Origin of the sequence: Burkholderia sp. 9777_1386, from assembly GCF_015712265.1 — a bacterium.
GTDB classification, from domain to species: Bacteria; Pseudomonadota; Gammaproteobacteria; order Burkholderiales; family Burkholderiaceae; genus Burkholderia; species Burkholderia cenocepacia.
In genome coordinates, this window is the sequence record NZ_JACCQB010000010.1 from 1 (window position 1) to 55,544 (window position 55,544).

The window sequence follows — 55,544 nt, forward strand, 5'->3', positions numbered from 1 at the left end:
GAAGGAGCAGACATGATCTTCGGATCCCATGCTTGTACATGCGCACTCGATGTAAATGGCGCGCGTAACCGTTCGGGCTTCAGGAAGACCAGCACGGCAACCGTGCGTTTTGTACTCAGTCACGGGCTCCAACACCCAAGCGCGGGGCAAACTGCACGGTCTCGTCTGGCTACCACCAGACTTTACCGTACTGGTCAGTACTGAACATACAAGCGCGCCGCGTCACGCACGACCACACGCTGCAGAGCGCGCGCGGGTGCCGTAGACTGCGGTACGCGCGAGTGCGCATTTCACAACCCCTATCGCTTTCCGCCATGTTCACGCTGTCCAATGACCCTACCGCCTCCAAGGCCGATCAATACGCGACGCTCGTCGAGCAGGCGCGCGCGCTCGTCGAATCCGAACGCGACCTGACCGCGAATGCGGCGAATTTCTCCGCGCTCGTCTATCACTCGCTCGATCGCCTGAACTGGGCCGGCTTCTACTTCTTCGACGGCACCGAGCTCGTGGTCGGACCGTTCCAGGGCAAGCCCGCGTGCGTGCGGATCGCGCTCGGCAAGGGCGTGTGCGGCACGGCCGCGCAGACCCGCGAGACGCAGGTCGTGCGCGACGTGCACGACTTCCCCGGCCATATCGCATGCGATGCGGCGTCCGAATCGGAAATCGTCGTGCCGCTGGTCGCCGGCGACGGCACGCTGATCGGCGTGTGGGACGTCGACAGCCCGGTCGCCGCGCGCTTCGACGACGAAGACCGCCAAGGGATGGAAGCACTCTGTCGCGTGTTCGTCGAACACGCTTGGGAGAAGGCGCGCGGTTAAGCGCCGCGGCGTCGCGGCGCCGGCCGCCGTGAACGACACGGGCCCCGCGAAGGGGCCCGTTTCATTGCAACGCTTCCATTGCAACGCTACGCCGCCGTGCGCGGCGCACCCCTGCCAGTGTCAGGCAGCGTGCGTGCCCGGAAGCGCCGAGAACGCCTGGGGCTTCGCGTCCTCGGTGAGCACCTCGAAACCCGTTTCCGTCACGACGACCATGTGCTCCCATTGCGCGGACAGCGAATGGTCCTTCGTGACGACCGTCCAGCCGTCGGCCAGCACGTGGGTGTCGCGCTTGCCCGCGTTGAGCATCGGCTCGATCGTGAAGATCATCCCCGGCCGCAGCGGCAGGCCGGTGCCCGGGCGACCGTAATGCAGCACCTGCGGCTCGTCGTGATAGACGTCGCCGATGCCGTGCCCGCAATACTCGCGCACCACGCTGAACCCTTCACGATGGGCGACCTGCTGGATCGCATAACCGACGTCGCCGAGCGTCGCGCCGGGACGCACCGCGCGAATGCCGGCGTGCATTGCCTCGTAGGTCGCCGCGACGAGCCGCCGCGCGAGTTCGTTCGGTTCGCCGACGAAGTACATGCGGCTCGTATCGCCGAACCAGCCGTCCTTGATCACTGCGATGTCGAGGTTCACGATGTCGCCGTCGCGCATCGGCCGCGACGTCGGAATGCCGTGACAGACCACGTGGTTGACCGACGTGCACAGCGTCTTCGGATAGCCGTGGTAGCCGATGTTCGCGGGAATCGCGCCCAATTCGTCGATGATGTATTCGCGGCAGCGTGCGTCCAGCTCATCGGTGGTGACGCCCGGCTTCACGTACTCGGTGATCATCGTCAGCACCTGCGACGCGAGCTTCGCGGCTTCGCGCGACTTGGCGATTTCCGCGGCACCGCGGATCGGAATTTCGCGTTTCGCCATCACGCCACCTGCTCGATGCCGTGCGCGGCCGTCTCCGCCGGCCCCACGTCGTCGCCCCGCGCCTCGGCCTCGATCAACATCTTGCAGATGTCGCCGTAGGACAGCGCCGGGTTGAGTTCCGCCAGCATCCCGACACGCAGCCAGTGTTCGGCCTGCGCGTTGATCGAACGGCTCAACGCCGTGCTCGTCGAGCGCAGCCGCTCATGCATATGCTCGGAAATCTTGATGATGCCCATATATCCCCAATTAAACGAAACGTAGCTGTTTCGTATATTACGCTGCGCATGACGACCGGGCAAGCCGTTCGTGTCTCGCCTCCCGCCGCCCCGCTGCGGGAAATACCGTTGACATCGAATTCCAGCTTGCTGGACAATAAATCCATTATGAAAGAATCAGCGATCATCGCGGCCGACGATACGGGCATCAACGAGCGCATTGCCCGGCGCGTGCGCGACCTGCGCGCCGTTCGAGGCTACACGCTCGACGCGCTGGCCGCGCGTTCCGGCGTCAGCCGTTCGATGATCTCGCTCATCGAACGCGCGTCGGCCAGCCCGACGGCCGTCGTGCTCGACAAGCTCGCGGCCGGCCTCGGCGTGTCGCTGGCCGGACTGTTCGGCGGCGACCGGGACGACGCGCCCGCCCAGCCGCTCGCACGGCGCGCGCAGCAGGCCGAATGGCGCGACCCGGCGTCCGGCTATGTGCGGCGCAACCTGTCGCCGGCCGGCTGGCCGTCGCCGATCCAGCTCGTCGAGGTCGATTTCCCGCCCGGCGCGCGCGTCGCGTACGACAGCGGCGGGCGCGAAAGCGCGCTGCATCAGCAGGTGTGGATCATCAGCGGCCGCGTCGACGTCACGTTCGGCGACGTGCTGCACGAACTTCACGAAGGCGACTGTCTGGCCATGCGGCTCGACCAGCCGCTGATCTTCAGCAATCCGTCGTCGCATGCCGCGCGCTATGTCGTCGCGATCTGCGATGCATCCGCCGCCGGCGTGCGGAGCACGTGACGCGCGCATCGTGTGTGGAACCGATTCAGAGCCAACAGGAAGGAACCCGTATGAATTCCCCGACACAGCGCGACGACGTGCGCCTGATCGATTGCAGCGAGGCCGAACACGCGGCGGCCATCCTCGAGATCCTGAACGACGCGATCGTGAACTCGACCGCGCTGTACGACTATCGACCGCGCCCGCCGGAAGCGATGGTCACGTGGTTCGCGACGAAACGCGCGGGCGGCTTCCCGGTTTTCGGCACCGTCGACGCAGCGGGCGAACTGCTCGGCTTCGCGAGCTGGGGTACGTTCCGCGCGTTTCCGGCGTTCAAGTACACGGTCGAACACAGCGTCTACGTGCGCAACGACCAGCGCGGTCGCGGGCTCGGCGAACGGCTGCTGCGCGAAGTGGTCCGGCGGGCGCGCGAAGCGCAGGTGCACGTGCTGGTCGGCTGCATCGATGCGACCAATGCCGGCAGCATCGCGCTGCATACGAAACTGGGGTTCGTGCACGCGGGCACGATCGCGGAGGCGGGCTTCAAGTTCGGCCGCTGGCTCGATGCGGCGTTCTATCAGTTGAAGCTCGAGACGCCGGCGCAGCCGGTGGATGGGTGATGATGGCTTGCGACACGTCGCGTGCGCCGTGCGCGACGGCTTCAGGTGATGCAGGAAACCTCTCTTCCGGTCGTCAGGCCGCAGGATCATGAGCTCACCGCCCGGCAATCGCGCGTATGGCCTCCGCAAAGACATCTGGCGCCTCGCGCGGGACGAAGTGTCCTATTCCATGCAGCAGGCGGCGTTCATAGTGCCCGGAAAAGTACCGCTCCTTGTTTTCAGACGTGACGGGCAAATTGTCACGATCTTCCGCACCCTGGAGCATGATGGTGTCGACAGGGATCATCGGCGAAGCCGCCAATTGTCGTTCTATCTGCTCGTGCTGACCTGCGCCCGGCGCATCATGCCAGCGCTGTCGGTAAGCATGAAGGCTGATGTCGGCCCAGTCGGGATTGTCGAGAGAGCCGATCATGGCTTGAAAGTCGCTCTCCCTGTCGGGCCAAGCGGGCGACCAGCTGTGCCACAAGTATCTGCACAACCGTTCGCGATCCTCTCGATAGGCCTTCATTCCATACGTCGTCGCGACATACCACTCGTACCAATACGCGTTGGCCAGTTCATAGGGCATTTCGTTGGCCGGCATCGCGGTGGCATAGCCCGCCGCGGCGGTAACCATACCGTTTATTCTTTCGGGAAACAGCGCCGCGACGCCGTACGCCGCGCGCGCTCCCCAGTCGTACCCGGCGAGGAGGACGTTCGTCAAATCCAGCGCTTCCACGAACTGCGACAAATCAAGGGTCAGCGCTGCAATTGCGCCGCTGCGCATCGTGTCGCCATTCAAGAAGCGTGTCGGTCCCGATCCACGCAGATAGGGCGCGTAGATTCGGAACTGCTGACCACTCGATCCGAGGTCCAGGATAGTCTTGTCCCAGCACTGAACATCGTCGGGCCATCCGTGGACAAGGACCAGCGGCGGTCCGTCAAGCGGGCCCGATACTTCGTAGGCCACGTCGAGTTCGCCGGTGCGACATGTCAAGAAATTTCGTGGCGATCCGCGTGTGCCCCGCTCATTCGCATCTGAAGTCATATCGATCTCCGGAAAGACGATTCAAAGATGCCGGCAAGCAGCAGCATCGCTCATTCCCGTTCGACATGACTTCCGACCGAATTTCGCGCGCAACGATTCGTCATGGAATCGTGCGTCTACGTAGACGCACCGACATACCCGAGCCCAAAGTAACGTTGAGACTCCTGCTCGGGTCCAATCACCGTCAAATCGACGACTGGAAAGCGGAAACCTTGTTCCGACCGGCTGCCTTCGCGTAATACAACGCCTCGTCGGCCGCCTTGATGACCGCACCGGGATCGCCGTCCTGATCCGGTGTCCAACTCGCCAACCCGATGCTGGCAGTCACACGCCCGTATTCGCTTCCGGCGTGCTCGAGCGCCAGTTCGTTGATCGCCGCGCGTATTCGTTCAGCAGTCTGGGCTGCCCCCGTCGGTGGCGTGTCAGGGAGCAACACGACGAATTCCTCTCCGCCGTAGCGAGCCGCCGTATCGGTCGGTCGGCGAATGTTTTCGCCGATGCAGCGCGCGACTGCAGCCAGCGCATCGTCCCCCGCCTGGTGACCATAGGTGTCGTTGTAGGCTTTGAAACGATCGACATCGACAAACAGCAATGAAAAAACGGAATGGGCTCGTCGCGCACGGCGCCACTCCCGGTCCAGAACTTCCCCAAAACTGCGGCGATTGTTAAGACCGGTGAGCCCGTCGGTGCGTGCCAGCAACTCAAGCTCGGATTCCGCGCGCATCCGACGCCGCAGTTGCACACCGAGAAACACGGATAGCGCAATGAACGCTGCGCCGAACGTCGCAACCAGCAGGCCGATCGTCTCCGCACGACGTCGCCACGCAGCATAAATATCCTGCTCCGCCTCTGCGACCATGATGATCAGAGGCAGCGTCGGCAAATTCTTGAAGTAGTAGAGACGGCGCACGCCGTCGATCGATGCCGTTTCCGAGAATGAGCCCTCGGGCGCGCTCCGGAAGCGCAGGAAGGTTGCCGCTTTGCCGATATCGCGACCGATGGTCCGGACGTCGTACGGCTGCCGCATGACCATGATGCCGTCCTTTCCGATCAGCGATATCGAGCCGTGTTGTCCCAATGACAACCCTGCGAACAGCTTGTGGAAATATTCAAGGTTGATGGCGATCAGCGCGATACCGGCAAACGAACCATCCGGATTCGATATGCGCCGCGACAGCGCAATGCTCAGCATACCGGCGCGCAAGCGCGACACGAATGGATCGCTGACGTAAAGCCCCACGTTCGGATTGTCGCGGTGGATCGTGAAGTATCTGCGATCGGCGAAATTGCCCTTGCGCGGCACGTCGTTGGCCGAATCCAGAATGATATTCCCGTCGGCATCGAGCACCAGTTGCGAACCGATGAATTGCGCCGTCATTGCATGATCGAACAGCGCTTCCCGCCGCAGCGCGGGCGCCGCAGCCATCACGTCAGGCCGCTGCAGGCCATGGATCAGCGCCTGCAAGGACAGATCGTAGAGTTCGAGGTTGCGCTCGATGTCGCGCTCGGCCATCAGGCCGAGATTGCGCGAGGTTTCGCTGGCCCGCTCCAGGGCGTCGTGACGGCTTTGGAATAGCTGTAGCACGCACAGGCCCATCAGCGCGCACGCGATCACGATACCGACTGCCACAACGAAATAAGGGGCTGCCGTCCGGTGTTGCATGGATCTCCTCGCTGCAAATTGTGCACATCCGGGTCGGACGTGATTTCGCATACAAAGTCTCGGTCTGGCGCATTGACATGTGCTGCACCAAACTGACCGCAACCGAAAACGGCTGGAGTCTATCGAACGTGATGCGCCGACAACCCGCTACCGGTCGCGCCCTCCTCCGAAATGATTAAATTACATGAGGAAACCACGCTTCCGGGAGAATATGTGAGGCGCGCCACGATCCGCACGCCGATCAAGATCCCGCCAGTTTCTGCTGACGGGCGAGCGAGGATGCCGCGACGATAGTCCCTGCCGGCATCCTCGGTGGAACTGCCCCACGGGCTGTGCGGCGTCATCCCTGAAGATGATCAGCCCGTTTCGTTCAGCAACCTTTCCGCGCGCATGCTCAGAATGTCCGCGATGCTTTGGCGCCAGATGATCGAGTCCGCCGCATCAGTCGGCCCGTGCGTCGGGCAACCCGGTCGCGATCTCGCCGGGATTCGACCGGCCAGAGCCACCGCGCCACGCCGTGTCAGCTGGGCGCGACGAACGCACCCGCGGGGCCCTCCCAGAGGGCGCCCACAGCGCGACCTCTTCGTCCACGGGGGAAAGCGACGCAGAAAAAAGAAAAGCCCCGCCGAAGCGGGGCTTTTTCTGGAGGCGCGAGCCGGAGTCGAACCGGCCTAAACGGCTTTGCAGGCCGCTGCATAACCGCTTTGCTATCGCGCCAAAAGCGGACTGTCCGGATGCCGTGAGGCAAGCGACAGATTTTCATTCGAGGACCGGAGGTCCATCAAATAAAAAGGGAAGCGTGGCTTCCCCATTACTTGGAGCGGGAGACGAGTCTCGAACTCGCGACCTCAACCTTGGCAAGGTTGCGCTCTACCAACTGAGCTACTCCCGCATTGTCCTGCACCTGCAGCGCTTTGCCGTACTACACGCTGCCAGAAAAATCTGGAGCGGGAGACGAGTCTCGAACTCGCGACCTCAACCTTGGCAAGGTTGCGCTCTACCAACTGAGCTACTCCCGCATTGTCCTGCACCTGCAGCGCTTTGCCGTACCACGCGCTGCCAGAAAAAATCTGGAGCGGGAGACGAGTCTCGAACTCGCGACCTCAACCTTGGCAAGGTTGCGCTCTACCAACTGAGCTACTCCCGCGTATTGCTACGCTCCTGCTTCCCCGTCACACACTTACTTCGTCGTGCAGCGGAGAAGCGAGATTATGTCGAAGGCACATTCGTGTGTCAAGGGCTTTTCCAGCCCTTTTTACAAAAACCGCCGCCGCACAGGCGATGCGGGTCAGGCGCCGCCACGCTCGCGAATCTGCGGCCATGCGAGTTTCATGTAGTACAGCATCGACCAGATGGTCAACACCGCGGCCAGATACATCAGCCACTCGCCCCACACGCGCGTGTCGATCGTCACGATCCCGAGCGGCAGCGGCCCGTAGAACAGCAGCATCGGAATCGCGACCATCTGGCACGCGGTCTTGAACTTGCCGAGCTGGTTCACCGCCACGCTCTTCGACGCGCCGATCTGGGCCATCCACTCGCGCAGCGCCGAAATCGCGATCTCGCGACCGACGATCACCAGCGCGATCGCCGCGTCGACCCGCGAAATCTGCACGAGGATCAGCAGCGCGGCCGTCACCATCAGCTTGTCCGCGACCGGGTCGAGGAACGCGCCGAACGACGACGTCTGGTTCCACTTGCGGGCGAGGAAGCCGTCGAACCAGTCGGTCAGCGCGGCGAGGATGAAGATCGCCGCCGCCGCGAGATTGCGGTGCGCGCCGCCCATCACCGTGTCCGGCAGATAGAACACGCCGACGACGAGCGGAATCAGCACGATCCGTACCCACGTCAGGAAAATCGGGAAATTGAACGGCATGGCATGCGGGACAGTAAAGGATTCGCAATTGTGCCGTGTCGACCGGCCTGCCACAAGAACGCTGGCAACGCCGCCGGCCGCACGGCCGCGTCAGTGAAGCTGCTTGTAGATCTGCTCGGCGAGCGCGTGCGAAATGCCCTCGACGCTCGCCAGTTCCTCGACACTCGCGGCCACCACGCCGCGCAACCCGCCGAAGCGCGCGAGCAGCCGCTGCCGGCGCTTCGCGCCGACGCCCTCGAGTTCCTCGAGTCGCGACGTCTGGCGCGCCTTCGCCCGCTTCGCCCGCATGCCGGTGATCGCGAAACGGTGCGCCTCGTCGCGGATCTGCGCGACGAGCATCAGCGCGGCGCTCTCCTTGCCGAGTTCGAGCGGCGTGCGGCCGTCCGCAAACACCAGCGTTTCGAGGCCGACCTTGCGCCCCTCGCCTTTCGCGACGCCGACCAGCATCGACGTATCGAGGCCGAGCTCGGTGAATACCTGCCGCGCGATCTCGACCTGGCCCTTGCCGCCGTCGATCAGCACGATGTTCGGCAGCAGGCTCGACGCCTCGGCCTGGCGCGTCGACTCGCCGTCGATGCCGGCCGCTTCGTCGACGGCCGCCGCCTGCGCGGCCTGCTCGACCATCTTCTCGTAGCGGCGCGTGAGCACCTGCCGCATCGCCGCGTAATCGTCGCCCGGCGTGATGCCCGTGATGTTGTAGCGGCGGTATTCGCCCGACTGCATCTTGTGATGGTGATAGACGACGCACGACGCCTGCGTCGCCTCGCCCATCGTATGGCTGATGTCGAAGCATTCGATCCGCAGCGTCGCGAGATCGTCGCTGTCGTAGCTGAGCGCGTCCGCCAGCGCGCGCGTACGCGCCTGCTGCGAGCCCTGCTCGGACAGCAGCCGCGCGAGCGCGAGGCGCGCGTTCTGCTCGGCCATCGACAGCCACGCGCGCCGCTGCCCCTGCGGCTGCCGCACCAGCGACACCTTGTGGCCGGCCTGCTCGGACAGCAGCTCCAGCAGGTCGCGGCTCGCCGGTGCATGGCTGACGACGAGCACGGGCGGCACGCGATTGCCGAGATAGTGCTGCGCGATGAACGCGTCGAGCACCTCGGCCTCGACCGACGCCGCGGCCGCCGTGCCGCGCGCGCTGCCGGCCTCTTCCGCGGGCAGATCGGGCACCGCGTCGGCCGTCGCATCGACCGCCTCCGCCGGCTCGGCCTCTTCGCCGAGACCGCCCTCGGCGAGCGTCAGCGCGCTTTCGACGTGCGTCGGGAAATAGGCCTTGTCGCCGAGGTGCCGGCCGCCGCGCACCATCGCGAGGTTCACGCACACGCGCCCGCCCTGCGCGACGACGGCCAGGACATCGACGTCGCTGTCGCTGCCGACCTCGATCGCCTGCTGGTGCAGCACCGTCGCGAGCGAGCTCATCTGGTTGCGCACGGCCGCCGCCTGCTCGAATTTCAGTTCAGCCGCGAACGCGTGCATCTTCTGCTCGAGCTCCTTCATCACTTCGGACTGCCGGCCGAGCAGGAACCGTGCGGCGTTCGACACGTCGACCGCGTAATCCTCGTCGGAGATCGCGCCGACGCACGGCGCCGTGCACCGCCCGATCTGGTGCAACAGGCACGGCCGCGTGCGGTTGTTGAAGACCGAATCCTCGCAGGTGCGCAACTGGAACACGCGCTGCAGTATCTGGATGCTCTCGCGCACGGCCCACGCACTCGGGAACGGCCCGAAATACTGGTTCTGCTTGTCGACTGAGCCGCGGTAGTAGGCCATCCGCGGAAAGCGGTGCGCGGTCAGCTTCAGGTACGGATACGATTTGTCGTCGCGAAACAGGATGTTGTAACGCGGCGCGAGCGCCTTGATCAGGTTGTTCTCGAGCAGCAGCGCTTCGGCTTCCGAGCGCGTGACGGTCGTTTCGATGCGCGCGATGCGCGTGACCATCATCGCGATGCGCGGCGACAGTTGCGTCTTCGTGAAATAGCTCGACACGCGCTTTTTCAGGTCGCGCGCCTTGCCGACGTAGAGGACGGCGCCCGCCGTGTCGTAATAGCGATAGACACCCGGCATGTGCGGCAACTGCGCAAGGATCTTCTTCGGTTCGAACGGAATATCGGAAGCTTCTGGGGATGTCATGCGTGATCCGGGCGCCTTGTAACGCGGAACGGGTCCATTAGAATCGCCAGTTTAGAGCATTCACCGGCCCGCTTCGATGCCACGCACCACCGCTGCCCCACTCTCTTCCGCGCCGCTCGCGCCGGGCGAACCGATCGCCTGCGACCTGTTCTGCACGGTGATCGACAATTTCGGCGACATCGGCGTGTGCTGGCGCGTCGCGCGTCAGCTCGCGCACGAGCACGGCTGGCAGGTTCGCCTGTTCGTCGACGACCTGCACACGTTCGCGCGCCTGCTGCCGGAAGTCGACCCCGACGCGACCCGGCAGACGGTCGACGCGATCGTGATCGAGCACTGGCATGCGGAAGTCGGCGACGCGCTGGACATCGCCGATGTCGTGATCGAGGCGTTCGCGTGCGAGCTGCCCGGCCCGTATCTCGCGGCGATGGCGCGACGCGCGCGCCGCCCCGTGTGGATCAACCTCGAATACCTGAGCGCCGAGGACTGGGTCGCCGATTTCCATTTGCGGCCGTCGCCGCATCCGCGCTACCCGCTGCTGAAGACGTTCTTCTTTCCGGGCCTGTCGGCCGGCACCGGCGGCGTGCCGAAGGAGCGCGACCTCGACGCACGCCGCGCGGCCTTCGACGCCGACCCGGCAGCGCGCGCCGCGTGGTGGCGGCGCGCGACCGGCGGCGCGCCGCCGGCGCCCGGCACGACGGTCGTCAGCCTGTTCGCCTACGAGAACCCGGCCGTCGACGCGCTGCTCGCGCAGTGGCGCGACGGGCCGTCGCCGGTCCTCGCGCTCGTACCCGCCGGGCGCGTGTCGCCGGCCGTCGCGCGCTTTTTCGGGGTCGAATCATTCGCGGCGGGCGCGCACGCGCGCAGCGGCAACCTGACCGCCCACGGGCTCGCGTTCGTTCCGCAGCCCGACTACGACGCGCTGCTGTGGGTCGCCGACCTCAACTTCGTGCGCGGCGAGGATTCGTTCGTCCGCGCGCAATGGGCGCGCAAGCCGTTCGTGTGGCACATCTACCCGCAGGCCGACGACGTGCACCTGCCGAAGCTCGATGCCGCGCTCGCGCACCTGTCGGCCGGCCTCCCCGATGCGCCGCGCGCGGCGCTCGAGCGGTTCTGGCATGCGTGGAACGGCGCCGGCACGCCCGACTGGGCCGATTTCTGGCAACACCGCGCCGCGCTGGACGCCAATGCGATCCGCTGGGCCGACGCGCTCGCGGCCGTCGGCGATCTCGCCGGAAAGCTGGCGGAATACGCAAAATCTCAGTTAAAATAAGCGGTTATCCGACGGCTGACCACGCAAGCGCTCGCGTTTGAGCTTTGGGCGCCCACCGGAACGCATCTGCTTGGCGCCTCACCCGTTGTGCACCGCTCAGGCACCTATTTATTTGATTTGATCAGGACAGTGTTTTTATGAAAACCGCACAGGAACTCCGCGTAGGCAACGTCGTGCAGATCGGCAGCGACGCCTGGGTCATCGCAAAGACGGAATACAACAAGTCGGGCCGTAACGCCGCCGTCGTCAAGATGAAGATGAAGAACCTGCTGTCGAACGCAGGTCAGGAATCGGTCTACAAGGCCGACGACAAGTTCGACGTCGTCGTGCTCGACCGCAAGGAAGTGACGTACTCGTACTTCGCCGACCCGATGTACGTGTTCATGGACGCCGACTACAACCAGTACGAAGTCGAAGCCGAAATGATGGGCGAAGCGCTGAACTACCTCGAAGACGGCATGGCTTGCGAAGTCGTGTTCTACAACGAGAAGGCCATCTCGGTCGAACTGCCGACGATCCTCGTTCGCGAAATCACCTACACGGAACCGGCCGTCAAGGGCGACACGTCGTCGGGCAAGGTGCTGAAGAACGCGAAGCTGGCGACCGGCTTCGAACTGCAGGTGCCGCTGTTCTGCAACACCGGCGACAAGATCGAAATCGATACGCGCACGAACGAATACCGCAGCCGCGCGTAATCGTCTGCGATATCCGCATCGAACAAAGCGCCCTTCGGGGCGCTTTTTGTTTGCCTGGCGTCAACAGCTGCCACAAGCCGGCGCCATAAGCAGCACAAAATCCACCGGTAAAGATATTCAATTTGTATCATCGGTAACTGTTTTATAGCGCCGGAGAAATAATGCGCGTGACGCGTTCGGCGGGGCATAAAATCAGTCTTTAATCCGACATGCGGCTGCGGTCCGCTGGCCGACAGCCCGCCTCTCTTGACTCGACTCGCGTCCACCATGCCACACGCCCTGATTGTCGAAGACGATCCCAACAGCCTGTCAGGCCTCACCGCGCTGCTCGCCGCAGACGGCTTCTCGGTCGACACGGCCACGTCGCTCGCCGAAGCGCGCACGGCGCTCGGCCGCTCGATTCCCGATGTCGTGCTCGTCGACCTGAACCTGCCGGACGGCAGCGGCTTCGACCTGCTCCAGCACCTGCCGCAGCAACAGCCGAACGGCTCGCTGCCCGTGATCGTGCTGACGGGCAACGCGACGGTCGAGAGCGCCATCGAGGGTTTGCGCCACGGCATCTGGGACTACCTGCTCAAGCCGATCAACATTCCGCGCCTGCGCAGCTTGCTCGCGCGGATTCCCCGCCCGTACGAACTGATCGACGAAGTGCAGTCGCTGCGGGCATCGCTGCGCCATCTGGGCCGCTTCGGCGCGCTGGTCGGCCGCAGCGACGCGATGCAGCACGTGTACGACATGATCGAGCACAACGCCCGCACCGAGACGGCCGTGCTGTTCTCGGGCGAAGCCGGCACCGGCAAGAAGCTGGCCGCGCGCACGCTGCACGAGCTGAGCCGGCGCCGCAAGGGGCCGTTCGTGTCGTTCGACTGCCGGATGCTCGCGCAGGCCGGCCGGCATGGCGCGTCGCTCGACAGCGTGCTGTTCGGCCACGAGCGCGGCGCCTTCGACGGCGCGGAGCGCCGCGAGTTGGGCCTGTTCGAGCAAGCCGGCGGCGGCACGCTGTTCCTCGACGAAATCACCGCACTGCCGCTCGTGCTGCAGGAAGCGCTGCTGCACGCGCTCGATTCGCAGAACTTCATGCGGATCGGCGGTACGAGCTCGATCACCAGCGATTTCCGGCTGATCGCGGCCACGCGCCGCCCGGCGCGTGAAGCGGTGGCAAACGGCACACTGCGGGAGGATCTGTGGCTGCGCCTCGATGCGGCATCGATCACGATGCCCCCGCTGCGCGAGCGCGACGGCGACGCACTCGCGATCGCGGATGCGCAGATCGACGAACTGAACCGCGAAGCGCGCGCAACCGGCCGCAGCACGACCGACAAGCGCGCGGCGCCGGGCTTCGTGCGCGAATGCCTGTCGTACGAATGGCCGGGCAACGTGCGCGAGCTGCAGGAACGCGTGCGCTTCGCGTACGACGCATCGGGCGACTTCATCGAGACGCTGCGCGCGGGCGAGGCCAGCTTCTCCGCCGGCGCCGCGCTGAACGGCAGCAGCGTGCAGATCAAGGTCGGCACGCCGCTGTCCGACGTCGAGGATCTGCTGATCCGCGCGACGCTCGACGCGGTCGGCGGTACGCGCCACCGCGCCGCGACGCTGCTCGGCATCAGCCCGAAGACGCTGTACAACAAGCTGCAGCGGATGAAGGTGAACTGAGAGAACGGCGCCCTGGATACGGGCGCTGGCAGGATCTGACCGTTAGTTGCGTTCAAGTCCGTGCTGGCGACTGTTCGAATCAGGCTGTCGCCACCCGTAAAAAAGCCGCGCGATTGCGCGGCTTTTTCGTTTGGAGCGACCGGAACGACACGATCCGCGCCCGCCCTGCCCGCTTACGCCAGCGCGCTGCTCAACAGCGCCTGTGCCTGCAGATACTCGGGCTGCGCGATCAGCTTGTCCCACTTGAGCGCCTTGCCGCGCGCACGCATCCGCTTGATGCGCCGCACCGACTCGGCCGAGGCCCGCGCCTTCAGTCCGTTCAGCACGACTTCGGCTGCATCCGGCTGATTGCAGACGAGCACCATGTCGCAACCGGCGGCGAGCGCGGCGTCGGCGGCCTGCGTGAGCGTGCCGCCTTCGCGGGCAGCCTCCATCGACAGGTCGTCGCTGAAGATCGCACCCGTGAAGCCGAGCTTGCCGCGCAGGATGTCCTGCAGCCACACGCGCGAAAAGCCCGCCGGCCGCTTGTCGACCTGCGTGTAGATCACGTGCGCCGGGATCACCGCGGCCAGCGACAGCCCGAGCCAGTCGTACGGCGCGACGTCCTGCTCGAGGATCGCGTCTAGCGTGCGGTCGTCGGTCGGCAGCGCGACGTGCGAATCGGCCTCCGCGAAGCCGTGCCCGGGAAAATGCTTGCCGCAGTTTGCCATGCCGGCAAGCGACAGGCCGTGGTTCAGGCTCTTCGCCAGCAGCGTGACGACGCGCGGATCGCGATGGAACGCACGATCGCCGATCACCTTCGAGTGCCCGTAGTCGAGATCGAGGACGGGCGTGAAGCTCATGTCGATCCCGCACGCGCGCAGCTCGGCGGCCAGGATGTAACCGACGGCGGTCGCGACCTTCGTCGCGAGCAGCACGTCGCGATCCCACAGCTCGCCGAGGCGACGCATCGCGGGCAGCACCGTGAAGCCGTCGGTGCGGAACCGCTGCACGCGCCCGCCTTCGTGATCGACGGCGATCAGGATGTCTTCGCGCACCGCGCGGATCGAATCGGTCAGCGCGGTCAGTTGAGCACGATTCTGGAAGTGCCGCGCGAACAGGATCACGCCGCCGGTATTCGGATGCGCGAGGCGCCGCGCATCGTCGCGCGACAGGGTCGTGCCGACGACGTCGAGCATGACCGGGCCGGGAGTCGTTTTCATCGAATCGTGAATTCCGTCAGGAAGAAGTTCGGGAAACAGGTGCAGTGCCAGGCGCGGCGTCCGTTTCGGCGACCACGAACGACACCGCGTAGTCGCGTTCGTCGCTGACCGTCACACGTGCCGTGATGCCGCGCGCGGCCAGCCATTCGGCCAGCTCGCCGGATGCGACTACGTACGGCTCGCCGCTTGGATGATTGAGCGTCTGCAGCGCGCGCCACGTCATCGGCCAATGCATGCCGAGCCCGATCGCCTTCGAGAACGCTTCCTTCGCGGAGAAGCGCGTCGCGAGAAACGCGATGCCGCGCGCCTCGGAGCGGGCGCGCCGGGCGTGGAACACGCGCAGTTCGTCGGGGCCGAGCACCTTCTCGGCAAACCGGCCGCCCGTGCGTTCGAGCACGGCCGCGACGCGGCTCACCTGCGCGATGTCGGTACCGATGCCGTAGATCGCCATGTCAGTCTCCGCCGGGGTGGCCCGGCGAGGCCGGGTCAAACGCGTCGCCAACGGCGTGCGGGGCGCGGCGGCCTCGCATCGTCAGCGCGCGCCGCCATGCAGCGCGGCGACGCGTGCGGCGACCATGATCGCCTTCATCTCGCGCACCGCGTTGTCCCAGCCCGCGAAGATCGCGTGCGCGACGATCGCGTGGCCGATGTTCAGCTCGACGATGCCGTCGATCGCGGCGATCTGCTGCACGTTCGTGTAGTGCAGCCCATGGCCCGCATTGACCTTCAGGCCAAGCTGCGCGCCGGCCTGTACGCCCGCGACGATACGCTCGTATTCGCGCTGCTGCTCCGCTTCGTCGTGCGCTTCGGCGTAGCGGCCCGTATGCAGCTCGATCACCGGCGCGCCCGCTTCGTGCGCGGCGCGGATCTGCGTGTCGTCCGGGTCGATGAACAGCGACACGCGCACGCCCTCGTCGGCGAGCTGCTTGGATGCGGCGCGCACCGCCTCGAAGTGGCCGGCCACGTCGAGACCGCCTTCGGTCGTCAGTTCCTCGCGCTTCTCCGGCACGAGGCATGCGTCGTGCGGACGCACTTCGCAAGCGATGTCGAGCATCTCGGCCGTCACCGCGCATTCGAGGTTCATGCGCGTCTTCAGCAGCGGGCGCAACTGGCGCACGTCCGCGTCGACGATGTGACGGCGATCCTCGCGCAGGTGCAGCGTGATCGCGTCCGCGCCCGCCTCTTCGGCGGCGAGCGCCGCGCGGATCGGATCGGGATAGCGCGTGCCGCGCGCATTGCGCAGCGTCGCGACGTGGTCGATGTTCACGCCGAGGTCGATGGCGGTGGGCGTTGTCAGGAAGAAGCTCATAGGTTTTGCAGGTCGATCAGGATCTGACGCGTGGCGAGCGGCGTACCGCCGAGATAGGTGTTCAGCAGGAAGCGCATCAGCGTCTTGCTCTGCGCAACCGTCTGGGCTCGATGGTAATCGTCCTGCTCCATGTCGAGCAACGTCTGGCCGGTGATGACCGGCCAGTGCGACGGCACGTCGTCGTCCGCATTACGTACGCCACGCTCCGGATCGAACACGTAGCGGCGCTCGGGTTCGACCGCGCGGCGGGCGACCGTGCGGTTCAGCGCCATCGCATAGCCGGTCTCGCGCAGCAGCACGCGTTCGAACGAGCGCAGCACCTGCACCGCGGGCTCGCCGTGCGCGAGACGCGTGAGGGTCAGCACGTAATGATTGAACAGCGGCGGCTGCGGATCCTCGCGCGCGCAGAATTTCACGAGCAGCTCGTTCGCGTAGAAACCGCACAACAGGCCGTCGCCGCCGAGCGGCAGCATCCCGCCGACCCACTCGGCGCCCGTCAGCGTGCGCACCTCGGATTTGCCGGACCAGGACAGCAGCAGCGGCTGGAACGTCTGCAACACGCCGCGCAACGCGGAGTGCGGGCGCTTCGCGCCCTTCGCGACGAGCGCGAGCCGGCCGTGGTCACGTGTCAGCACGTCGACGATCAGGCTCGTTTCCCGATACGGATAGCTGTGCAGCACGAACGCCGGCTGCTCGGCGACGCGGAAATCGGACGTGCGAGACGTCGCGCGCCGCGCCTTGCGCGGCGGTTCGGGCGGTGCCGGCAACGGCGCGTCGTTCGCGCCGGCCGCCACCGCGTCTTCGGTCGACGTCAGCGCGTCATTCGTACCCATAGGCACGCAGCCCCGCCTCGTTGTCGGCCCAGCCGCTCTTCACCTTCACGAAGGTCTCGAGGTATACGGGGCCGTCGAACAGCTTTTCCATGTCCATCCGCGCCTCGGTGCTGATCTGCTTGAGCTTCTCGCCCTTCTTGCCGATCACCATCGCCTTGTGCGAATCGCGCTCGACGAGGATCGTCGCGAAGATGCGCTTCAGGCGCCCCTCCTCCTCGAACTTGTCGATCAGCACGGTGCTCGTGTACGGCAGCTCGTCGCCGGTCCAGCGGAACACCTTCTCGCGCAGGATTTCGGCCGCGAGAAAACGCGAGCTGCGGTCGGTCAGCTCGTCCTCGCCGTAGATCGGCTCGCCTTCCGGCAGGTACGGCTTGATCGTGTCCAGCAGGCGCTTGATGTCTTCCGGCTTCTGCGCCGACAGCGGCACGAGCTCGGTGAATTCGCGCAGTTCGCTCACCTTCTGCATGAACGGGAACAGCGACGCCTTGTCGTTCACGCGATCGATCTTGTTCGCGATCAGCAGCGTCGGCATGCCGGGCGGGATCAGGTCGAGCACCTTCTGGTCGTCGGGGCCGAAGCGGCCGGCCTCGATCACGAACAGGATCACGTCGACCGACGTCAGCGTCGACGTGACCGCGCGGTTCAGCGAACGGTTCAGCGCGGTGCTGTGACGGGTCTGAAAGCCAGGCGTGTCGACGAATACGAATTGCGCGTCGTCGAACGTGTTGATGCCGGTGATGCGGTGGCGGGTCGTCTGCGCCTTGCGCGACGTGATGCTGATCTTCTGGCCGACGAGTGCGTTCATCAACGTCGACTTGCCGACGTTCGGGCGGCCCACGATCGCGATCATGCCGCAACGGAAACCGGTAGGAGCGGGAGTGTTCATATCGTTTGGGAGACAGGTTCGGAAACGGCCGCGCGGCGCGCGGCACGATCGCTGGGCAATTCAGTGGTCGGCATCGGCCACGCGCGCCTGCGCGGCAGCAAGACTCGCGCCGCCGGGCGGCGTATCGGCGTCGGGCGCCGCGGCATCGCGTGCGCGCGCGGGCGTGCGCGCGGCGGAATCGGCACTCGCGGAGGGCTTGTCGGCCGACGAGGGCGCCGGATCGGTTGCCTGGCCGGCCGGCTTGTCGGCTGCGCGCGGTGCGGCCTCGGCGGACTTTTCCGCGGCCTTGTCGGGCCGCTCGGCCGGTTTGTCGGCCACCTTGTCGGTCGCCGGCTTCGCCGCCCGTTCGCCCTTGTCCGCCGCCGGCTCGACGTGCGCGGCCCGGATCGCGGCCATCGGCGCGACGGCCGGCTCAGCGCCCGCCGCTGCAGCCGCCGCGGCGGCCCCCGGCGCCGCGCCGGCCGCCCTGGCCTCGCGCGCCGCCGCACGTTCCTTCCGCTCGGGCGAGCGCAGGTCGAGCGCTTCCTGCACGCCCTTCACGCCCGGCACGATCTCGGGTTCGACATGCTTGGAGCCGCGCGCGTTTTTCGAGCGCTTCGGCTTCGCGGCCAGCATCGGTGCGGCCGCCATCACCTCGTCGAGCGCCTTCTTCGCGGCGGCCTGCTCGGCCGCGCGCCGGCTCGCGCCGGAGCCCGATACCTTCACGTCCAGCTTCGGCACCGTGCACTCGACCTCGAACTGCTGATTGTGCGCCGCACCATGGGTCGCGACGACCGTATAGGTCGGCAGCGCGATCTTGTGCCCCTGCAGGTATTCCTGCAGCAGCGTCTTCGCGTCCTTGCCGAGCGTGCGCGGATCGATGTGGTCGAGAATCGGGATATAGAGCCGCTTGATGACCCCTTGGGCGGCTTCGAAGCCCCCATCGAGGAACACGGCCCCGATGATGGCTTCGAACGCGTCCGCGAGGATCGACGGGCGACGGAACCCGCCGCTGCGCAGTTCGCCCTCGCCCAGCCGCAGGCCGTCCGAGATATTCAGGGCCTGAGCAATTTCGTACAGCGACTGCTGTTTGACGAGGTTGGCGCGTACGCGCGACAGGTCACCTTCGTCCAGCTTGCCGAAACGCTGGAACAAAAGAGCGGCCACCGCGCAATTCAGAACGGAATCGCCGAGAAACTCGAGCCGTTCGTTGTGCGTGGCACTGTGACTGCGATGGGTCAAAGCCTGGCGCAGCAATTCCGCATTGCGAAATTCGTAGCGCAGCCGGCTTTCCAACTGGGATAGGGGCATGTGCAGGAGTATAACGCGGGCGCCGGTCGGGCCGAAACGGCACGGCCGGACCCGAAAAGGCGTGACGAGGCGGTGTTACCGCCGGTTCTTAAAGTAGTTCGGCAATACGCGACGCGGCCCGTGCGTCGCGTATTGCGTGTGAATCGAATGCGATCAGTTGAAGGAACCGATGCGCTTCAGGTCGCTGAAGTTCATCCAGATGAAGAACGCGCGGCCGACGATGTTCTGGTCCGGCACGAAACCCCAGTAGCGGCTGTCCGCGCTGTTGTCGCGGTTGTCGCCCATCATGAAGTAGTGGCCGGGCGGCACCTTGCAGATCACGCCGCGGCTGTTGTACGTGCAGTTGTCGCGATACGGATAGTCGTATGCGCCCATCACGAACGGCGGCACGGCCGGGTTGTTGAGGATCGCGTTCTTCTTGTTGCCGATCGTTTCCTCGAACTGCTTCGCGTAATTCTGGCGCTCGTCGTCGAAGAAATCGGGCAGCGGCGTTTCGGGCACCGGCTGGCCGTTGATCGTGAGCTGCTTGTCCTGGTACGCGACCGTGTCGCCCGGCAGGCCGATCACGCGCTTGATGTAGTCGACCGACTCGTCCTTCGGATAGCGGAACACGACGACGTCGCCGCGCGACAGCGGGCTGCCCTGCGTGATCTTCGTGTTGGTGACCGGCAGGCGCAGCCCGTACTCGAACTTGTTGACGAGGATGAAGTCGCCGACGAGCAGCGTCGGCACCATCGAGCCCGACGGAATCTTGAACGGCTCGACGACGAACGAACGCACGACGAACACGGCCAGGATCACCGGGAAGAAGCTCGCGGTGTACTCGAGCCACCACGGCTGGCGCAGCTTTTCGTCACGCAGCTTCGAACGCGTCTGCGCGGCGTTTTCGTCCGCGAAACGCTTGTCGATGCGCGACTGCTGGCGATCGAACTCCTCGATCGCCGAGTCGGCCGCCTTGCGACGCCGCGGCAGGAACACCAGTTTGTCCAGCACCCACGCTACGCCCGTCACGACGACGAGCACAAAAAGAATCAGCGCAAAATTCATAAAAGGATCAGTCCTGTTATTTGTCTTCGACGCGCAAGATCGCGAGGAACGCCTCCTGCGGGATCTCGACCGAACCCACCTGCTTCATGCGTTTCTTACCTTCTTTCTGCTTCTCGAGCAGCTTCTTCTTTCGCGTGATGTCGCCGCCGTAGCACTTCGCGAGCACGTTCTTGCGCAGCGCCTTGATGTTCTCGCGCGCGACGATGTGCGCGCCGATCGCGGCCTGGATCGCCACGTCGTACATCTGGCGCGGAATGATCTCGCGCATCTTCGCGGCGACTTCGCGGCCGCGGTATTGCGACTGCGACCGGTGCACGATGATCGACAGCGCATCGACCTTGTCGCCGTTGATCAGCATGTCGACCTTCACGACGTCCGACGAACGGTATTCCTTGAACTCGTAGTCCATCGACGCATAGCCGCGCGACACCGACTTCAGGCGATCGAAGAAGTCGAGCACGATCTCGGCCATCGGGATCTCGTACGTGAGCTGCACCTGGCGGCCGTGATACTGCATGTTGATCTGCGAGCCGCGCTTCTGCTCGCACAGCGTGATCACCGAGCCGACGTAATCCTGCGGCATGTACAGGTTCACGGTGACGATCGGTTCGCGGACTTCGGCGATGCGGCCGGGCTCCGGCATCTTCGCCGGGTTCTCGACCATGATCGTCGAGCCGTCGCTCTGCACGACCTCGTAGACGACCGTCGGCGCGGTCGTGATGAGATCCATGTCGAATTCGCGCTCGAGCCGCTCCTGCACGATTTCCATGTGCAGCAGCCCGAGGAAGCCGCAGCGGAAACCGAAGCCGAGCGCCTGCGACACTTCCGGCTCGTACTGCAGCGATGCGTCGTTCAGCTTCAGCTTCTCGAGCGATTCGCGCAGCGCGTCGTACTGGTTCGCCTCGACCGGATACAGCCCCGCGAACACCTGCGGCTTCACTTCCTTGAAGCCCGGCAGCGGCTCGGCAGCGGCCTTGGCCGCGTGCGTGACGGTATCGCCGACCTTCGCGGCCGTCAGTTCCTTGATGCCGGCGATGATGAAGCCCACCTGCCCGGCCGACAGCGACTCGAGATTGCGCGACTTCGGCGTGAACACGCCGACGTGCTCGACCGGATACTGCGCGCCGGTCGCCATCATCTTGATCTTGTCCTTCGGGCGCAGCGTGCCGTTGACGATACGCACGAGCATCACGACGCCGACGTAGTTGTCGAACCACGAATCGATGATCAGCGCCTGCAGCGGCGCGGTCGGATCGCCCTTCGGCGGCGGCACCTTCGCGATCAGCGACTCGAGCACGTCTTCGACGCCGAGGCCGGTCTTCGCGCTGCAGCGCGTCGCGTCGGTCGCGTCGATGCCGATCACGTCCTCGATCTCCTCGATCGCGTTCTCGGGGTTCGCGGCCGGCAGGTCGATCTTGTTCAGCACGGGCACGACCTCGACGCCGAGCTCGATCGCCGTGTAGCAGTTCGCGACCGTCTGCGCCTCGACGCCCTGGCTGGCGTCGACGACCAGCAGCGCGCCTTCGCACGCGGACAGCGAACGGCTGACCTCGTACGAGAAGTCGACGTGCCCCGGCGTGTCGATCAGGTTCAGGTTGTAGACCTTGCCGTCGCGTGCGCGATAGGTCAGCGCGGCTGTTTGCGCCTTGATCGTGATGCCGCGCTCGCGCTCGATGTCCATCGAGTCGAGCACCTGCGCTTCCATTTCACGGTCGGCGAGGCCGCCGCATACCTGGATGATGCGATCCGCGAGTGTCGACTTGCCATGGTCGATGTGGGCGATGATCGAGAAATTGCGAATATGATCCATTCAGTGCCGATCAAGCGAAAAAGGCGCGCTCACGACTGCGGAGCACGCCTTGTAAGTCGGTGAAAAAACGGCTTATTTTAGCCGAAAAGGCTTTTGCCGGGCGGGATTTCGGACGCCCTGCCACGCGGGGCGGGCGCCCGCCGGATCGAACCCCGTGCGAAAACGGCGTCGGCCGGCGGCGGGCCGGATTCAGCGCCGGGCCGCCAGCGCGTCGCGCACCCGCGCGTCGTCGAACCGGTGGCGGCACACTTCCGCGCCGTCCAGCAGCAGCACGGGCACGTCCTCGTCGTAACGCGCGACCAGCGCTGCATCGGTGTCGATGTCGATGTAGTCGACCGCGACACCGAATTCGGCCGCCACCGGCGCCAGTGCGTCGCGCATGTCGTCGCACAGGTGGCACCAGCCGCGGCCGTAGAGCGTGAACATCGACGCGTTACTTCTGGCGCGGCCGCACGGGCACGAACTGCGTGTTGTCGCCACGCCGCACGAGCACCGCGACCGCCTTCTGCGGATCGAGCTGCGCGGTCACGTCGGCGAACTGCTTCGCGCTCGTGATGTCGGTGTCGCCGACACGCAGCACGATGTCGCCGCGCTGCAGGCCCGCCCGGGCGGCCGGGCCGTCGACGCCGTCGATCTGCACGCCGTTCTTCAGCTTCAGCGTCTTCATCTGCTCCGCCGTCAGGTCGCTGACCGTCAGCCCGAGCGAATTGGTCTGGCGCGGCTTCTGCGGCGCGTTCTTGCGCTGCTCGGCCTTCGCCGTCGACTCGGCCGGCGTCTCGGCGATCGTGATCGGCAGATCGCGTGCCTGACCCTTGCGCCATACGCTGACCGTCGCCTTCGTGCCGGGCTTCGTGTCGCCGACCATGCGCGGCAGGTCCGACGCCGCATCGACCGGACGGCCATTGAACTTCAGGATAATGTCGCCCGGCTGGATGCCTGCCTTGTCGGCCGGGCCGCCCGGCTCGACGCTGCTGACGAGCGCGCCTTCGGCCTTCGGCAGCCCGATCGAATCGGCCACGTCCTTCGTCACCTCGCCGATCGCCACCGCTATCCGGCCGCGCGTGACCTTGCCGGTCGCCTTCAGCTGGTCGGCCACGCGCATCGCCTCGTCGATCGGAATCGCGAACGAAATGCCCATGAAGCCGCCGGTGCGGCTGTAGATCTGCGAGTTGATGCCGATCACCTCGCCCTGCATGTTGATCAGCGGGCCGCCCGAGTTGCCAGGGTTCACGGCCACGTCGGTCTGGATGAACGGCAGGTAGTCGCCCGTGTTGCGGCTCTTCGAGCTGACGATGCCGGCCGTGACCGTGTTGTCGAGGCCGAACGGCGAACCGATCGCGACGACCCACTCGCCGACGCGCACCTTGTTCGAATCGCCGATCGCGACGACCGGCAGGTTCGACGCCTGGATCTTGACGACCGCGACGTCCGTGCGGTCGTCGACGCCGATCAGCTTCGCCTTGAATTCGCGCTTGTCGGTCAGCGTCACGTAGATGGTGTCCGCATCGTCGACGACGTGCGCATTGGTCATCACGTAACCGTCGGCCGACACGATGAAGCCCGAGCCGACGCCGCGGTTCTGCTCGGTATCGGGCGGATTGTCCGGCGCCGGCGCGTTCTTCGGGTTGCTGCCGTTGCCGCCACCGTTGCCGGGCGCCTGCGGCAGCGGGATGCCGAAGAAGCGCCGGAAGAATTCCGACATGTCGCCGTTGTCGAAGCCGGGCGGGAGCATGCCGCGCGGGCCGCCCGTCGGCACGTTGGCGGTGGTCCGGATGTTCACGACGGCCGGCCCGACCTTTTCGACCAGATCGGCAAAGTCGGGCAGGCTTGCGGCGGGAGGCGTGACCGCGACCGCGGTTTGCGGGACGAGCGGCAGGCAGGCACACAGCGCCGCCGCCGCGAGCACTTTGCGCAGCGTGAGTTTCGTCATGTCGGAAGCCGTAGCGTTACTTGGAAGCCTTGTATTCTATGGCAGACGCGAACTGCTGCAACGTCGCCGGCGGCACTTCGCCGAGCACGGTGATCCAGTAGTCGCCGCGGCGCTTCACGAGAACGTGCGTCGCCCCGGTGCTGCCCGCGCCTTCCTTGCGCGTATTCTTTTCGGCCGGCTCGATGAAAACCGAGATCGTCGCGAGGCCGTCCGTGAAGACCGCCTGATCGACCGGGATCGGCGGATCGCCGGCATCGCGCGCGGCCATCGGCCGGCGCACTTCACGAATCTTCTGGAAGCCGGCGACGCTCGGCGCGAGCTGCCAGCCCTGCGCTTCCATGTCGACCGTCGCGACCGGCGGGCGCACGACCGTCCAGCCGCTCAGGTTGCGCATGCCGGCTGCGATCGCGGCCTTGTCGCCGCTTGCGCCGCCCGTCTGCAATTGCGAGAACGCGATCTGCTCGAGCACGTGATCGTTCGCGTCGAGCGTCTGCGAACGCAGCAGCAGCCCGGTGCGCGCGTCGGCCCACAGCTTGTACGTGAAACGGTACGCATCCTTCGGCACGAGCTCGACGACCTGCGCGTCGATCCCGGCCACGCGGTCCTTGCCGAGCGACTTCGCATCGTAGACGGACATCACGTGCTCGCCGCTCGCGCCGAGCAGCGCGGGAAACGAGTCGCGCGTCTGACGGCGCTCGACCACGCACAGCTTGCGCTCGGGCACGAACGTGTACAGCTCGTCGTTGTGCCGCAGCAGCTTGCGCGGCTTGCCGTCGAGCGTCTCGATCCGTTCGAACTCGCCGTCGCGCGACGCGACGTGCGCGATGCGCGACGACTGCACGTACCCGCCGCGCTGGTAGACGAACGTACCTTCGTAGCTCTGCTGCTGCGCCGCCTGCTGGACGCGGTCGAGCCAGTCCGCGGCGCCCTTGCGGGTCGCGACGGGATCGTCCGGTTGCTGGGCGCTGGCGGGAAGGGATTGAACGGACAACAGGGCGGCTGCGCAAAGCAGGAGGGCCGGCAGCCGCTTCCATCCGGAGATGGCGTGATTCAACTGCAATGTCCGCATCGGGTTTATTGGCCTGGCGTGGTGGTCACGGCAGCGCGGATCAGCGGCATCGAACCCGTGACGACGGGCTGCTGGGCGAATTGCTGGTGCGCTTCAAGGTATTGGTCGAGGCTGGCGTCGCGAATGATGTTGACGTCCTGCAGGCCGGGCTGGGCCGATGCCTGCGCAACCGTCACGCGCTGCAGGTTGCCGCCCTGCTGCGCGCCGACCGAGGCGACCTGGACGGCGCCCGGCGTACCGGCCGTCTGCATTTGCGGGACGACGACCCAGGTCAGCGTGGCCGCCGCGGCGGCCACCGCGAACGCGGGCACGACGCGCCGACGCAGCGACAGCAGCTTGCGCGCGGCCGGCGCGGCCGCCGGAGCCAGCAGGTGCGGCTCGCTTTCGAGCGCGGCCGACATGCGTGCGGCAAACGCGACGCTCAGCGCGGGCGGCAGCGCGAGCTCGTCCGAGCGCAGCGCATCGCCGATCAGGTGGTAATGGGCCCACGCAGCGCGATCCGCGCGGTCGAGCTCAGCCAGAAACTGCCCGTGATCCGGGCCATCGAACATTTCGCCGTCGACCAGCGCGGAAAGGCGCTCGCCGCGCGAGCACGCTTGCGATTGCGTATTGACCGACCCCATGATGCTCCCCATCTTGCACACCCCGTCGTGACTTCACGACTCTATCCGTAACTAGACCCCGACCCGCGTCGTTCCGCCCGTCGCGCTTACCAGCGCTTGCCTTCGGGCGTATCGAGCAGCGGACGCAATTTGGCAGCGATTGCCTCGCGCGCACGGAAGATCCGCGAGCGGACCGTCCCGATCGGACAGCCCATCATTTCCGCGATCTCTTCGTAGCTCAGGCCCTCGATCTCGCGCAGTGTGATTGCTTGGCGCAGTTCTTCGGGCAGCAGAGCCATCGCAGCGTTGACCGTCTCGGCAATCTGCTTGCTCATCAACATCGACTCAGGCGTGTTGATATCCCTTAGTTGGTCTGCGTCCGAGAAAGTTTCCGCTTCCTCCGCATCGGCCTCGGTCGAGGTCGGCGCCCGGCGGCCTTGCGTCGCAAGGTAGTTCTTCGCCGTGTTGACGGCAATTCGGTACAACCACGTATAGAACGCCGATTCGCCGCGGAATTGCGGCAGCGCACGATACGCCTTGATGAACGCGTCCTGGGCCACATCCTCGACCTCGGCGGGATCCCGCACGAGGCGCGAGATCAGCCGGATGATCTTGCGGTGGTATTTGGAGACCAGGAGTTCGAACGCCGCCTTGTCGCCCTTCTGTACGCGCTCGACCAGAGCCTGATCGATTTCTTTTTCACTCACCTGACAAATCCGTTAACTAGGGATGCAACGCGGAGCGTTATTGTAGCGTTCCGGCGCCGGCCGCTGGTTACGGTCGGTAACCGCGCCGCCGTCATGCCTGCCCCGCCGCCCCGGCCGTTCTCGCCAGCACCGACAGCGCGCTGAACGACGCGGCGTCGAGCGCGTCGGCCGGAATCAGCAGCGGCCGCGCGCGCCGGGCGCCCTGCCCGATCGACAGCACCAGCAGCAGGCTGCTCCAGTGCGCATGGCCGGTCACGCGACCGCGGGCCAGCAATCGCCCGGTGCGGCCAAACGCCGCAATCTCCCCGAACGCATCGATCCGCAGCTCGGCCAGCAGCCGGCGGGCGCAGGCCCGCGCCGCCCATACGGCCAGCAGTGCCGCCGTCGCGGCCGACACGCCGGCGCCGGCGACAGCGCCCGCGCGCGGCGCGCAGAACAGGTACGCCGACGCGGCAGCCGATGCGACGAACGCGGCCAGCACGAGATACGACACGGCCGAGGCCCGCAACGCAAAGCGCTGCGGACGCCCGGCCGGAGCATCGAATGGACTCGTCAAGCGATTCGACGTCAGACGCGCTTGAACACCAGCGTGCCGTTGGTCCCGCCGAAGCCGAAGTTGTTCTTCACGGCAACGTCGATCTTCATGTCACGCGCGGTGTTCGCGCAGTAATCGAGATCGCACTCGGGGTCCTGGTTGAAGATGTTGATGGTCGGCGGCGACACGTTGTTGTGCAGCGCCAGCACCGTGAACACCGATTCGAGGCCGCCCGCGCCACCCAGCAGGTGGCCCGTCATCGACTTCGTCGAGTTGACCACCATCTTGTACGCGTGCTCGCCGAAGGCCGCCTTCACCGCGTCGGACTCGTTCTTGTCGCCCAGCGGCGTCGACGTGCCATGCGCGTTCAGGTACTGCACCTCGTCGGCATTCAGGCCGGCGTCGCGCAGCGCCGCGACCATGCAGCGGCGCGGGCCGTCCATGTTCGGCGCGGTCATGTGGTACGCGTCACCCGTCATGCCGAAGCCCACGACTTCCGCGTAGATCTTCGCGCCGCGCGCCTTCGCCGCCTCGTACTCCTCGAGCACCATCACGCCCGAGCCCTCGCCCAGCACGAAGCCGTCGCGGTCCTTGTCCCACGGACGCGACGCGGTGGCCGGATCGTCGTTGCGGGTCGACAGCGCGCGCGCGGCGGCGACCCCGCCGATGCCGAGCGGCGACACCGTCGATTCGGCGCCGCCCGCGACCATCACGTCGGCGTCGCCGGCCTGGATCAGGCGCGCGGCGAGGCCGATGCTGTGCAGGCCGGTCGTGCAGGCCGTGACGGCCGCGAGGTTCGGGCCCTTCAGGCCGAACATGATGCTCAGGTGACCCGAGATCATGTTGATGATCGAGCCCGGCACGAAGAACGGCGAAATCCGGCGCGCGCCACGATCGACGTAGGTCTGGTGCGTGTCTTCGATCATCGGCAGGCCGCCGATGCCGGAACCGACCAGCACGCCGATGCGCTCCGCGTTGGCTTCGGTCACTTCCAGCCCGCTGTCCTTGATGGCCTGGACGCCGGCGGCGATGCCGTAATGGATGAACGTATCCATGTTCCGGGCTTCCTTCGCCGGGATGTACTCCTCGGCGCTGAAGCCCTTCACTTCGCCCGCGAAATGGCAGGCGAGGTTCGACGCATCGAACTTCGTGACGGTGGCGATACCGGACTTGCCGGCGACGAGATTGGCCCAGCCGTCGGCAACATTATTGCCAACAGGCGAAATCAGCCCCAGGCCTGTAACGACAACACGACGGCGGCTCACGGTAACCTCTTTTCCATTATTGGATGACAAAAACAAAAGCCACAGTGGCCACAGGAACCAGCCCTGCGAGCCCTGTGGCTGTTAGTCCGTCCGGCGCGAAGCCGGCAGGATGGCGCGTCAATCGCGAAGATCGCGGCGACGTGGCGGACAAGCGCGAAAGGCGCTTACGCCTTGACGTTTGCGCGAGCGTAGTCGATCGCTTGCTGAACGGTCGTGATCTTCTCTGCTTCTTCGTCCGGGATTTCCATGCCGAACTCGTCTTCGAGAGCCATCACCAGTTCGACCGTGTCGAGCGAGTCCGCGCCCAGGTCGTTCACGAACGAAGCTTCGTTCTTGATCTCGGCTTCCGCGACGCCCAGTTGTTCAGCGACGATCTTCTTGACACGTTGTTCGATGTTGTCCATTACCCCTCCGAGGGAAAGTTCAGATTTACAAGTGCGCGCATTTTATCAGGTTTGCTGACGCCAAAACGCGCGTTGGCTTGATGGTCGATCAAGCGCCGATCCGCCTGAAAAACGGGATACGGCGCGGATGGTAAACGAAAACCGTTACGACATGTACATGCCGCCGTTCACGTGCAGCGTCGTGCCGGTGATGTAACCGGCCTGCGGCGATGCGAGGAACGCGACGGCATGGGCGATGTCCTCCGGGCTGCCGAGGCGGCCGAGCGGAATCTGGGTCTTGAGCGCGGCCTGCTGTTCTTCCGGCAGCGTCTTCGTCATGTCGGTGTCGATGAAGCCCGGCGCCACGCAGTTCACCGTGATGCCGCGGCTGCCGATTTCGCGCGCGAGCGCACGCGTCATGCCCGCGACGCCGGCCTTCGCGGCCGCGTAGTTGACCTGACCCGGATTGCCGGCCGAGCCGACCACCGACGTGATGTTGATGATACGGCCGCCGCGCGCCTTCATCATCGGGCGCAGCACCGCGCGCGACAGGCGGAACACCGACTTCAGATTGGTGTCGATCACCGCGTCCCAGTCCTCGTCCTTCATCCGCATCGCGAGCTGATCCTGCGTGATGCCCGCGTTGTTGACGAGCACGTTCAGCGCGCCGAATTCCTTCACGGTCGCATCGATCAGTGCCTCGGCGGCTGCCGCGTCGTTGACGTTCAGCACCGCGCCGCGGCCCGTGACGCCCGCTTCCGCGAACGCCGCGGTGATCGCGGCGGCGCCCGATTCGCTCGTCGCCGTGCCGATCACCGTCGCGCCCAGGCGCGCGAGTTCGAGCGCGATCGAACGGCCGATGCCGCGCGACGCGCCGGTCACGATCGCAACCTGTTTATCGAGAGTCTTGTCCATGAATCGAATGTCCGTTGCTTGGGAAAAGGCGCCGCGTCAGGCGGTCACGAGCTTGAGCGCTTCGTCGAGCGAAGCCGGATCGAACACCGACGCACCCGTCAGGTTGCCGTCGATGCGCTTCGTCAGGCCGGCCAGCACCTTGCCCGGACCGCATTCGATCACGTGCGTGACGCCCGTGCCGGCGATATGCCGCACGCACTCGACCCAGCGCACCGGGCCCGCGGCCTGGCGCACCAGCGCATCCTTGATCGCGGCCGGATCGCTGACCACGGCAACGTCGATGTTGTTGACGACCGGAATCTGCGGCGCCTTCACGTCGACGTTCGCGAGGTAGTCGCGCAGCTGGTCCGACGCCGGCTTGAGCAGCGACGAATGGAACGGCGCCGACACCGGCAGCGGCAGCGCGCGTTTCGCGCCCTTCGCCTTAGCGATCTCGCATGCCTTTTCGACCGCGGCCTTGCTGCCCGCGATCACGACCTGCGCCGGAGCATTGAAGTTCACCGCTTCGACGACGCCCGCCTCCGCGGCTTCCGCGCATACCGCGCGCACCGTGTCGTCGTCGAGGCCCAGGATCGCGGCCATGCCGCCCTGGCCGACCGGCACGGCCGTCTGCATCGCCTGTGCACGAAAGCGCACGAGCGGCACCGCATCCTTGAACGCAAGTGCGCCGGCCGCGACGAGCGCCGTGTATTCACCGAGGCTGTGGCCGGCGACGATCGACGGCGCCGGGCCGCCCGCCTGCTGCCACGCGCGGTAGCACGCGTACGCCGCGGTCAGCATCACGGGCTGCGTGTTGGTGGTCAGGTTCAGCTCTTCGGCCGGGCCTTCGGCGATCAGTTTGCCGAGATCCTGATTGAGTGCATCGGATGCTTCCTGGAGCGTCTCGCGCACGACGGCCAGATCGGCGAATGCGTTGAGCATGCCGATCGCCTGCGAGCCCTGCCCCGGAAAAACGAATGCAAATTTCATATCGTCCCCAATTGAATCGATTCGGACGGCGCGCACGAACGGCGCGCCGATGGGATCCGCGCGCGGCTTGTCGCGCGCCGCGGATCAGAAGCGGAAGACCGACGCGCCCCAGGTGAAGCCGCCGCCGACGCCTTCGATCAGCACGTGCTGGCCACGCTGGATGCGACCGTCGCGCACCGCGGCGTCGAGCGCCAGCGGGATCGACGCGGCCGACGTATTGCCGTGCTGGTCGACCGTCACGACCATGCGCTCCTGCGGCAGGCCGAGCTTGCGGCAGGTGCTGGTCATGATGCGGATGTTGGCCTGGTGCGGAATCAGCCAGTCGATTTGCTCGGGCGCGAGATTCGCCTTCGCGAGCGCTTCGATCGCGACCTTTTCGAGCACGTTGACCGCGAGCTTGAACACGGCTTGCCCGTCCATGTGCAGGAACGCGCTGCCGTCGATCACGCCGCGGTTGACGTTGCCCGGCGTACACAGGATGTTCGAGTAGCTGCCGTCCGCATGCAGCGCGCTGCCGAGCACGCCCGGCTCTTCCGACGCGGACAGGATCACCGCGCCGGCACCGTCGCCGAACAGCACGCAGGTCGTGCGGTCCTTGAAGTCGAGAATGCGCGAGAACGTCTCCGCGCCGACCACGAGCGCCGTACGGTGCTGGCCGCTGCGGATGAAGCTGTCGGCCGTCGCCATCGCGTACGCGAAGCCCGAACACACGGCCTGCACGTCGAATGCCGCGCCGCCGTTCTTGATGCCGAGCTTGTTCTGCAGCAGGCACGCGGTGCTCGGGAACACGAAATCGGGGGTCGAAGTCGCGACGATGATCAGGTCGATCGACTGCGGATCGACACCGGCCGCTTCGATCGCACGACGCGACGCCTCGAGCGCGAGATCGCTCGTCGTGACGTCCGGTGCGGCGAAATGGCGCGCATGGATGCCCGTGCGCGCCACGATCCATTCATCGCTCGTCTCGATGCCTTCCTTCGCAAGACGATCGGTCAACTGCTGGTTCGTGACGCGGTCGGGCGGCAGGTAGCTGCCCGTGCCGAGCACGCGGGAATAGAGAGTCGATTGGGCCATTTATGCTTTAGAGGATTGCGCAGCGGAAGGTTCGGCGTGATGGCCTGCGGCCGGGCTTGCATGGCCCGCGCCGCCCGCGTCGTGTTCGCCGTCGCCGAGCGACACTGAATTATCCGCCATCGCGCGCGCGAGGCGCTCCAGCACCCCGTTTTTGACGGCATCATACCCGCGTTTGATCGCCCACTCAAACGCGTAGGCGTCGGCCGAACCGTGACTCTTGATCACGAGGCTCTTCAGCCCCAGCAGCGCCGCGCCGTTGTACTGGCGGTGGTCGACGCGCTTCTTGAAACGCATCAGCACAGGCAGCGCGAGCAGCGCCATCAGCTTCGACATCAGCGAGCGGCCGAACTCCTCGCGGATGATGTCCGACAGCATCTGCGCGAGCCCCTCGGACGTCTTCAGCGCGACGTTGCCGACGAAGCCGTCGCACACGATCACGTCGACGGTGCCCTTGTAGATGTCGTTGCCTTCCACGTTGCCGCGGAAATTGAGCGTGCTGGCGCGCAGCAGCTCGCCTGCGCGCTTGATCGTCTCGTTGCCCTTGATGACCTCTTCGCCGATGTTCAGCAGGCCGATCGTCGGGCGCTCCTTGCCTTCGAGCGCGGCCACGAGCGCGTGCCCCATCTCCGCGAACTGCAGCAGGTGCTGCGGTTCGCAGTCGACGTTCGCGCCGAGGTCCAGCATCATCGTGTAGCCGGTCGGGTTCGGCAGCGCGAACGCGATCGCGGGCCGCTCGATGCCGGGCAGCGTCTTGAGTACGTAACGGGAAACGGCCATCAGCGCGCCGGTATTGCCGGCGGAGATGCAGGCCTGCGCCGCGCCGTCCTTGACGTGGTTGAGCGCGACGCGCATCGAAGAATCCTTCTTCTTGCGCAGCGCCACTTCGACAGGATCGTCCATCGCCACGACTTCGGTGGCGGGCACGATGGTCAACGCGGGATCGTCGAGGGCTTTCAGCTTCTTCAGCTGAGCGCGAATCGCGCTTTCGATGCCGACGAGCATCAGGTGCGCATCGGGATGCGCGCGGACGAACTTGACTGCCGCGGGAACGGTCACGGACGGGCCGTGGTCGCCTCCCATGCAATCGATTGTGAGCTTTACGGTCATGGAATGCGACGAATTTCAGGCACAAAAAAGCGGCAGTTGAATGCCGCCTTTTTGTTGAGCCAGGAAAGTGTCAAGCGAACCAGTCGTCACGCGAACGGCGAGCGTAGCGCGCAACGCGTGACTTGACGCTTAGTCGTTCTTCGTCTTGACGACTTTCTTGCCGCGATAGTAGCCGTTCGGGCTGACGTGGTGACGCAGGTGCACTTCACCCGTGCTCGGCTCGACTGCCAGCGGCGCTGCCGTCAGGAAATCGTGCGAACGATGCATGCCGCGCTTCGACGGCGACTTCTTGTTTTGCTGGACTGCCATGACTAACTCCTAAATAATTTTCCGGATTCTAACACAGCCCGATCCGGCGCTTAACTACCCTGGCCCAAAGCCCTTACGCCTTCCCGCGCCACAACTGCTTAGTGTTTCTTGGTGCCGTCACCGTCCTTCTTCAACGCTTCCAGCGCTGCGAACGGATTCGGCCGTTTGCCTTCGTCCCCGGCTTCGTCGGACGCCTCGTCCGTCTCTTCCGTGGGACCGCTCGCGCCCGACACGAGGCTTTCGTGAACTGCCGGGCAAACCTCGTGCTTGGGCACGAGCGGCAACGAAAGCAGCAATTCCTCTTCGATCAAGTCGACGAGATCGAACTGGCGTGAGCCCACGATCACATCGGCTTCATCGTCGTCGAGCGGAAATTCTTCAGCTTCTTCTTCGGTCGCGACGATCCGGTACGTCATGTCGACGTCGAACGTCTGGTCGTACGGCGTCATGCAGCGCTGGCACGTGAGCCACGCATGGCCGTGCACCGCGAGGCGCAGATACGGCTGCTGCCCGTCGGTGCCGTCGTCCTGCAACTCCTTTTGCGTGAACCCTTCCGCCTGCCACGTGAAGACCGTGTCGCGATCTGGCGCGTCCGTCGGCACTTCGTTTAACATGCGCGGCAGTTGCGAGAGGTGCACCGCGCCGGCTGCCTGCCGCCCGCTGCGGGCAAACTCGAACAGGTCGACCGCGTGCGGATCGAGCGCCGCCGCAGGTTTGCCAGAAGAAGTGTTCATGTGCGCTCCTGCCTACAGGCTGACTTGCGGGATCCGGCTTGGCACCGCTCGCGTACGGCTCATCGAAGATGACGTACTTTACTTCCGAAGACCCGGCAGGCGCCACCACACGAAAGCCTGCCGACGAAAAGCGGGAAAGCATACCTGTTTTACCTTTTGCGGTCAATCACTTAAGCTTGCGTCCGCGCAACGCCGCGCCACACCTGACGACTCACCGATCCAACCGACCATGCCGGATACCGTTTGCCGCCCGCCGCGGCTGATTCTTGCTTCCAGTTCCCGTTACCGCCGAGCGCTCCTCGAGCGCCTCGGCGTGCCGTTCGACGTCGTGTCGCCCGACCTCGACGAAACCCCGCTCGCCGGCGAAACGCCGGCCGCGACCGCGCTGCGCCTCGCCGCCGCGAAAGCACGCGCGGTGGCCGCGACGATCGACGCGCCGGACGGCGTGCTCGTGATCGGGTCGGATCAGGTCGCGACCTTCGACGGCCACCAGATCGGCAAGCCCGGTACGCACGAGCGCGCGCTCGCGCAACTCGTGTCGATGCAGGGCCGCGAAGTCGAATTCCACAGCGCGCTCTGCCTGTACGACAGCCGTACGGACGAAGCGCAGGTCGAGGACATCGTCACGCACGTGCGCTTTCGCTCGCTGCCCGAGGCCGAACTCGACGCCTACCTGCGCGCGGAAACGCCGTACGACGTGGCCGGCAGCGCGAAATCCGAAGGGCTCGGCATCGCCCTGCTCGACGCGATCGACTCGGACGACCCCACCGCACTCGTCGGCCTGCCGCTGATCGCCCTCACGCGGATGCTGCGCGCCGCCGGCTACCCGTTGTTTGCAACCACTCGTGGAGACCGCGCATGACCGCCGGCACGCTTTATCTCGTCCCGAACACGCTCGGCGAAGGCGACGAATCGATGCTCGCCGCCGTGCTGCCCGCCGCCGTGCAGGCGCGCGCCGGCACGCTCGGCTATTACATCGGCGAGAACGCGAAAACGACCCGCGCGTTTCTGAAGAAGATCGGTACGACGCGGCCGATCCAGGAAATCGAGATCAGCGAGCTGAACGTCAATACGCCGGCCGGCGCGATCGACCGGCTGCTCGCTCCGGTGCTGGCCGGCGCGGATGCCGGCCTCGTGTCGGAGGCCGGCTGCCCGGCCGTCGCCGATCCCGGCGCGCTGCTGGTGCGCCGCGCGCACGAGCGCGGCGTGAAGGTCGTGCCGCTCGTCGGACCGAGTTCGATCCTGCTCGCGCTGATGGCGTCGGGCCTGAACGGCCAGAGCTTCGCGTTCAACGGCTATCTGCCGGTCGATGCGGCCGCGCGCGCGAAACGCCTGCGCGAACTCGAGCAACTGTCGCGCAAGGCGCGCCAGACGCAGATCTTCATCGAAACGCCGTACCGGAATCACGCGATGCTCGACACGCTGGTCGCGACCTGCGCGCCGTCGACGCAGATCTGCGTCGCGGCCGATCTGACCCTCGCGACCGAGACGATCGCGAGCCGCACGGCGGCGGACTGGAAAAAGGCGCCGGCGCCGAATCTGCACAAGCGCCCCGCGATCTTCCTGCTGCTCGCGAACTGATTGATGCCGCGACCGGCGATCCACCGATGAATGAAAGGCGGGCCATCGCGGCCCGCCGATCGCCGCCGTCAGCGCAGGCTGACTGACGCGCCGCCAGCCGTCAGCGCCTTCATCGCAGCGCCGCCGACGGCCGCGCCGAACTTGCGCGCGACACGGTTCGTCAGGCTTTCCTTCACCGTATAGTCGACCAGATCCGGCGCCTTCAGCACGTCGCGCGCGACCGTGTCGGTGGTGCCGTAGCCGTCGGCGAGCCCGAGCTCGACGCTCTTCTCGCCGGTCCAGAACAGGCCGGAGAACATGTCCGGCGTCTCGTGCAGCCGCTTGCCGCGGCCATCCTTCACGGCCTTGATGAACTGCGCATGCACCTGGTCGAGCAGCTCCTGCGCGTGCGCGTCCATCTTCGGCGTTTCCGGCGAGAACGGATCGTAGAAGCCCTTGTTTTCGCCCGACGTATGCAGGCGCCGCTCGACCCCGAGCTTGCCCATCAGCCCGGTGAAGCCGAAGCCGTCCATCAGCACGCCGATCGAGCCGACGATGCTCGCCTTGTCGACGAAGATCTTGTCGGCGGCCGACGCGATGTAATACCCGCCTGATGCGCACATGTCGGTCACGACGACGTACAGCGGCTTGTCCGGATACTTGCCGCGCAAGCGCCGGATCTCGTCGTAGACCATGCCGGCCTGCACCGGGCTGCCGCCCGGGCTGTTGATCCGCAGCACGACACCGACCGTGCCGTCGTCGTCGAACGCGGCGTCGAGCGCGGTGTTGATGTCGTCGGCGTTCGCGTTGACGCCTGCCGCGATCTCGCCGTCGATCGTCACGAGCGCCGTATGCCGCCCGCTCGACGAGAACTTCGAATCGCTCGAGAAATCGATCAGCGCGAACGCGAGCAGCACGAACACGGCGAGAAACGCGAAGCGGAAGAAGATCTTCCAGCGCCGTGCGGCACGCTGCTCCTTGACGGCCGCGAGCGCGATCCGCTCGAGCGCTGCGCGCTCCCAGGCCGGTTCACGGCTGTCGGGACGGGAGGAGGAATCCGGGGAATTCGGTTGGTCGGCCATGCAGTGGTGTCGTCAGTCGGTCGTGGCGGGCGTGGCGGGATGCAGGTCCGCATCGGGCACCCAGAATACCGCACGGCCGTCGGGCGTGTCGCGCTCGTCGACCTCGACCGGCCGCAAGCGGCCGCCGCGGCACGGGCCACCGACGCACTTGCCGGTATCCGGCGCGTAGATCGCGCCGTGCGTCGCGCACATCAGATAGAGGCCCGACGACTCGAAGAATTGCCCTTCGGCCCAGTCGAGCTCCATCGGCACATGCGCGCAGCGGTTCAGGTAGCCGTAGGCGCGGCCGTCGTAGCGCACGAAGAACACGACGGCCTGCTCGCCGCGCAGCGTCGCGTCGACGCGCACCCCGGCGCCCCCGTCGGTCAACGCGTCCGACGCGCACACGCGCACGGCGTCCGGCGCCGCGCTCATGCGTGCTCCCGCAGCCATGCGGCCAGCGCACCGACGTCCGGCGCGACGAAGCGCGGCGTGAGCGCCGCCAGCGCATCGGCCGTGTGCGCGCCATACGCGACGCCGACGCCGGCCGCGCCGGCGCTGGCCGCCATCTGCAGGTCGTGCGTCGTATCGCCGATCATCACGGTGCGCGACAGGTCCTGCCCCAATTCCCGCGACAACTCGTGCAACATCGCCGGATGCGGTTTCGAGAACGTTTCGTCCGCGCAGCGCGTCGCGTCGAACCAGCTCGTCAGTTTCGACTGGTCGAGCACGCGATTCAGCCCGACCCGACCCTTGCCGGTTGCGACGGCGAGCAGATAGCCCGTATCGCGCAGTTCGGCGAGCAGCTCGCGCACGCCGGCGAACAGCTCGATGCGCTGGTCGTCGAGCAGGTAGTGATAGCGGTAGCGCTCGGCCAGCCGTGCGTAGTCGGACGGATCGAGGGTCGGCGCCGTGATCTGCAGCGCGTCCCGCAGGCCGAGGCCGATCACGTAGCGGGAAGCTTCGTCGGACGGCGTGGGCAAGCCGAGATCGCGGCATGCCGCCTGGATGCTGTGCGCGATGTGCGCGGTCGAATCCATCAGCGTGCCGTCCCAGTCGAAGACGATCAGGTCAAATTGCTGTCGGGCCATGCGGTTCAGGCGGTATCGCGCAATGCGCTGAGTTGATCGAGGAAGCGCCGGCACTCGGCCGGCAGCGGCGCATCGAACTGCAGCGCCTCGCCGGTCAGCGGATGAGCGAGCTTGAGGCGGTGCGCATGCAGGAACATCCGTTTCAGCGACGGCTGCGCGTTCGCGCGCGCCAGCGCCTTGTTCAATGCGAAATCGCCATACTTGGCGTCGCCGGCGATCGGCAGGCCGAGATGCGCGAGGTGCACCCGGATCTGATGGGTCCGCCCCGTTTTGAGTTCCGCTTCGACGAGCACGTAGTCCGGCCAGCGGTCGACGAGATTGAACACCGTATGCGACGCGAGCCCGTCCTCCTGCACCCGTACGCGGCGCTCCCCTTCCGGGGTCGAATACTTGAACAGCGGCGCCTTCACCGCGCGGCGCCGGCCCCAGTCGGGCTGCCATTCGCCGTGCGCGCACGCGAAGTAGCGTTTGTCCATCCGGTTCTCGCGGATCTGCTCGTGCAGGCCGACGAGCGCCGTGCGTTTCTTCGCGAGCATCAGGATCCCGGACGTCTCGCGGTCGAGCCGGTGCACCAGTTCGAGGAATTTCGCGCGCGGACGCGCCTGGCGCATCTGCTCGATCACGCCGAACGCGACGCCGCTGCCGCCGTGGACCGCGACCCCGGCCGGCTTGTCGATGACGAGCATCGCGTCGTCCTCGTACAGCACGTCGAAATGCGCGGGCGGCACGACGGGCGTGTCGGCGCGCGCGAGGTCGGCCGCCGCCACGCGCACCGGCGGCACGCGGACGAGGTCGCCGAGCTCCAGGCGGTACTGCGCGTCGATCCGGCCCTTGTTCACGCGCACTTCGCCGCTGCGGAGGATCCGGTAAATATGGCTTTTCGGCACGCCTTTACAGACGCGCAACAGGAAGTTGTCGATGCGCTGACCGGCCGAGTTTTCGTCGATCTCGATCATCGATACCTGGCCGCTTGCGACCGAATTCTGGGATATTTTGCCTAACTCATTCATACTGAATATAATTTTGCCCAGCCTGACGTTGTGGGTGGCCTGACCGGCCGGCCCCGGCTGAATCGGGCAAGGCGCAAGCGCAAACTGCTATTTTACTTGCGCCGGGGGTCCGCTGCTCGCCCCTAATCAAAGAGAAGCAGCAAGTTGCACGCACGGCGCCGCCCGTCGGCAAGGATCGCGCCCACAGGCGGATTCGGTCGGCAAGGCGCCGCGGTAACGGAAAGTTGGTTGAAAAGAATTTGATCGGCAGCCGACGGCGCGCAGTGCGTCCGCAGGCTGCCGGTTGCGAAAATTACGGCGTTGCGCCCGATTTGGCCCCGCGAAGCGTGCGGGGCTTGGCGACGTCAAACCAGGGAAGTACACCCCAAGCGGGAAAGTCGGGCTGGATTCGATACTCCCCGCTGCGGCCCAAGCCGCAGCATCTGCCGCCCGTCGGCGCGCGCGACGCATTGCGCGCGCCCGTGGCAATGCCCGGACAGGCTTAGCGCGCTTTTGCAGCGTGCGGTGTGTGAACGCCGTGCTTTGAAGCCGTATTCGCAGGTGCCCTATGGCCGCCGGCCCCGTCTTTCGGGCCCAAGCGCCTCTTCAGGCAATTCTCCCCGCCAGCATTCCCGCTCCAGCGTGCTCGTGACAACACAACAAGGTGCGGCCTGTCGTCGTTCCCGCCCTCGCGCCTGACAACCGCGAGGCGCCGGCAGCGGAGCCGCCTGGAGTCGTTCATGAAACGCATGCTGTTCAATGCGACGCAGCAGGAGGAGCTGCGCGTCGCCATCGTCGATGGGCAAAAGCTCATCGACATCGACATCGAAACCGCCGGGCGCGAACAGCGCAAAGGCAATATCTACAAAGGTGTCATCACCCGTATCGAGCCGTCGCTCGAAGCGTGCTTCGTCAACTACGGCGAAGACCGCCACGGCTTCCTGCCGTTCAAGGAAGTCGCCCGCCAGTACTTCAAGGAAGGCATCGACATGCGCTCCGCGCGCATTCAGGATGCGCTGCGCGAAGGCCAGGAGCTGATCGTCCAGGTCGAGAAGGAAGAGCGTGGCAACAAGGGCGCCGCCCTCACCACCTTCATCTCGCTCGCCGGCCGCTATCTCGTGCTGATGCCGAACAACCCGCGCGGCGGCGGCGTATCGCGCCGGATCGAAGGCGACGAGCGCCAGGAACTGCGCGAAACGATGGCGCAGCTGCAGATTCCGGACGGCATGAGCATGATCGCCCGTACCGCGGGCATCGGCCGCAGCGCCGAGGAACTGCAGTGGGACCTGAACTACCTGCTGCAACTGTGGCGCGCGATCGAGGCTGCCTCGCAAAGCGGCAACGCCGGCCAGCCGATGCTGATCTATCTGGAATCGAGCCTCGTGATCCGCGCGATCCGGGACTATTTCCAGCCGGATATCGGCGAAATCCTGATCGATACGAACGAAATCCATGATCAGGCCCGTGCCTTCATGGACATCGTGATGCCGGACAACGTCGCGAAGGTGAAGCGCTATCACGACGACGTGCCGCTGTTCTCCCGCTTCCAGATCGAGCACCAGATCGAAACCGCGTACTCGCGCACGGTCCCGCTGCCGTCGGGCGGCGCGATCGTGATCGACCACACCGAAGCGCTCGTCGCGATCGACGTGAACTCCGCACGCGCGACCAAGGGCGCGGACATCGAGGAAACGGCCACCCGCACGAACCTCGAAGCGGCCGACGAAGTCGCCCGCCAACTGCGCCTGCGCGACCTCGGCGGCCTGATCGTGATCGATTTCATCGACATGGAATCGGCGAAGAGCCAGCGTGAAGTCGAGCAGCGCCTGAAGGACGCGCTCAAGCACGACCGTGCGCGCGTGCAGATGGGCAAGATCTCGCGCTTCGGCCTGATGGAACTGTCGCGCCAGCGCCTGCGCCCGGCGCTGTCGGAAGGCAGCCACGTGACGTGCCCGCGCTGCAACGGCACCGGCCACATCCGCGATACCGAATCGTCCGCGCTGCAGGTCCTGCGGATCATTCAGGAAGAAGCGATGAAGGAAAACACCGCGGCGATCCACTGCCAGGTGCCGGTCGAGGTGACCGCCTTCCTGCTGAACGAAAAGCGTCAGGAAATCAACAAGATCGAGTCGCGCTTCAAGGTCGGCATCGTGCTGATCCCGAACAAGCACCTCGATACGCCGCACTACAAGCTCGAGCGCCTGCGTCACGACGATGCGCGCCTCGACGATCCGCGCGCATCCTGGAAGATGGCCGAGGAAGCGGCCCGCGAGCTCGAATCGGAAACCGGCTACAGCAAGCGGGCGGCCGAAGTGAAGCCGAAGCAGGAAGCCGCGGTCAAGGGCATCACGCCCGAGCGTCCGGCACCGAGCCCGGCTCCGCAGCGTCCGGTCGAGCCCGTTGCCGCCCCCGCCCCGGCGCCCGTCGCCGCGGCAAGCGGCGGCTTCATCGGCTGGCTGAAGGGCCTGTTCGGCGTGTCGCCGGCACCGGCGCCCGCACCGGTCGCGCCGGCACCGGCGAAGGAGCAGGCAGCCCGTCCGGCGCGCGAGCGCACGGAAAAGACCGAGCAGCGCGGCGGCGATCGCAATCGCAACCGTCGCGGCGGCGCCCAGCAGCCGCAAGGCGGCCGCGACCCGGCAGCCGCAGGCCGTGGCCAGCCGCAACGCCAGGAACGCGAAGGCAAGGAAGTGCGCGAATCGCGTGAAGGCCGTGAGCCGCGCGAGGGTCGTGAGCTGCGTGAAGGTCGCGAGGGCCGCGAAGGTCGTGAAAACCGTGAGGGTCGCGAGGGCCGTGGCCCGCGTGAAGGTCGCGAGCCGCGTGAAGGCCGTGAGCCGCGCGAACCGCGCGAGAACCGCGAACCGCGCGAGCGTGCCGAACAGCCGGAAGGCGTCGAAGCAACCGGCCGTGGCGAGCGTCAGGAACGCGGCGAGCGTCGCGAGCGCGGCGAACGCCGCAAGCCGACCCAGCACGCAGCCACGCTCGAAACCGTCACCCGCGGTGAAAACCATCCGGAACCGGAAACCGACAAGGTGGCGGCAGAAGCCCTGCCCGGCGCGGAACTGGCAGCCGATGCGGAAGCCGGCGCACGTGACGGCGAAGAACGCCGCCGTCGCCGTCGCGGCCGCCGCGGCGGTCGTCGCGAGCGCGAGGAAGACGGCGCAGTCGAGCAGGCCGAACAAGGCGCCGAAGGCGAAGTCGCCGCGCAAGCGGTGACGCCGGCCGCCCCGGTCGCTGCCGAACCGGCTCACACGGCCGCGCCGGCAGTCGTCGCGGCCGTGGCAAGCGCGGTCGCCGTGGAAGCCGTCGCCGAGCAGCATGCCGCACCGGCCGCTGTCGAAGCGCAGCCGGCACCGGCCCTCGCCGAAGTGGCTCCGGCCGCCCCGGTCGAGCCCGTCGCCGCCCAGGCAGCCGAACCGGCACCGGTCGCACCGGCCGTCGCGGAAGCAGGCCCGACGCCGGTCGCGGTGTCGCCGACCGATGCGTTCGAAGTGCCGGCAGCCGCTCCGGTCGCTGCCGAGGCGCCGCAAGCCGCACCGGTCGAGCAGGCTGCACCGGCTGCCGTGGCGATCGAGACCGCTCCGGTGGTGGTCGAAGCCGCGCCGACGGTGGCCGAGGCACCGGTCGCAGCCGCGCCGGTCGAGGCCGTCGCCGCACCGGCACCGGCACCGGCACCGGCTCCCGCCCCCGCACAACCGGCAGCCGCGCCCGCTTCGGCGAGCCTGGACGTCGTGCTGGAGCAGGCCGGTCTCGTCTGGGTGAACACGGACGCCGACAAGTTCGCGGCCGCGCAGGAAGCCGCATCGCGACTCCCGCGCCCGGCCCGCGTGCCGCGCGAACGCAAGGTGCTGCCGCCGGCCGATACGGCGCCGATGCAGCAGGTCGAAACGACGCACCACTAACGGCGCATCGCCCGACCAGGAAAAGCCCGCCTCCGGCGGGCTTTTTCATGTCCGCGCTGCGGGTTTCCGCCCACCGGACCCACCGGCCGGTTGCGGCTAAAATAGAGGCCTGGTTCGCACTTCTTCCAACATGTCCCGACGCATCATTCCTCTCGCCGACGTCAGCGGGATGCCGGACGTCTCCGGCGTCGCGCATGCCCCCGACGGCACGCTGGCCGACACGTTCGCCAGGCCGCTGCGCGACCTGCGCATTTCGGTGACGGACCGCTGCAATTTCCGTTGCGTGTACTGCATGCCGCGCGCGGTCTTCGACAAGGACTACCCGTTCCTGCCGCACAGCGCGCTGCTCACGCACGAGGAAATCGAGCGCGTGGCGCGACTCTTCGTCGCACACGGCGTCGAGAAGATCCGTATCACGGGCGGCGAACCGTTGCTGCGCAAGAACCTCGAATTCCTGATCGAGCGCCTCGCGCGCCTGACGACGCATGCCGGCCGCCCGCTCGACCTGACGCTGACGACCAACGGCTCGCTGCTCGCACGCAAGGCGCGCGCGCTGAAGGACGCCGGGCTCACGCGCGTCACGGTCAGCCTCGATGCGCTCGACGACACGCTGTTCAAGCGCATGAACGATGCGGAGTTCGCGAGCGCCGACGTGCTCGACGGCATCTTCGCCGCGCAGGCCGCGGGCCTCGCGCCGGTCAAGGTCAACATGGTCGTGAAGCGCGGCACCAACGACAGCGAGATCCTGCCGATGGCCGAGCGGTTCCGCGGCACCGGCGTGATCCTGCGTTTCATCGAATACATGGACGTCGGCACGTCGAACGGCTGGAACATGACCGAGGTGCTGCCGTCGGCGGACGTCGTCGCGCGCATCGCCGAACATTTCCCGCTGGTGCCGCTCGAGCCGCACACAGCGGCCGAAACCGCGCAGCGCTGGGGCTATGCGGACGGCAGCGGCGAGATCGGCGTGATCTCGAGCGTCACGCAGGCCTTCTGCGGCGATTGCACGCGTGCCCGGCTGTCGACCGAAGGCAAGCTGTACCTGTGCCTGTTCGCGTCGGCCGGCCACGACCTGCGTGCGCTCGTGCGGGGCGGCGCAAGCGATGCAGAGATCGCGACTGCGATCGCGCGCATCTGGCAGGCGCGCACCGATCGCTATTCGCAGCTGCGCGGCAGCGCCTCGGCCGACGCCACGCCCGACGGCGCCGGCAAGCGCGTCGAAATGTCGTATATCGGCGGCTGACGCCTCTTTCCGCCTTCACACGATGCCCGCTTCCGCTTCTCCGTCGATCGCCGGCCTGCTGCTCGCAGGCGGCCGAGCGACCCGCATGGACGGCGTCGACAAGGGCCTGCAACTGCTCGACGGTACGCCGCTCGCGCTGCACGTGCTGCGCCGGCTGTCGCCGCAGGTCGACGAGACGCTGATCAGCGCGAACCGCCATGCCGATCGCTATGCCGAGCTCGGTGCGCCGTTCGACGCGCGCATCGTCGCAGACGAAACGCCCGACTTCCCCGGGCCGCTCGCGGGCCTGCTCGCCGGCATGCGCGCGGCGCGCGCGCCGCTGGTCGCGTGCTCGCCGTGCGATACGCCGTATCTGCCCGCCGACCTCGTCGCGCAACTGCATACGGCGCTGGACGCACAGCAGGCCGACATTGCGATGGCGGTCACCGTCGACGCGCAGCAACTGCGCTCGCCGCAGCCGACGTTCGCGCTGCTGCGCACGTCGCTGGCCGACGATCTGGCCGCGCGCCTCGCGGCCGGCGACCGCAAGGTGCGTGCGTGGTACGCACGCCACAAGACGGTCGAAGTCGAGTTTCGCGACGAGCGTGCGTTTTACAATGCCAACTCCTGGCAGGAACTCGCCGCGCTGGCCCGCCGCTGACGGCCCCGTGCCGTTCCCGCCCGGCGCCCGCCACACGCGAAACCCGCGCCCAGGCACCCTCCTCGCGCCACCGGCCACGAACCCGATACGCCTTGCGGCGCAGTCCGACTGATGATCACGCAATCCTCGCCCGCCTCCCGAACCGCACCCGACCCCGACGTCCCGCTGTCGCTCGCCGACGCGCAGGCGCTCGCGTGCCGCTTCGCGGTGCCCGTCGACGCGTGCGACACGGTGACGCTGCGCGATGCGCTCGACCGCGTGCTCGCGGTCGACGTGAGCGCGCCGTTCGACATTCCCGCGTACGACAATTCGGCCATGGACGGCTATGCGTTCGACGGCGGCAGCGCGGCACTCGCGTCGCCGCAGGGCGAGGTCGCGATGCCGGTCGCCGGCACCGCATTCGCCGGCCATCCGTTCGACGGCGCCGTGGCAGCCGGTGCATGCGTGCGGATCATGACCGGCGCGCCGATGCCGGCCGGATGCGACACCGTGATCCCGCAGGAACGCGTGCGCGTCGAGGGCGACACGATCCGCTTCGCCACGCGCGACGTCGCGCGCGGCGCGAACTGCCGCAAGGCCGGCGAGGATCTCGCGCGCGGCGCCTGTGCGCTCGCCGCGGGCCGCGTCCTGCGGCCGTCTGATCTCGGTCTGCTCGCGTCGTTCGGCGTCACCGACGTCATGGTGCGCCGGCGCGTGCGCGTCGCCGTGTTCTCGACCGGCGACGAGCTGCGCGAGCCCGGCGAACCGCTCGGCCGCGGCGCGCTGTACGACAGCAATCGCGGGATGCTGATCGCGATGCTCGAACGCCTGCACGTGGATGCGATCGATCTCGGCATCGTCCGCGACGACCCGGCCGCGCTCGAAGCCGCATTGCGCGACGCCCTCGCCGCGCAGGCCGATGCGGTCGTCACGTCGGGCGGCGTGTCGGTCGGCGAAGCCGACTTCACGCGCGACGTGATGGCGCGGCTCGGCGACGTGACGTTCGCGAGCCTTGCGCTGCGGCCCGGCCGGCCGCTCGCGTGCGGCACGCTCGCACGCGCGGCCGACGGCGCCGGCCACGCGCTGTTCTTCGGGCTGCCCGGCAATCCGGTCGCGTCCGCCGTGACGTTCTACGCCATCGTGCGCCCCGCGCTGCTGACGCTGGCCGGCGCGCAGACGCCGCCACCGGCGATGTACACGGCGCGCAGTACGCAGCCGTTGAAGACGCGCCCCGGTCGCACCGAATACCTGCGCGGCATCGCGACGCGCGCCGCCGACGGCCAATGGCACGTCGTACCGGCCGGATCGCAAAGCTCCGCGTCGCTGAGCGGCCTCGCAGACGCCAACTGTTTCATCGTCCTGGGCCACGATACCGCGGCAGTCGACGCGGGCGCCCCAGTCGACATCCTGCCGCTCGACGGCCTGATCTGAATTCCACTATCGGTATATCTCTACGGGGGCAATCCGCACATGAAGAAACAAATCTCGTCGATCGCCGCGGGACAGACCGCGAAGGCGCTGATTCTCGTCTACCTGACGTTCAGCGTGCCGATCGTGCTGCTCGGCATTCTCGTCGCGTACATCCGCTACGGGATGGTCGAACTGAGCACGATCCTGAGCGCGCTGCTGCTGAACGCGATCCTCGGTTTCGTGCTGCTGTGGATTGCGTGCCACGCGTACAACTGGGTCGCGTCGCGCTTCGGCGGCATCGAAATCGTGCTGTCCGATCCACCGGAGGAAGCGTGAGCGGCACGCCGCTGATCCGCGCGGCCGCCCCGCGCGACGTCGGCGCGATCCTCGCGCTGATGCGCGAGCTGGCCGAGTTCGAGAAGCTCACGGATCTGTTCGTCGCGACCGAAGCCGATCTCGCCGACGCGCTGTTCGGCGAGCACCCCGCGGCCGAAGCGCTGGTGGCCGAGCGTGACGGCGCGATCGTCGCGTACGCGCTGTTCTTCCACAACTATTCGACGTTCGTCGGCCGCCGCGGACTCTATCTCGAGGATCTGTACGTGCAGCCGTCGCAGCGCGGTACGGGCCTCGGCACCGCGATGCTGCGTCATCTCGCGGCACTCGCCGTCGAGCGCCGTTGCGCGCGCTTCGAGTGGTCGGTCCTCGACTGGAACCAGCCGGCAATCGATTTCTACGAGAAGATGGGCGCGACCGTGCTGCCGGAGTGGCGCATCGTACGCGTGACGGGTGGCGCGCTGGACACGCTCGCCGCGCATTGAGCGCGGGCCGGCCACGCCGGCGATCGCTGCAAAAGAAAACGGGCGCCGCGGCGCCCGTTTTTTCTGTCCGGCGGCTGCCGGCAACGCGTGTCATGCATCGTCCGCATCGGCGCCTTCGGCCCCTTCCGCGCCGAGCAGCCCGGCCGCCGTATCGCCCGGCAACGCCTCGACCTGCTTGAGCTTGCGGTTCATCACGCGCGTGCGCTGCTCGGCCGCCTCGATCGAACGCGTGACCGTTTCGAGCTGCGACTTCGTGCGCGCGAGCACGTCGCCGAACTTGCCGAACTCGGTCTTGACCGCGCCGAGCACCTGCCACACCTCGCTCGAGCGCTGCTCGATCGCGAGCGTGCGGAACCCCATCTGCAGGCTGTTCAGCAGCGCGGTGAGCGTGGTCGGCCCGGCGACCGTCACGCGATAGTCGCGTTGCAGCAGGTCGGTCAGCCCCGGCCGACGCAGGATCTCCGCATAGAGCCCCTCGGTCGGCAGGAACAGCAGCGCGAAATCGGTCGTGTGCGGCGGCGCGACGTACTTCTCGGCGATCGTGCGCGCTTCCATCCGCACCCGCGCCTCGAGCGCACGCGCCGCCTCCTCGACCGCCACCGCATCGGCGCGCTCCTGCGCGTCGATCAACCGCTCGTAGTCTTCGCGCGGAAATTTCGCGTCGATCGGCAGCCACACCGGCGGCGCGTCGCGCGTGCCGGCATCGCGGCCCGGCAGCCGGATCGCGAATTCGACGCGCTCGGTACTCTTCGGCACCGTCGCGACGTTCTTCGCGTACTGCTCGGGTGTGAGCATCTGTTCGAGCAGCGCTTCGAGCTGCACCTCGCCCCAGGTGCCGCGCGTCTTCACGTTGGTCAGCACCTTCTTCAGGTCGCCGACGCCGGCCGCGAGGGTCTGCATCTCGCCGAGCCCGCGATGCACCTGCTCGAGCCGGTCCGACACGAGCTTGAACGATTCGCCGAGCCGCTGCTCGAGCGTCGCGTGCAGTTTCTCGTCGACGGTGCGGCGCATCTCCTCGAGCTTCGCCGCGTTGTTCGTCTCGATTTCCTTCAGCCGCTGTTCGAGCGTCGCACGCACTTCACCGATCCGGCGATCGTTCGCCTCGGTCAGTTGCGTGAGCTGCCGGTGCAACGTGTCGCCGAACAGCCGCAGCGCGCCCGTCTGCTCCTCGCGCGCCTGCTGGGCCTGGCGCTGCACGCTCTCGCGCATCGCGTCGAACTGCTGCGCGTTGCCGGCGACGAGCTTGCCGAGCTGCTGCGCGAACCCCTCGATCTGGTTGTTCTGCACGGTCGCCACGCTCGTCAGTTGCGCGGCGAGCGTCTGCTGCAACTGCGCGAAGCTGCCGGCCAGCTCGGTACGCGAGCCGCGCGCATTTTCGACGATCTCGCCGCGCAGTTCGCGCTCGAGCCGCTCGACCGCGCGTGCCTGCGCATGCGCGGCGTCCTCGATCTGGTCGCCGAGCACGGCCGCATCGTCGTGGCGGCCGCCGCGCACGAGCGCGACGATCGCCACCGCGAGCGCGACAGCGAGCACGACGACCGCCGCAAGCAACAACGTCATCGTCATGCGCGCGGCTTCCCGATCACGTCAGGGTTGATCGGATTCGGCGGCCGCCCCGCCCGCGGCCCCTCGCCCAGCGCGGCGATCAGGTTGTCGGCGGCGAGATCCGCCATCGCGCGGCGGGTCTTTTCGGTGGCGCTTGCGATATGCGGCGTCAGCACGACGTTCGGCACCTCGAGCAGCGCCGGATGCACGCTCGGCTCGCCCTCGTACACGTCGAGGCCGGCTGCGGCGATCGTCCCGTCGCGCAGTGCAACGGCCAGCGCCGCATCGTCGACGATCCCGCCGCGCGCGATGTTGGTCAGCGTCGCCGTCGGTTTCATCTTCGCGAGCTCGGCCGCGCCGATCGTGTGATGGTTCTCTTTCGTGTACGGCAGCACGAGCACGACATGATCGGCGCGCGCGAGCAGCGCATCCTTCGACACGTATTCGGCATTCAGCTCGGCTTCGATCTCGGGCGCGACCCGCGACCGGTTGTGGTAGATCACCTGCATCCCGAAGCCGCGCGCGCGGCGCGCGAGCGCCTGGCCGATGCGACCCATCCCGATCACGCCGAGCGTCGAGCCATGGATGTCGGCGCCGAGAAAGCCGTCGTACGCCCACTTCTGCCAGTGGCCGGCGCGCAGCCAGTGTTCGGATTCGGCGATCCGGCGCGCCGCGGCCATCATCAGCGCCCAGCCGAAATCGGCGGTCGATTCGTTCAGCACGTCGGGCGTATTGGTGCCGAGCACGTTCGCCGCGTTGAATGCGGCCATGTCGAAGTTGTTGTAGCCGACCGCCATGTTCGCCACGACGCGCAGACGCGGCGCCGCCGCGAGCGTGGCCGCGCCGACCGGGTCGCCGGCCGTCAGCGCGCCGTCCTTGTCGGCCAGACGCGCGGCGAGCGCGTCGGGCGCGAGCGCGTCGCCGTCGTTCCAGTCGACTTCGAAATACTGCTTGAGCCGTTCGATCACGTCCGGAAAGATCGGACGCGCGACCAGGATCTTCTGCATCGCCATCTCCGCATGCCGCGGCCGGATGGCGGCGCACCATGCGCCGCCGGGACCGCCCGCTCGGGGTTGAAAATCGTCAGCTTACGCCGTGAAGAAAAGCCACGACGTCAGCAGGAATACCGGTATCAGCACGACGAGCGCCCAGCCGAGGTACGCGAAGAAGCTCGGCATCTTCACGCCGCGCGATTCGGCGATCGCCTTCACCATGAAGTTCGGCGCGTTGCCGATGTAGCTGTTCGCGCCCATGAACACCGCGCCGGCGGAAATCGCGGCGAGTGTCGACGCACCGGTCGTCATCAGCGTCCGCGCATCGCCGCCCGCGAGGTTGAAGAACACGAGATAGGTCGGCGCGTTGTCGAGGAACGACGACAGGATGCCGGTCGCCCAGAAGTACATCGCGTCGATCGGCTTGCCGTCGGGCCCCGTGACGAGATGGACGATCTGCGCGAACGCGCCATCCGCGCCGGCGCGCAGGATCACGATCACCGGCGCGATCGTCACGAAGATGCCCGCGAACAGCTTCGCGACTTCCTCGATCGGCGCCCAGTTGAACGCGTTGCCCTCGCGCGCGGAACGCGGCGTCAGCGCGAGCGACACGAGCGTCACGACCACGAGCGCGACGTCGCGCACGAGATTCTGCAGCGCGACGTGCGTGCCCCACACGTCGAACGAGATGCCCGGCTTCCACACGCCGCTCATCAGCACGAGCGCGATCACGGCCGCCAGCAGCACGAAGTTGACCTTGCCGTCGATCGACAGCGCCGCACCGTCGGGCGTCGGATCGAGCGCGGCCGGCCGCTCCTCGCCGCCCTTCCGGTAGAAGTACGTATCGAGCGCGAAGAACAGCGTCAGCAGCACCACGCAGATGAACAGCATCGGCAGCGCGAGATGTGTGGTCGTCCAGAAGAAGCTCACGCCGTTCAGGAAGCCGAGGAACAGCGGCGGATCGCCGAGCGGCGACAGCGAGCCGCCCGCGTTCGCGACGAGGAAGATGAAGAAGATCACGACGTGCACGACATGCTTGCGGTTGTCGTTGGCGCGCAGGAGCGGCCGGATCAGCAGCATCGCGGCGCCCGTCGTGCCCATCACGCTCGCGAGCAGCGTACCGAGCGCGAGTATCGCGGTATTCAGTTTCGGCGACCCATGCAGGTTGCCGTTCACGCAGATGCCGCCCGCGACCGTATAGAGCGCGGTGAGCAGCACGATGAACGGAATGTATTCCTCGAGCAGCGCATGCACGAGCGTGCCGAACGCGGTGCCGATGCCGAACGCGACCGCGAACGGCGCGAGGAACACGATCGCCCAGCCGGCGGCGATCTTGCCGAAGTGGTGATGCCAGAACACGGGGGCGACGAGCGGGAACAGCGCGATGGACAGCAGGATCCCGGCGAACGGGATGCCCCAGAGCGCAGACAGCGTGGCACCGTCGAGCGTGGCGGCCGATGCAAGCGCGGGAGCGGCGCCAAGCGCGATTCCCGACGCCATGCCCGCCCAGGCGGCATGTCGTTTCATGCAGAACTTCCTTGTTCGAGTAGGGGTGAATGCAGCGGGCGCGTCATGCGCCCCGTACGACGATCGCGTGCACGCGGTACGGGCCGTGTGCGCCCAGGATGATCGTTTGTTCGATGTCGCCCGTGCGCGACGGGCCGGACACGAAATTGACCGCGCGCGGCAACTCGCCGCGCTCCGCGCGAATCAGCGCGAACGCGTCTTCATGACCGGCGACGATGCGCGATGCCGGCACGATCGCGATGTGGGTTTCCGGCAGCAGGCCGGCCGATGCGTAAGTGTCGGGGCCGGACAGCAATACCAGCGACCCCGTTTCGGCGGTCGCGCAAAAGCAGCCGGTCAGGCCGACCAGATCGCCGTCGCGCGGCTTGCGGCACTCGACCGACAGGCCCGCGCCGGCCCAGTCGAGATCGGCGAGCGTGCGCCAAGCGATGGCCTGCGTCGGCAGGCCGTGAGCGGCAAGATAGCGGGCGGCGGCGGCAGGCACGTCGGCCAGCGTCGCGACTTCGTCGACCGTGGTCGACAGGCGCGCCGCTTCGTCGACGAAAGCGGCGACGAGGTCGGCCGGCGCCGGCGGGCGCGGCCCCTCCGGATGACGGGCGAGATAGTCGGCGACGCCGTCGCGCTCCGCTGCATCGGGTTCGGCCGCGCGCCCCTGCGCCGCACGAATGCGCGCGAGGATCTGGCGACGGGCAGCGGAAGTGTCCATGAACGGTCCTCGTGACGGTGGCGGGCAATACGTCGGATTATACCGACCGCCCCTGCCGCGACGCACCTTCGGCCGAACGGCCGGCGCCTACTTCGACGCGTCTTCCTCGACCGGCTGCGCGATGCCGAACACCTGCCGCAGGTACGCGAGATACGCCTTGTCGTCGCACATGCTCTTGCCCGGCGAATCGGACAGCTTCGCGACCGGCTGCCCGTTGCAGCGAACCATCTTGATCACGATCTGCAGTGGCACGTAGCCGAGATCGTTGGTGAGGTTGGTGCCGACGCCGAACGCGAGCTTGCAGCGGCCGCGGAACCGTTCGTACAGCTGCATGACCTTCGGAATGTCGAGCGCGTCCGAGAACACCAGCACCTTGGTGCGCGGGTCGCACCGGTTCGCTTCGTAGTGGCGCAGCATCCGCTCGCCCCACTCGAACGGATCGCCCGAATCGTGGCGCGCGCCGTCGAACAGCTTGCAGAAGTACATGTCGAAGTCGTTCAGGAACGCGTCCATGCCGTAGACGTCCGACAGCGCGATCCCGAGGTCGCCGCGATATTCCTTCGCCCACATCTCGAAGCCGTAGATCTGCGAATCGCGCAGCCGCGGGCCGAGCGCCTGGCACGCCTGCAGATACTCGTGCGCCATCGTGCCGAGCGGCGTGATGTCGTGCTTCATCGCGTACAGCACGTTGCTCGTGCCCGCGAACTGCGGCCCGAGCCCGTCGCGCAGCGTGAGCGCGACTTCCTCGTGCCAGACCTTCGAGAAGCGCCGGCGCGTGCCGTAATCGGCGATCTTGCAGTCGGCGAACTCGGGCTTCGCGCCGAGCAGCTTGATCTTCTCGCGCAGCCGTTCGCGGCCTTCGCGATAGTCGGGCTCGCGCTGCGTGTTGCGGAAATAGACTTCGTTGACGATCGCGAGCACCGGGATCTCGAACAGGATCGTATGCAGCCACGGCCCCTCGATCACGATGTCGATCTCGCCGTTGCCCTTCGGCGACGGCGTGACCGAGATGTACTTCTCGTTCAGGTGGAACAGCGCGAGGAAATCGACGAAGTCGCTCTTGATGAAGCGCATCCGCCGCAGGTAATCGAGTTCGACGTCGGAAAAGCGCAGCGAGCACAGGCCGCGCACCTCGTCGCGAATCTCGTCGATGTACGGCACGAGATCGACGCCGGGCGTACGGCACCGGAAGCGGTATTCGACGTTTGCAGCGGGAAAGTGATGCAGGACGACCTGCATCATCGTGAACTTGTAGAGATCCGTGTCCAGCAGCGAAGTGATGATCATGATGACGGCACCGCCAATATCATGACCGGGCCCCGGCGCACCGCGCGCCGCCCGGTCTGTCGGTCATGTTACCCGAATGCGGGCCGGACCATCGTGAAACCGCCCTCGCCGCCGGGCCGCGTCGCGCCGCCGCCGGGTGCGCGGGTATCCGCGTTGCGCACGCCATAAACTAATCACGAAACGATATAAGCCGGATAGCCGACCACGTCATGCGGGTTTTGCGCTTCAGTTACAATGCCGCTTTTGGCGCAAACGCCACCCCATATATACCGCCAAGCAGGAGCGTTTTAATGACTCACGTTGTGACCGAAGGCTGCATCAAGTGCAAATACACGGATTGCGTGGATGTGTGCCCGGTGGATTGCTTCCGTGAAGGTCCCAACTTTCTCGCCATCGATCCGGACGAGTGCATCGACTGCGCCGTGTGCGTCGCCGAATGCCCGACCAATGCGATCTATGCCGAAGAAGACGTTCCGACCGACCAGCAGCAGTTCACCGAGCTGAATGCCGAGCTGGCGAAGAATTGGCCGTCGATCACGAAGACCAAGCCGGCGCCGGCCGACGCGGACGAGTGGAAGGACGTGCAGGAGAAGCTGCACCTGCTCGAGCGCTGATCGCGCGGCGGCCGCAAAAAATTTCATGCGGCGCGGCTCCAAGGTGTTGACAGGTTAGCGAACACTCCATACAATCTCGTTTCTCTGCTGTTGCTTGTTTGTTCCCCGATAGCTCAGTCGGTAGAGCGCCGGACTGTTAATCCGTAGGTCCCTGGTTCGAGCCCAGGTCGGGGAGCCAAAAACGCAAAGGCCCGTTGAAAGTGGACGGGTTTTTTGTTGGAACACACAACACGCAGATGTACCGATTTATTCCCCGATAGCTCAGTCGGTAGAGCGCCGGACTGTTAATCCGTAGGTCCCTGGTTCGAGCCCAGGTCGGGGAGCCAAACAGCGAAAGGCCCGTCATTCGACGGGCCTTTTGTTTTTCCGGCCGCCGTTCCCTCTTCCCGCTTTTCGTGGTCCGGTCATGCGCATGCTAGAGTTTCTGTCCCGCATTCGCATCCGGTTCCGTCGATGAAGCATCGCCTCTTCCGTTTCGCCCCCGTCGCCCTCCTGTTCTCCGCCGTCGCCGCCGCACCGTTCGCGCACGCGGAGGAAGTCGGCAGCGTCAATACCCATTTCCGCGTCACGGGCTCCGATCGCGTGGTCGTCGAGGCCTATGACGATCCGGTCGTGAGTGGCGTGACCTGCTACGTGTCGCGCGCCCGCACCGGCGGGATCAAGGGCACGCTCGGCGTCGCCGAGGATCCGAGCGAAGCGTCGATCGCGTGCCGGCAGGTCGGCCCGATCAGCTTCAAGGAACCGCTCAAGCAGCAGACCGACGTGTTCAGCGAACGCATGTCGTTCATCTTCAAGACGCTGCACGTCGTGCGCGTGATCGACAAGAAGCGCAACACGATCGTCTACCTGACCTACAGCGACCGTATCGTCAGCGGCAGCCCGAAGAACGCCGTGACCGCGGTGCCGATGCCCGCCGGCACGACGATTCCGGTCAAGTAAGCCCGCTCCCGCGCCCGATCATGTCCGCCGCCCGCCTCCCCGATTCCGCACGCTACTGGCGCACGCCGCTCGTGCCGGACGCGGATCTGCTCACGGCCACCTATCGCGATCACGCGTTCGCGCCCCACTGGCACGACGCGTACACGATCCCCGTGATTCTCGAAGGCGCGGAACGCTTCACCTATCGCGGCACCGGCTACGTCGCCGAAACGGGCACCGTGCCCGTGATCAATCCCGGTGAAGTGCACACGGGCTCGCGTGCCGCCGACGAAGGCTGGTGCTATCGCGTCAGCTACATGCCGGTCGAATTCATCCACGAACTCGCGAGTACGATCGCGGGCCGCCCGCAGGATGCACCGTGGTTTGCCCCCGACGTGATCCGCGACGCCGATCTCGCGGCCCGGCTCACGCTCGCGCACCGGATGCTGGAAGCCGGCAGCGAGCGCGCGCTGTCGTCGCAGGCCGATGCGGCCGGACAGCCGGCCGGCGATCCGGCCACCGGCGCGCCGCGCATCTACGATCCGCTCGCCGCCGAAACCGCGATGCTCGACGCGCTGTCGACGCTGATCGTGCGCCACGCCGACGTACGGCCGCGACCCGCGCCGCTCGCGGCCGACGAGCCACGCGTCGACGCGATGCACGAGCGGCTCGCCGCCGACCTGATGTCCACGGTGACGCTCGACGAGGTCGCGCAGGCGGCCGGCCTGTCGCCGTTTCACGCGGCGCGCCTGTTCACGCGTACGACCGGCATGCCGCCGCATGCGTGGCGCAACCAGTTGCGGCTGCAGCGTGCGCTGGCGCCGCTGCGCGCGGGCGTGCCGGTCGCCGATGTCGCGGCGGCCAGCGGCTTCGTCGACCAGAGCCACTTCACGCGGCATTTCAAACGGATGTTCGGCGTGCCGCCCGGGCGCTGGCAGGCAAGCTGACGCGCGGCTTCCCGCCGTCGTCGGCCGCACGGCCGCCCGCGCCGGCCGGCACGCGGGCGCCGGCCCCGTTCCGACGGGCGCAAGAACATACAAGCCGGCCCGCCACCGGCCCGCTATCCTCCCGCTCATGGAGGAGCGCTTCTTGAACAAGACACCCGCATCGCCCCCGCGCCGCCCGCTCAACGAATGGCTCGACGGCGCGCGCGACACGATTCCGATGATGATCGGCGCCGCACCGTTCGGCGTGATTTTCGGCACGCTCGTCGGCGGCGGCCCGCTCGCCGCCTGGCACGGCGCGCTGATGTCGCTCGCCGTGTTCGCGGGCTCCGCGCAGTTCATCGCACTCGGCCTGATCGCCGGCAGCGCGAGTTTCGTCGTCGTGCTCGCCACGACACTGATCGTGAACCTGCGCCACCTGCTGTACAGCGCGACCCTCGCGCCCTATGTCGCGCACCTGCCGCTGCGCTGGCGCGCGACGCTCGGCGCGTTGATGACCGACGAGGTGTTCGCGGTCGCGTACGGGCACTATCGGCACTACCCGCCCGGCACGATCGGCCCCCACTACTTTTTCGGCTCCGGGCTCGCGATGTACCTGAACTGGCAGGTCTGGACGCTCGCGGGCATCGGCTTCGGCGCGGCATTCCCGGGCCTGCAGTCGCTCGGCCTCGATTTCGCGATGGCGG

Annotated in this window: 55 protein-coding genes and 6 tRNA genes (1 of these 61 running past the window's edge); 20 read left to right on the forward strand and 41 right to left on the reverse strand. The window is 66.7% G+C overall.

The features are described 5' to 3' along the window. The first annotated feature begins 314 nt into the window (after positions 1-314). Positions 315-818 (forward strand): GAF domain-containing protein, encoded by a 504-nt coding sequence (locus H0X91_RS10405; protein WP_006482190.1) that lies wholly within the window; start codon positions 315-317, stop codon positions 816-818. 120 nt (positions 819-938) lie between these two features. Here H0X91_RS10405 and map read toward each other — a convergent pair whose 3' ends face one another. Together map and H0X91_RS10415 are read right to left on the reverse strand one after the other, a co-directional pair. Continuing rightward, entirely contained in the window at positions 939-1,745 is an 807-nt protein-coding gene (gene map, locus H0X91_RS10410; RefSeq protein WP_006482199.1) for a type I methionyl aminopeptidase, read from the reverse strand. Then, the gene (locus tag H0X91_RS10415; protein ID WP_060263365.1) at positions 1,745-1,981 is read right to left on the reverse strand and encodes a ParD-like family protein; all 237 of its coding nucleotides are present in this window, start codon (positions 1,979-1,981) and stop codon (positions 1,745-1,747) included. Before H0X91_RS10415 ends, map begins: the two co-directional genes overlap by 1 nt. Before the next feature lie 147 nt (positions 1,982-2,128). Here H0X91_RS10415 and H0X91_RS10420 point away from each other — a divergent pair, with 147 nt between their 5' ends. Then, on the forward strand, positions 2,129-2,749 hold the full coding sequence (locus H0X91_RS10420) for a helix-turn-helix domain-containing protein (protein ID WP_060263364.1): 621 nt from the start codon (positions 2,129-2,131) through the stop codon (positions 2,747-2,749). 50 nt (positions 2,750-2,799) lie between these two features. Next, complete coding sequence (locus H0X91_RS10425) at positions 2,800-3,348, forward strand: GNAT family N-acetyltransferase (protein ID WP_196433018.1); 549 nt, start codon at positions 2,800-2,802, stop codon at positions 3,346-3,348. A gap of 94 nt (positions 3,349-3,442) precedes the next feature. Here the strand turns inward: H0X91_RS10425 and H0X91_RS10430 are convergent, their stop codons facing one another. From H0X91_RS10430 to uvrC, 8 genes are all read right to left on the reverse strand, one after another. Then, entirely contained in the window at positions 3,443-4,375 is a 933-nt protein-coding gene (locus H0X91_RS10430; RefSeq protein ID WP_048989498.1) for an alpha/beta fold hydrolase, read from the reverse strand. Positions 4,376-4,559: 184 nt separating this feature from the next. After that, a complete protein-coding gene (locus tag H0X91_RS10435) occupies positions 4,560-6,038 on the reverse strand; it encodes a sensor domain-containing diguanylate cyclase (protein WP_196433019.1) in 1,479 nt (492 codons plus the stop codon). A 643-nt stretch (positions 6,039-6,681) separates the two neighbouring features. After that, positions 6,682-6,755 (reverse strand) — tRNA-Cys (locus tag H0X91_RS10440). Positions 6,756-6,854: 99 nt separating this feature from the next. Beyond that, positions 6,855-6,930: transfer RNA gene (locus H0X91_RS10445), tRNA-Gly, on the reverse strand. A 51-nt stretch (positions 6,931-6,981) separates the two neighbouring features. Next, positions 6,982-7,057: transfer RNA gene (locus H0X91_RS10450), tRNA-Gly, on the reverse strand. A gap of 52 nt (positions 7,058-7,109) precedes the next feature. Then, a tRNA-Gly gene (locus H0X91_RS10455) sits at positions 7,110-7,185 on the reverse strand. 141 nt (positions 7,186-7,326) lie between these two features. After that, a complete protein-coding gene (gene pgsA / locus H0X91_RS10460; protein WP_006482193.1) occupies positions 7,327-7,914 on the reverse strand; it encodes a CDP-diacylglycerol--glycerol-3-phosphate 3-phosphatidyltransferase in 588 nt (195 codons plus the stop codon). Positions 7,915-8,004: 90 nt separating this feature from the next. Continuing rightward, positions 8,005-10,041, reverse strand: coding sequence for an excinuclease ABC subunit UvrC (uvrC, locus tag H0X91_RS10465; protein WP_006482194.1), 2,037 nt, complete (start codon positions 10,039-10,041; stop codon positions 8,005-8,007). A gap of 76 nt (positions 10,042-10,117) precedes the next feature. On the opposite strand from uvrC, the gene earP reads away from it, so the two are divergent. From earP to H0X91_RS10480, 3 genes are all read left to right on the forward strand, one after another. Then, complete coding sequence (gene earP, locus H0X91_RS10470; protein ID WP_084750039.1) at positions 10,118-11,311, forward strand: elongation factor P maturation arginine rhamnosyltransferase EarP; 1,194 nt, start codon at positions 10,118-10,120, stop codon at positions 11,309-11,311. Positions 11,312-11,448: 137 nt separating this feature from the next. After that, positions 11,449-12,006: an elongation factor P gene (efp, locus tag H0X91_RS10475; protein WP_006485608.1), complete on the forward strand. Its 558-nt coding sequence runs from the start codon at positions 11,449-11,451 to the stop codon at positions 12,004-12,006. A gap of 267 nt (positions 12,007-12,273) precedes the next feature. Then, positions 12,274-13,659, forward strand: coding sequence for a sigma-54-dependent transcriptional regulator (locus tag H0X91_RS10480; protein WP_006485607.1), 1,386 nt, complete (start codon positions 12,274-12,276; stop codon positions 13,657-13,659). 173 nt (positions 13,660-13,832) lie between these two features. Here the strand turns inward: H0X91_RS10480 and nagZ are convergent, their stop codons facing one another. From nagZ to H0X91_RS10590, 22 genes are all read right to left on the reverse strand, one after another. Continuing rightward, complete coding sequence (gene nagZ, locus H0X91_RS10485; protein WP_006485604.1) at positions 13,833-14,861, reverse strand: beta-N-acetylhexosaminidase; 1,029 nt, start codon at positions 14,859-14,861, stop codon at positions 13,833-13,835. 16 nt (positions 14,862-14,877) lie between these two features. After that, positions 14,878-15,312 (reverse strand): holo-ACP synthase, encoded by a 435-nt coding sequence (gene acpS / locus H0X91_RS10490; protein WP_006485603.1) that lies wholly within the window; start codon positions 15,310-15,312, stop codon positions 14,878-14,880. 81 nt (positions 15,313-15,393) lie between these two features. Further along, positions 15,394-16,170, reverse strand: coding sequence for a pyridoxine 5'-phosphate synthase (pdxJ, locus tag H0X91_RS10495; RefSeq protein ID WP_196433020.1), 777 nt, complete (start codon positions 16,168-16,170; stop codon positions 15,394-15,396). Continuing rightward, complete coding sequence (gene recO / locus H0X91_RS10500; RefSeq protein ID WP_006497720.1) at positions 16,167-17,003, reverse strand: DNA repair protein RecO; 837 nt, start codon at positions 17,001-17,003, stop codon at positions 16,167-16,169. The genes pdxJ and recO overlap by 4 nt, the downstream gene beginning before the upstream one ends. Continuing rightward, complete coding sequence (gene era, locus H0X91_RS10505) at positions 16,990-17,889, reverse strand: GTPase Era (protein ID WP_006485602.1); 900 nt, start codon at positions 17,887-17,889, stop codon at positions 16,990-16,992. Before era ends, recO begins: the two co-directional genes overlap by 14 nt. 60 nt (positions 17,890-17,949) lie before the next feature. Further along, positions 17,950-19,179, reverse strand: coding sequence for a ribonuclease III (rnc, locus tag H0X91_RS10510; RefSeq protein ID WP_012492435.1), 1,230 nt, complete (start codon positions 19,177-19,179; stop codon positions 17,950-17,952). A gap of 153 nt (positions 19,180-19,332) precedes the next feature. Then, positions 19,333-20,226 (reverse strand): signal peptidase I, encoded by an 894-nt coding sequence (lepB, locus tag H0X91_RS10515; RefSeq protein WP_006490870.1) that lies wholly within the window; start codon positions 20,224-20,226, stop codon positions 19,333-19,335. A 16-nt stretch (positions 20,227-20,242) separates the two neighbouring features. Continuing rightward, positions 20,243-22,036 (reverse strand): translation elongation factor 4, encoded by a 1,794-nt coding sequence (gene lepA, locus H0X91_RS10520; protein ID WP_006490871.1) that lies wholly within the window; start codon positions 22,034-22,036, stop codon positions 20,243-20,245. Positions 22,037-22,225: 189 nt separating this feature from the next. After that, complete coding sequence (locus H0X91_RS10525) at positions 22,226-22,462, reverse strand: glutaredoxin family protein (RefSeq protein WP_006476497.1); 237 nt, start codon at positions 22,460-22,462, stop codon at positions 22,226-22,228. A gap of 7 nt (positions 22,463-22,469) precedes the next feature. Continuing rightward, entirely contained in the window at positions 22,470-23,966 is a 1,497-nt protein-coding gene (locus H0X91_RS10530; protein WP_048986989.1) for a DegQ family serine endoprotease, read from the reverse strand. A gap of 16 nt (positions 23,967-23,982) precedes the next feature. Continuing rightward, positions 23,983-25,035 carry a MucB/RseB C-terminal domain-containing protein gene (locus H0X91_RS10535; protein ID WP_012492434.1) on the reverse strand — a complete coding sequence of 351 codons (1,053 nt, stop codon included), beginning with the start codon at positions 25,033-25,035 and terminating at the stop codon, positions 23,983-23,985. Positions 25,036-25,040: 5 nt separating this feature from the next. Further along, positions 25,041-25,658, reverse strand: coding sequence for a sigma-E factor negative regulatory protein (locus H0X91_RS10540; protein WP_060263368.1), 618 nt, complete (start codon positions 25,656-25,658; stop codon positions 25,041-25,043). A gap of 86 nt (positions 25,659-25,744) precedes the next feature. Further along, the gene (gene rpoE / locus H0X91_RS10545) at positions 25,745-26,344 is read right to left on the reverse strand and encodes an RNA polymerase sigma factor RpoE (RefSeq protein ID WP_006490873.1); all 600 of its coding nucleotides are present in this window, start codon (positions 26,342-26,344) and stop codon (positions 25,745-25,747) included. Between the two features lie 91 nt (positions 26,345-26,435). Then, positions 26,436-26,900, reverse strand: coding sequence for a hypothetical protein (locus tag H0X91_RS10550; protein WP_196433021.1), 465 nt, complete (start codon positions 26,898-26,900; stop codon positions 26,436-26,438). A gap of 11 nt (positions 26,901-26,911) precedes the next feature. Beyond that, positions 26,912-28,144 carry a beta-ketoacyl-ACP synthase II gene (gene fabF, locus H0X91_RS10555; protein ID WP_196433022.1) on the reverse strand — a complete coding sequence of 411 codons (1,233 nt, stop codon included), beginning with the start codon at positions 28,142-28,144 and terminating at the stop codon, positions 26,912-26,914. Positions 28,145-28,308: 164 nt separating this feature from the next. Further along, complete coding sequence (gene acpP, locus H0X91_RS10560; protein WP_004197638.1) at positions 28,309-28,548, reverse strand: acyl carrier protein; 240 nt, start codon at positions 28,546-28,548, stop codon at positions 28,309-28,311. Between the two features lie 144 nt (positions 28,549-28,692). Further along, the gene (gene fabG, locus H0X91_RS10565) at positions 28,693-29,442 is read right to left on the reverse strand and encodes a 3-oxoacyl-ACP reductase FabG (protein WP_006476504.1); all 750 of its coding nucleotides are present in this window, start codon (positions 29,440-29,442) and stop codon (positions 28,693-28,695) included. A gap of 36 nt (positions 29,443-29,478) precedes the next feature. Next, complete coding sequence (fabD, locus tag H0X91_RS10570; protein ID WP_058902116.1) at positions 29,479-30,411, reverse strand: ACP S-malonyltransferase; 933 nt, start codon at positions 30,409-30,411, stop codon at positions 29,479-29,481. 84 nt (positions 30,412-30,495) lie between these two features. After that, positions 30,496-31,485, reverse strand: coding sequence for a beta-ketoacyl-ACP synthase III (locus H0X91_RS10575; protein ID WP_006489693.1), 990 nt, complete (start codon positions 31,483-31,485; stop codon positions 30,496-30,498). Beyond that, a complete protein-coding gene (gene plsX / locus H0X91_RS10580; protein ID WP_006489700.1) occupies positions 31,486-32,592 on the reverse strand; it encodes a phosphate acyltransferase PlsX in 1,107 nt (368 codons plus the stop codon). It abuts the gene before it with no gap. A gap of 129 nt (positions 32,593-32,721) precedes the next feature. Then, entirely contained in the window at positions 32,722-32,901 is a 180-nt protein-coding gene (rpmF, locus tag H0X91_RS10585) for a 50S ribosomal protein L32 (RefSeq protein WP_006051932.1), read from the reverse strand. A gap of 98 nt (positions 32,902-32,999) precedes the next feature. Next, positions 33,000-33,635: a DUF177 domain-containing protein gene (locus tag H0X91_RS10590; protein WP_006489698.1), complete on the reverse strand. Its 636-nt coding sequence runs from the start codon at positions 33,633-33,635 to the stop codon at positions 33,000-33,002. Between the two features lie 229 nt (positions 33,636-33,864). Here H0X91_RS10590 and H0X91_RS10595 point away from each other — a divergent pair, with 229 nt between their 5' ends. Then, complete coding sequence (locus H0X91_RS10595; protein ID WP_034200837.1) at positions 33,865-34,497, forward strand: Maf-like protein; 633 nt, start codon at positions 33,865-33,867, stop codon at positions 34,495-34,497. Beyond that, positions 34,494-35,216, forward strand: a complete 723-nt coding sequence (locus H0X91_RS10600; RefSeq protein ID WP_006489699.1) for an SAM-dependent methyltransferase — start codon at positions 34,494-34,496, stop codon at positions 35,214-35,216. The genes H0X91_RS10595 and H0X91_RS10600 overlap by 4 nt, the downstream gene beginning before the upstream one ends. Positions 35,217-35,284: 68 nt before the next feature. Here H0X91_RS10600 and H0X91_RS10605 read toward each other — a convergent pair whose 3' ends face one another. Genes H0X91_RS10605 through H0X91_RS10620 form a run of 4 tightly spaced genes read right to left on the reverse strand, consistent with a single transcriptional unit; the run spans position 35,285 to position 38,357 of the window. Further along, positions 35,285-36,277 (reverse strand): S49 family peptidase, encoded by a 993-nt coding sequence (locus H0X91_RS10605; protein WP_006496514.1) that lies wholly within the window; start codon positions 36,275-36,277, stop codon positions 35,285-35,287. Positions 36,278-36,289: 12 nt separating this feature from the next. Beyond that, on the reverse strand, positions 36,290-36,691 hold the full coding sequence (locus H0X91_RS10610; protein WP_006493745.1) for a Rieske (2Fe-2S) protein: 402 nt from the start codon (positions 36,689-36,691) through the stop codon (positions 36,290-36,292). Next, positions 36,688-37,347: an HAD-IA family hydrolase gene (locus tag H0X91_RS10615; RefSeq protein ID WP_006493743.1), complete on the reverse strand. Its 660-nt coding sequence runs from the start codon at positions 37,345-37,347 to the stop codon at positions 36,688-36,690. Before H0X91_RS10615 ends, H0X91_RS10610 begins: the two co-directional genes overlap by 4 nt. A 5-nt stretch (positions 37,348-37,352) precedes the next feature. Continuing rightward, on the reverse strand, positions 37,353-38,357 hold the full coding sequence (locus H0X91_RS10620) for an RluA family pseudouridine synthase (RefSeq protein ID WP_034200839.1): 1,005 nt from the start codon (positions 38,355-38,357) through the stop codon (positions 37,353-37,355). 719 nt (positions 38,358-39,076) lie between these two features. On the opposite strand from H0X91_RS10620, the gene H0X91_RS10625 reads away from it, so the two are divergent. The 6 genes from H0X91_RS10625 to H0X91_RS10650 all read left to right on the forward strand — a co-directional run bounded on the left by H0X91_RS10625 (position 39,077) and on the right by H0X91_RS10650 (position 46,325). Beyond that, a complete protein-coding gene (locus H0X91_RS10625; protein WP_196433023.1) occupies positions 39,077-42,235 on the forward strand; it encodes an Rne/Rng family ribonuclease in 3,159 nt (1,052 codons plus the stop codon). 130 nt (positions 42,236-42,365) lie between these two features. After that, positions 42,366-43,478: a GTP 3',8-cyclase MoaA gene (moaA, locus tag H0X91_RS10630; protein ID WP_006488636.1), complete on the forward strand. Its 1,113-nt coding sequence runs from the start codon at positions 42,366-42,368 to the stop codon at positions 43,476-43,478. A 22-nt stretch (positions 43,479-43,500) separates the two neighbouring features. Next, positions 43,501-44,118 carry a molybdenum cofactor guanylyltransferase MobA gene (mobA, locus tag H0X91_RS10635; RefSeq protein WP_196433024.1) on the forward strand — a complete coding sequence of 206 codons (618 nt, stop codon included), beginning with the start codon at positions 43,501-43,503 and terminating at the stop codon, positions 44,116-44,118. A 111-nt stretch (positions 44,119-44,229) separates the two neighbouring features. Then, on the forward strand, positions 44,230-45,528 hold the full coding sequence (gene moeA / locus H0X91_RS10640; RefSeq protein ID WP_020979931.1) for a molybdopterin molybdotransferase MoeA: 1,299 nt from the start codon (positions 44,230-44,232) through the stop codon (positions 45,526-45,528). 39 nt (positions 45,529-45,567) lie between these two features. After that, complete coding sequence (locus H0X91_RS10645; RefSeq protein WP_006476519.1) at positions 45,568-45,843, forward strand: hypothetical protein; 276 nt, start codon at positions 45,568-45,570, stop codon at positions 45,841-45,843. After that, complete coding sequence (locus H0X91_RS10650) at positions 45,840-46,325, forward strand: GNAT family N-acetyltransferase (protein WP_048987069.1); 486 nt, start codon at positions 45,840-45,842, stop codon at positions 46,323-46,325. The genes H0X91_RS10645 and H0X91_RS10650 overlap by 4 nt, the downstream gene beginning before the upstream one ends. A 90-nt stretch (positions 46,326-46,415) precedes the next feature. Here the strand turns inward: H0X91_RS10650 and rmuC are convergent, their stop codons facing one another. The 5 genes from rmuC to pncB all read right to left on the reverse strand — a co-directional run bounded on the left by rmuC (position 46,416) and on the right by pncB (position 52,382). Then, a complete protein-coding gene (gene rmuC, locus H0X91_RS10655) occupies positions 46,416-47,891 on the reverse strand; it encodes a DNA recombination protein RmuC (protein WP_006486198.1) in 1,476 nt (491 codons plus the stop codon). Continuing rightward, entirely contained in the window at positions 47,888-48,877 is a 990-nt protein-coding gene (locus H0X91_RS10660) for a 2-hydroxyacid dehydrogenase (RefSeq protein ID WP_006486189.1), read from the reverse strand. The genes rmuC and H0X91_RS10660 overlap by 4 nt, the downstream gene beginning before the upstream one ends. Before the next feature lie 81 nt (positions 48,878-48,958). Then, positions 48,959-50,389, reverse strand: a complete 1,431-nt coding sequence (locus H0X91_RS10665) for a sodium:proton antiporter (protein ID WP_058902108.1) — start codon at positions 50,387-50,389, stop codon at positions 48,959-48,961. A 43-nt stretch (positions 50,390-50,432) separates the two neighbouring features. Continuing rightward, the gene (locus H0X91_RS10670) at positions 50,433-51,095 is read right to left on the reverse strand and encodes a LutC/YkgG family protein (RefSeq protein WP_006486205.1); all 663 of its coding nucleotides are present in this window, start codon (positions 51,093-51,095) and stop codon (positions 50,433-50,435) included. Between the two features lie 87 nt (positions 51,096-51,182). Further along, positions 51,183-52,382: a nicotinate phosphoribosyltransferase gene (pncB, locus tag H0X91_RS10675; RefSeq protein ID WP_006486197.1), complete on the reverse strand. Its 1,200-nt coding sequence runs from the start codon at positions 52,380-52,382 to the stop codon at positions 51,183-51,185. 290 nt (positions 52,383-52,672) lie between these two features. On the opposite strand from pncB, the gene fdxA reads away from it, so the two are divergent. The 6 genes from fdxA to H0X91_RS10705 all read left to right on the forward strand — a co-directional run. Continuing rightward, positions 52,673-52,996: a ferredoxin FdxA gene (fdxA, locus tag H0X91_RS10680; protein ID WP_006496521.1), complete on the forward strand. Its 324-nt coding sequence runs from the start codon at positions 52,673-52,675 to the stop codon at positions 52,994-52,996. Between the two features lie 102 nt (positions 52,997-53,098). Continuing rightward, positions 53,099-53,174 (forward strand) — tRNA-Asn (locus H0X91_RS10685). 72 nt (positions 53,175-53,246) lie between these two features. Beyond that, a tRNA-Asn gene (locus tag H0X91_RS10690) sits at positions 53,247-53,322 on the forward strand. Positions 53,323-53,449: 127 nt separating this feature from the next. Further along, positions 53,450-53,935 (forward strand): CreA family protein, encoded by a 486-nt coding sequence (locus tag H0X91_RS10695; RefSeq protein WP_058902106.1) that lies wholly within the window; start codon positions 53,450-53,452, stop codon positions 53,933-53,935. 20 nt (positions 53,936-53,955) lie between these two features. Next, positions 53,956-54,861: an AraC family transcriptional regulator gene (locus H0X91_RS10700; RefSeq protein WP_196433025.1), complete on the forward strand. Its 906-nt coding sequence runs from the start codon at positions 53,956-53,958 to the stop codon at positions 54,859-54,861. 127 nt (positions 54,862-54,988) lie between these two features. Then, positions 54,989-55,544: the 5' portion of an AzlC family ABC transporter permease gene (locus tag H0X91_RS10705; RefSeq protein WP_006496522.1), read on the forward strand. The gene runs 212 nt beyond the window's last position; only the first 556 of its 768 coding nucleotides appear in the window; it begins with the start codon at positions 54,989-54,991; its stop codon lies beyond the right edge, outside the window.

Coding starts and splice junctions, on each gene's coding strand:
- H0X91_RS10405 (WP_006482190.1), top strand. CDS start 315: ATGTTCACGCTGTCCAATGACCCTACCGCCTCCAAGGCCGATCAATAC.
- fabG (WP_006476504.1), bottom strand. CDS start 29,442: ATGGACAAGACTCTCGATAAACAGGTTGCGATCGTGACCGGCGCGTCG.
- acpP (WP_004197638.1), bottom strand. CDS start 28,548: ATGGACAACATCGAACAACGTGTCAAGAAGATCGTCGCTGAACAACTG.
- H0X91_RS10525 (WP_006476497.1), bottom strand. CDS start 22,462: ATGTTCACGCTCTACGGCCGCGGCTGGTGCCACCTGTGCGACGACATG.
- H0X91_RS10590 (WP_006489698.1), bottom strand. CDS start 33,635: ATGAACACTTCTTCTGGCAAACCTGCGGCGGCGCTCGATCCGCACGCG.
- H0X91_RS10615 (WP_006493743.1), bottom strand. CDS start 37,347: ATGGCCCGACAGCAATTTGACCTGATCGTCTTCGACTGGGACGGCACG.
- H0X91_RS10430 (WP_048989498.1), bottom strand. CDS start 4,375: ATGACTTCAGATGCGAATGAGCGGGGCACACGCGGATCGCCACGAAAT.
- acpS (WP_006485603.1), bottom strand. CDS start 15,312: ATGGCGATCTACGGCATCGGTACCGACATCGCGCAGGTGAGCCGCGTC.
- H0X91_RS10600 (WP_006489699.1), top strand. CDS start 34,494: ATGACCGCCGGCACGCTTTATCTCGTCCCGAACACGCTCGGCGAAGGC.
- H0X91_RS10670 (WP_006486205.1), bottom strand. CDS start 51,095: ATGGACACTTCCGCTGCCCGTCGCCAGATCCTCGCGCGCATTCGTGCG.
- rnc (WP_012492435.1), bottom strand. CDS start 19,179: ATGCCCCTATCCCAGTTGGAAAGCCGGCTGCGCTACGAATTTCGCAAT.
- H0X91_RS10595 (WP_034200837.1), top strand. CDS start 33,865: ATGCCGGATACCGTTTGCCGCCCGCCGCGGCTGATTCTTGCTTCCAGT.
- nagZ (WP_006485604.1), bottom strand. CDS start 14,861: ATGAAAACGACTCCCGGCCCGGTCATGCTCGACGTCGTCGGCACGACC.
- plsX (WP_006489700.1), bottom strand. CDS start 32,592: ATGACCGTAAAGCTCACAATCGATTGCATGGGAGGCGACCACGGCCCG.
- recO (WP_006497720.1), bottom strand. CDS start 17,003: ATGGGTACGAATGACGCGCTGACGTCGACCGAAGACGCGGTGGCGGCC.
- pncB (WP_006486197.1), bottom strand. CDS start 52,382: ATGATCATCACTTCGCTGCTGGACACGGATCTCTACAAGTTCACGATG.
- H0X91_RS10415 (WP_060263365.1), bottom strand. CDS start 1,981: ATGGGCATCATCAAGATTTCCGAGCATATGCATGAGCGGCTGCGCTCG.
- rpmF (WP_006051932.1), bottom strand. CDS start 32,901: ATGGCAGTCCAGCAAAACAAGAAGTCGCCGTCGAAGCGCGGCATGCAT.
- H0X91_RS10420 (WP_060263364.1), top strand. CDS start 2,129: ATGAAAGAATCAGCGATCATCGCGGCCGACGATACGGGCATCAACGAG.
- H0X91_RS10645 (WP_006476519.1), top strand. CDS start 45,568: ATGAAGAAACAAATCTCGTCGATCGCCGCGGGACAGACCGCGAAGGCG.
- H0X91_RS10660 (WP_006486189.1), bottom strand. CDS start 48,877: ATGCAGAAGATCCTGGTCGCGCGTCCGATCTTTCCGGACGTGATCGAA.
- fabD (WP_058902116.1), bottom strand. CDS start 30,411: ATGAAATTTGCATTCGTTTTTCCGGGGCAGGGCTCGCAGGCGATCGGC.
- H0X91_RS10620 (WP_034200839.1), bottom strand. CDS start 38,357: ATGAATGAGTTAGGCAAAATATCCCAGAATTCGGTCGCAAGCGGCCAG.
- H0X91_RS10665 (WP_058902108.1), bottom strand. CDS start 50,389: ATGAAACGACATGCCGCCTGGGCGGGCATGGCGTCGGGAATCGCGCTT.
- pdxJ (WP_196433020.1), bottom strand. CDS start 16,170: ATGAGCTTCTTCCTGACAACGCCCACCGCCATCGACCTCGGCGTGAAC.
- lepB (WP_006490870.1), bottom strand. CDS start 20,226: ATGAATTTTGCGCTGATTCTTTTTGTGCTCGTCGTCGTGACGGGCGTA.
- moaA (WP_006488636.1), top strand. CDS start 42,366: ATGTCCCGACGCATCATTCCTCTCGCCGACGTCAGCGGGATGCCGGAC.
- moeA (WP_020979931.1), top strand. CDS start 44,230: ATGATCACGCAATCCTCGCCCGCCTCCCGAACCGCACCCGACCCCGAC.
- H0X91_RS10575 (WP_006489693.1), bottom strand. CDS start 31,485: ATGGCCCAATCGACTCTCTATTCCCGCGTGCTCGGCACGGGCAGCTAC.
- H0X91_RS10435 (WP_196433019.1), bottom strand. CDS start 6,038: ATGCAACACCGGACGGCAGCCCCTTATTTCGTTGTGGCAGTCGGTATC.
- H0X91_RS10530 (WP_048986989.1), bottom strand. CDS start 23,966: ATGACGAAACTCACGCTGCGCAAAGTGCTCGCGGCGGCGGCGCTGTGT.
- lepA (WP_006490871.1), bottom strand. CDS start 22,036: ATGGATCATATTCGCAATTTCTCGATCATCGCCCACATCGACCATGGC.
- H0X91_RS10540 (WP_060263368.1), bottom strand. CDS start 25,658: ATGGGGTCGGTCAATACGCAATCGCAAGCGTGCTCGCGCGGCGAGCGC.
- H0X91_RS10425 (WP_196433018.1), top strand. CDS start 2,800: ATGAATTCCCCGACACAGCGCGACGACGTGCGCCTGATCGATTGCAGC.
- H0X91_RS10695 (WP_058902106.1), top strand. CDS start 53,450: ATGAAGCATCGCCTCTTCCGTTTCGCCCCCGTCGCCCTCCTGTTCTCC.
- efp (WP_006485608.1), top strand. CDS start 11,449: ATGAAAACCGCACAGGAACTCCGCGTAGGCAACGTCGTGCAGATCGGC.
- uvrC (WP_006482194.1), bottom strand. CDS start 10,041: ATGACATCCCCAGAAGCTTCCGATATTCCGTTCGAACCGAAGAAGATC.
- H0X91_RS10535 (WP_012492434.1), bottom strand. CDS start 25,035: ATGCGGACATTGCAGTTGAATCACGCCATCTCCGGATGGAAGCGGCTG.
- H0X91_RS10610 (WP_006493745.1), bottom strand. CDS start 36,691: ATGAGCGCGGCGCCGGACGCCGTGCGCGTGTGCGCGTCGGACGCGTTG.
- H0X91_RS10700 (WP_196433025.1), top strand. CDS start 53,956: ATGTCCGCCGCCCGCCTCCCCGATTCCGCACGCTACTGGCGCACGCCG.
- H0X91_RS10480 (WP_006485607.1), top strand. CDS start 12,274: ATGCCACACGCCCTGATTGTCGAAGACGATCCCAACAGCCTGTCAGGC.
- fdxA (WP_006496521.1), top strand. CDS start 52,673: ATGACTCACGTTGTGACCGAAGGCTGCATCAAGTGCAAATACACGGAT.
- rmuC (WP_006486198.1), bottom strand. CDS start 47,891: ATGACGATGACGTTGTTGCTTGCGGCGGTCGTCGTGCTCGCTGTCGCG.
- earP (WP_084750039.1), top strand. CDS start 10,118: ATGCCACGCACCACCGCTGCCCCACTCTCTTCCGCGCCGCTCGCGCCG.
- map (WP_006482199.1), bottom strand. CDS start 1,745: ATGGCGAAACGCGAAATTCCGATCCGCGGTGCCGCGGAAATCGCCAAG.
- era (WP_006485602.1), bottom strand. CDS start 17,889: ATGAACACTCCCGCTCCTACCGGTTTCCGTTGCGGCATGATCGCGATC.
- H0X91_RS10605 (WP_006496514.1), bottom strand. CDS start 36,277: ATGGCCGACCAACCGAATTCCCCGGATTCCTCCTCCCGTCCCGACAGC.
- pgsA (WP_006482193.1), bottom strand. CDS start 7,914: ATGCCGTTCAATTTCCCGATTTTCCTGACGTGGGTACGGATCGTGCTG.
- mobA (WP_196433024.1), top strand. CDS start 43,501: ATGCCCGCTTCCGCTTCTCCGTCGATCGCCGGCCTGCTGCTCGCAGGC.
- H0X91_RS10625 (WP_196433023.1), top strand. CDS start 39,077: ATGAAACGCATGCTGTTCAATGCGACGCAGCAGGAGGAGCTGCGCGTC.